Consider the following 57,671-nt stretch of genomic DNA (forward strand, 5'->3'; position numbering starts at 1 on the left):
TGACGCCACCGGCGAAGAGATTCCGCCGCAGATCCAGCACGTCGAGATGGGCCGCGACCAGGCGCACGGCGCCGGCGACCTCACCAACTCGGAAATCCTCGCGCGCCTGATGCTGGCGCAGGGTACCAAGGTCGATCCGGTGGCGGGCACGCCGTCGACGGCATCCAACGCCGTGGGCCCGTACGAGTTCATGGATGACCGCCTGCTGGCTGTCCATGAGTTGTGGAGCACATTCATGGTCGGCTACGACATCCCATGGGTGCCCGTCGCCATGAGCGTCAATCCGGACGGCAGCATCCGCGCGATGTACAACGGCGTGTCGTGGGCGTATCGCGGCCGGCTCTCGCAGAACACGTGGGAAGCCTTCTACTACTACAAGTACGTGCGCGGCCTCGACGTGGAACACCTCCTTCCGAACTACACGACGATCTTCGCCAAGCGCAAGGCCTACAACTGGGACGGCACCGACGGCGGTGGCGATTTCTGGCTGGCGATCCCGAAGGCCGCCGAAGCGGAAGGCAGCAAATACCTGGGCATTCCGATCGTCGATCCGTACCGTGAAGTGGAAGACCGGTTCACGGCGTACGACAGCAATACGGTGGCGCAGACCGAAGGCTCGACCGGCTTCGTGCGCACCACCGCCACGCCGCAAGGCACGCGGTACGCCGTGTACACGTACGGATGGCCCACCACCTCGATCGGATTGCGCATCCGGACCAACGGCCAGGCGACACTGGACCTCAACGGCACGTCGATCACGTTGCCGAACACGCGGGGCCAGTGGCGCTACGTCGTGGTGCCGTTCAACATGCCCGATTTCCTGACGCTCACCGTCACCGGCAACGGCACCACGGTCGACGTCGACCACATCAATATCCAGTCCAGCACCCTGCTGAGCCCGCCGGCCTTCAAGTCCGGCAATGGCGACACGACCGCGTACTCCTACGCCGGCGCCACCGTCCCGGTGACGCTCGACCTGTCCGCCACGGACCCGGCCGCGGGCGACGTCGTGACCTACAACATCGACAACCTGCCGCAGGGCGCGTCGTTCGACACCAGCACCGGCGCTTTCTCGTGGACGCCGACGCAGGCCGGCACGTACACGCTCATCGTCGAGGCCTCGGACGGCACCACGGTCACCACCAAGCGGGTGATCGTCGTCGTGGGTGCCGACCGCCAGGCGGTGGTGACCGCCGTGACGGCGGTGGTCAAGCCGGACACGCTGTACGTCACGTCGACGAAGAACAACTACCAGGCCGCCTACGCGGACCTGCAGAACACGATCGGGTCGGGCACCGACGCCGACTACTTCCAGAAGCTGGCGACGTTGCGCACCGCGGTCTCGGGACTGCAGGAACTGACCCCGCTGCTACCGGACGGCAGCATCAACTACCCGAACCTGTTCTTCAGGACGAACCTGGTGACGAACTTCGGCACCTTTGCCGCCAACGGGATCGACGATATTGACGGCACCAACATCCCGTTCGGCTCGGCCATCGAGAACAATCGCACGCAGACAATCGACTTCGGCCCCGGCTTCAAGGTGGCGGCGACCGCGTTCCAGTTCAAGCCGCCCGGCAGCTTCCCGGAACGGATCGGCGGCACGACCGTCTTCGCATCCAACGACCTCGAGCACTGGGCGCAGATCACGCCCGACAAGACGCGCATGGTCGAGGAGATGCAGACGCTGAACGTGGCGGACGAGTTCCGCACCCAGCGCTATCGCTTCTTCAAGATCTCCATGGTCGATCTGCTCTGGTCGTACAACATCCTCGAGATGACCGAATTCCGGATCTTCGGCACCCGCTATGAAACGGTCAACAAGCTGACCGGTGTTTCGCTGGGCTCCGACCAGGCGCTGAGGAACCGGGTCGTGCCCGGCAATACGATCAAGATGTCGTTCCAGTCGACCGAGCCGATCAACAACGTGAGCGCCATGATCCAGGGCGAGCCGGCCACCGTCACCACCACGGATAACCTGAACTGGACGGCGACTGCGGTCGTCAAGGCCACGACGGCGCCGGGACCGGTGAAGTTCCTGCTCAACTACAAGACCGCCGACGGCACCGCCGCCGAACCCGTCCTGTTCACTACCGATTCGTCGACCCTGTTCATCGCCGACCAGAAGGATTACATCGGCAACCTGGTCGACATCTCGACCGTGACGGATTCCAACGGCCGCAACGCGACCGATGTGGTCACGAACGTCAACCGTCTGTTCGACAACAACCTGACGACGGGTACCGACTACCGCCTCAACGGCAGCGGCAACAATGGCTGGGTCGAGTTCGATTTCCGGGGCGGTGGCACCGTGGCACTGTCGCGGGTCGATGTCATCGGCCTGCAGGACCGGTACTCGGGCCGCATCGCCGGCACCCTGGTACAAGGTTCCAACGACAATACGACGTGGACGACGATCTCGACTGCCGCGGCGAACACGATGGATTGGCAGACGCTGAAGATCACCGACACGACGCCATACCGCTATGTTCGCATGACCAACGCCGGCGCCTGGTTCGGCAACATGACCGAATTGCGCCTGTACGGTGCGACGACGTCGACCAACCGGATCGCCACGGCGTCGATCAGCTCGGCGCAGGCGCTGCGTAACCGTATCGTGCCCGGCAATACCGTGAAACTGAACTTCACGGCCAAGGAAGCGATCAGCAACGTTGCGGTGACAATCGACGGCCTCCCCGCCGCGCTCACCACGACGGACAACCTCACCTACACCGCCACCGCCACCCTGCCCCAGGGCACGCAGCCGGGACAGGTGAAGTTCGCCATCAACTACGTCACGCAGGACGGCAAGCCGGGCTACCAGGTCACCGAGACGACGGACAGCACTGCGCTGAACCTGGTCGACGAGAGCGACCTCATCCAGAACGTTCCGACCATCGCAACGCTGATCGATTCGACCACGAACCGCAACGCTGCCACGACGCTGACGATCGTGAAGACCCTGTTCGACGCGAACCTGGGCACCGGTTCGGACTTCCGTAACGGCTCGGGCGGCTCCGGCACGGGTGCCTGGGTGGTCTTCGACTTCAAGGAAGGCAACCAGGTCAGGCTGGCCAGCACCGAAGTCATCGGCAGCCAGGACCAGTACTACACGCGCGTCAACGGCCTCGTGTTCCAGGGCTCGAACGACAACACCGCGTGGACCACGCTGACCCCGGCGGCGAAGTCGACGGCGGACTGGCAGACACTGCCGGTCACGAGCCTGGTGCCTTACCGCTACATCCGTGTGTACAACCCGAACGCGTGGTTCGGCACCATCAAGGAAATTCGCCTGCACGGCTCGCTGCACGGCGCGGACGTGATCGCTCCGGTGACCACGGCCACCGCGCCGCAAGGCACGGTGACCACGGACGCGACGGTCACCTTCGCGGCCACGGACAACCAGGGCGGCTCGGGCGTCTCGGCGACGTATTACACCGTCGACGGCGGCGCGCAGCAGAAGGGCAACACCGTCACGCTGAATACCAGCGGCACGCACACGGTGAGCTATTGGAGCACGGACTGGGCGGGCAACACCGAACAGGCACACGCGGTGACGGTGTCGATCGATAAATCGGCGGACGTGACCTCCTTCGCATCGATCGCGCGCTCGGGCCTGACGGTGAACCGCTTCACCAACAAGTACACGGGTACGGTGACGATCACGAACACGGGTAGCCAGACGCTGACGGGTCCGCTGCATCTGCGCCTGCAGGCACTGACGGCCGGCGTCACGCTGGACACCCAGACCGGCGTCAAGGAYGGCGTGCCGTACATGGCGCTGCCCGTCACCAGCCTGGCCGCGGGCCAGAGCGTCACCCTGACGACCACCTTCTCCAACCCGAACAAAGCCAGCATCGCGTACACGCCGGCCCTCTTCAGCATCCAGTAAAGGACCTGACCATGATTCGCTTCAAGCACTTCCTATCCTGGCTGACGCTCGCGGCCGCGCTGACCGGTACCTGCGGCCAGGCAGCCGCCACCCCGCTCTACCACGTCGACATCGACACGGCGTCGCTGGGTTCGGGTCCGGCTTTCCTGGAGCTGTATTTCCTGGGNGCATCGCGTACACGCCGGCCCTCTTCAGCATCCAGTAAAGGACCTGACCATGATTCGCTTCAAGCACTTCCTATCCTGGCTGACGCTCGCGGCCGCGCTGACCGGGACCTGCGGCCAGGCAGCCGCCACCCCGCTCTACCACGTCGACATCGACACGGCGTCGCTGGGTTCGGGTCCGGCTTTCCTGGAGCTGTATTTCCTGGGCCTGGACGGCGCGCCGGCGGCGACCGCCATCGTGAGCAGCCTGACGGGCGCGCTCGACGGCGCGGCGGACCTGACGGGCACGGTCACGGCACCGCGCCCGGAACCTTCGTGTTCGGCAATGCCGGCGGCGGCGGTGACCTNGTATTTCCTGGGCCTGGACGGCGCGCCGGCGGCGACCGCCATCGTGAGCAGCCTGACGGGCGCGCTCGACGGCGCGGCGGACCTGACGGGCACGGTCACGGGCACCGCGCCCGGAACCTTCGTGTTCGGCAATGCCGGCGGCGGCGGTGACCTGGTCCAGGGCATCCAGCTGGGCGGCAAGTTCGGCTTCGACGTCAGCTTCASCATGCTGCCGGGCGACATCGGCACGACGTTCGGCTGGGCGCTGTTCGACACGACCCACTACCTGGGCGCCGACGGCGACCTGGGYAAYCTGTTCCTGCAGCCGTTTGCACCCGCCGGTCAACAGATCCTCGTGGCGGCGCCCTCGACCCGCGTCAGCAGCTTGACGAAGATTCCGGAACCGTCGACAGCGGCGCTGATGCTGGTTGCCGTGCTGGCGATGGGCGCGTGGCGTCGGCAAGGAGTGCGCAGGTTCTGATCGGTCCTGAGGACCTGAACGCAGCCCGGAAGCCAATGTGCGGCTTCCGGGTTTTTTCTTATGCATGGCTAAGCTATTCGCAACCTAACCACAGGCTTTGCCAATACTCAATTTCGTCGCTGCATTAAGTGCCAGAATGCTCGCTGGTTCCGATAGGTAACTATGGGAGGATGCGATGCAAGACGATAACGAACTGGGCAACTTCATTCGCGAGAAAAAGTGGCTGAATTCGAGTCATCGTCCCATCCGGCTGAAGCTCTTCCATCGCCAAGCCTATACCGACGATATTCTGCTTCCACAGGTTGTCACAGGATCGGAGTCCGTATGCGGCGGATTTGAATACCAGGTCAATTGCGTTGCTACCTCTGTCACTCTTCCATTGAAAGAGTTCATCGGCTTACCGGCCACACTTGAATTTGTTAATGACCGTAGAGAATTGCGCAAGGTCAGCGGGCTAATCTCGCAAGCCTGTGCAGGCGATTCGGATGGTGCGATCGCGAGCTACCAACTCGTCGTCAGCGACGCGATGGCATTCATGGACCAGCGCGTCAACACACGTGTCTTCCGGAGAATGAGCTGGCCGCAGATTGCAACGGTCGTGCTAAAGGAATGGACACAACTCAACAGTGCGCTGATCGGCAACTTCGACTTTGAGTTTGCCCCCGGCTTTCGGCTCGACAGGTATTCGGAACGCGAACAGACGATACAGTTCAACGAATCGGATGCTGCATTCGTACGCCGGTTGTTGGCACGTTCCGGCATCGCCTGGTGCTTTCGCCCCGGTCGCAATCGGGCCTGGCGAGAACAAAACCGGGCAACCGAACTCACATCGGCGCATACCCTTGTGCTTTTCGATGACCAGAGTGACCTGACGCGAAACGCGGCTGGCGTCATCCGCTATCACCGCGACGCCGCGACCGAGGAGCGGGACGCCGTGACGCGTTGGCGCGCGGTACGCAAGTTCCAAGCGGGCAGCTCGAGCATTTTCAGTTGGGATTATAAGCAGCCGGGGAACGTGCCAAGGATGTTCGCTGAGGCTCCCACCAAGGCTGACCAAGGGGGCTCGGGAAACGAGTTGGCAAACAGAGTGCAGGAATTCATCGTCGAATCGCCGCATGTCGGCGCGAACGATCGAGATCTGCACCGCCTCGGCTTGCTACGCATGCAGCGTAAAGAGCTCGATGCGAAACACTTCGCTGGAGAAGGAAGCGTACGGGATTTCTGCGCAGGCGAATACTTCACGATAAAAGACCACCCGGAGATCGACCGTCATCCGGAGACCGAGCGCGATTTCGTCATCACCTCGCTCGAAGTCAGGGCTCGAAATAACCTGCCAAAAAGCCTGGAGGACCGAATACACCGGCTGTTCGTGTGCAATGGCTGGCACGGTGGCTCCGGTTCCCTTATCGCCAGAACCGAAGATGGGGCAGCCACCCCTTTTCAGATGCGCTTCGAAGCCGTGAGGCGCTCCGTCCCAATCGTTCCATCATTCGATCCGCGTACTGACCTGCGTGACCCTGGGTTACAGGTTGCCATCGTGGTCGGAGACGAAAACGACGTCGTGCATTGCGATGAATACGGCCGTGTGAAGATCCGGTTTCCAGCTGCATACCCGAGGGATGGTCAACACGACCTCGGTACCAACCCATCGGATGCTGGTGCCGTTTCTGCTTGGGTAAGGGTGGCAACAACTTGGGCTGGCAGTAGCGATTCCCAATGCGGCACCCTGACTCTGCCCAGAGTCGGAACCGAAGTTCTGGTGGCTTTTCTCGGCGGTGATTCCGATAAACCCATTATCATCAGCCAGCTCTTCAATGGACAGGCCCTGCCGCCCCCGCTGAGTGCGCGCGCCAACTTGCCTGTGACGCGCTTTCTTTCCGGTATGCGTAGCCAGGAAGTCCACGGGGTACGCGCGAACCAGCTGCGCTTTGACGACACGCCACGCGAAATCAGCGCTCAACTCGCAAGCGACGATGGCACTTCGCAGCTGAATCTTGGCTGGCTGACTCATCCAAGGGATAACCGTCGCGAGCCCCGTGGCGAAGGCGCCGAACTACGGAGTGACAAGGCCGTCGCGATTCGCGGAGGCAAAGGGGTGCTGATCACCTCCGAGAGCAGCGATCGTGCCGATGGCAATCAGCTGGATAGGGCAAAGCTCATCGGCCTCGCTGACGGGCTACGCGATATCGCCGATCAGCTCGCGAAACTCGCAGAAAACCATGCAAAGGATCCTGCCAATGGCCCACAGCTGACACAGCTCGTTGACAAGCTTAGAAATTTGGACAGCGGGTCCAATATCGCGGATGCAGGCAGCGGTTCAGGCGGTGCCCCTATCGTCGCGATCAGCGGGCCGGCGGGCATCATCATGGCGAGCAACGAGAATCTTGCTCTCGGTGCCGAAAAAAATATCGACCTCATCACGGCCGCTGACATGCATTTCGCTACGGGAGGAAGAACTTCCACACACGCGGCCCATGGAGTCAGCATTTTTGCGAACGACGGCGGCATGAAACATATCGCTGCGCGTGGAGATATGCGAACCGAAGCGCAGGACGGGAGCATCGAACTGCTTGCAAAGAAAGTGATGGACCTGATCAGCACGACGGACTGGATCAACATCAAAGCGCGGAAAGGGGTCTGTCTTTATGGCGGCGGCAGTGAACTGCGGATCAGCGCCGACGGCATCATCGGCAAAACGACAGGCAACAGTTACATGTACGCCGCCGATCATCAGACATTTGCCAAGCAGGCGACACAAGTGCAGTTCCCTGACGAACTGCCGCACCATGACATCTGCATCCCTTGCCTGCTCATGGCGGCGCGCGCGCACAGTCCGCTGGTGGAGGCGAAATGAATAGTGGACACCAAAACGTATCCTCGTACCTCTTGATCGACAACGGATTGTTGGAGGAAGTGTCGGCAAGCTACACCGAAGTTGATTCAAGAAATCGTCCGTTATGGCTTGAGCCGATTTATCCCGATTATGCCTTGGCAGTCAGCCCACTCCTCGTTGACCTCGACGCCGCGTATGAAGCCGGAGACATCGACCTGGTCATGAGCTACGTGAACGCGCGCGCACCCGCGCTGCACGTGTCGATCATCGAAACTGAACTGAACCTTGAACAGATCGCCCAACATCTGCGCAAATTCATTTTTATCGTCGCTCCTGACGACAAGCAGTTCACGCTCAGGTATGCCGACGGCACGGTTCTCGCCACGCTGGCGGCCGTACTGACCACGGCACAATGGGCAACCATGAAGGGTCCGATCTCGCGCTGGGGAGTCCATGACCGATCGGGAACGCTTACTTCACTACCACCCGCCGAGCCGGTGGCATACGCATCGACGCCGTTTTGCCTGAACCACGATCAACTTGCCGCACTCGACGAGGCCAGTGAGCCCGACCACTGCATCGCCAAAGTAAAAATGATGCGTCATGTTACGCCCTTGCCCGGAAACACGGCGGAGCAGCATACATGGGCTCTCGCAGCACGCGAGGTATGGCGCGCCGCAGGAAATTCTAATGCATCAATTTTGCTTTTTCTGACTGAATCCACCCTTATCAGTCGCGGCACGGTCCTGCGTAGAAATGAGATCCAAAATTTTCTCGCCATGGATGAGGCCAATGCATTTCGGGAAAATTTACAGGATCTCGTCAAGAAAATGGCGGAATGTTGACACTACACCTGGGCAGATTCAAAACCGCGGGGAAATATGGCACGGCAACTTATTTTCAAGGAATAATCATGAAGATTCCGATCCCAAATTTCATACGTTGGTATCCAGTTACATCCATATTATTGAGCGGAATATTGATCGCTTTTTGTACATTCACATACAACTATCTCAACATTAACTACTTCAACGTGGAGACCCATATTCCAGTTACGGTATCTGGCGTCCATCACATGGGAAGTGAATACCTGATCAGTCATTTTTCGGTTAATAAGGAAATCGGTGACAACATCTCCCGAAGTGGATCTAGTGGCATCGTGTGCTGCTTGATGATTCCGAAAAAATGGTCGCCGGGTCTTACAGCCGATGTCCGATGGGAGGTACTTCACGTCATCTTACAGCCTGATGGCATACAGGTAGCAAGAGAAGAACTCGTCGCTATATACCGTGCTCAGGTGCCAGTAGAGGCATATTCCGAAGGCGACCGCTTTTGGGTGCATTTCTTTCCTGAAGGCCGCGTGCGAATTGTTGTGAACTCGTTCGCCCCCGAGGCAGAGCAGCATCCGATTCGTTGGGGAGATCCCGATGCAAGCAAAAAGGCCACAGTAGGCGCAGTAGTCGATACTTTCTACACCGCCGAAGAAATGGCCGATTTAGAGCGTAGAATCGAACGCGACAAAAAAAAATATGGAGACTGGAGATGAAGCGAGCTGACGTAATTGTAGCACCAACAAAAGATGCTCCCATTTCCGAAATGAAACGTGTGATATCGGAAAAAGGATACGATTTCAAGAAATGCGAAACCGCGGCGAACATTGGAATATTTTTTGACGGAACAAACAACAATATGGATCGAGATAAACCAAAGCTTTCACATACCAACATTGCGCGACTATTCAACGCATACTGTCGCGATGCGACCACTGGCACTTTTTCGCAATATATACCAGGAGTCGGGACGAGATTCCCCGAAATTGGAGAGGATAACGAAAGCAAATTCAACGCTGGATGCGCATTTGGTTGTGAAGGGCGAGTTGTTTTCGGCTTGCTGTCGGTTTTTAACGCTTTGCACTACCGTTGCTTTAAAGAAAATATGTTTAGCGAGAAGACAGTTCTTGCACTATGCCGTAACAGTTTATCTGTGAATGACGGCGAAGACCGAGAGAAACTCGGCAAACTCGGCATACAAAATGGGCTGTTACAAACAAAGATTGGCAGCAACAATATTCGCCGAGAATTCCTAACGCGGCAAGCAGGGCTCCTTGAAGCAAAACTTAGAGAAGGCAAGCCCAAAGTGGTCGAATGTTTCGTTGACGTATTTGGATTTTCCAGAGGCGCGGCGGAAGCGCGTGTATTTTGTAACTGGCTGGATGAGATACTAGTTGGTGGGCGTCTTGCCGGAGTGCCCTTGCGTTTCAGGTTTTTAGGAATTTTTGACACGGTTGCATCCGCAGGATTCTGGTCTGGCTTGTCATCGTTGGTGACAAACTCGACCGGTGGCCATGGCGCATGGGCAAGTGCCGAATCACTGCGTGTACTCCCCGCTGTGAAAAATTGTGTGCATATGATCGCAATGCATGAACTCCGGCGAAATTTCCCACTAGACGAGATCGGCGTCGATGGAAAATTGGCACCTGGATGGGTCCAGCACGCGTACCCAGGTGCCCATAGCGATGTTGGAGGTGGTTATCGGCCGGGCGAACTCGGCATCGCGGTAGAAAGCGACACATTAAAGTTGTCCCAGGTGCCGTTGAATCACATGTTGGACTGCGCTATCGCGGCCGGTGTCCCTTTGGAAAGACCCAAACCGGATTCTAAAAACTACAACACCTTCGCGATTCACACCGACTTGGCCAAAGCCTTTGAGGATTTCGTTAAGCAAGCCACACTAGCGCCCCGTCCGATATATGAATGGCTCCAACCATATCTCAACTGGCGGTGGCAAATACGCAACAATTTTCACCTGACGAATCAGGTCAAGCGAGCAAGTCCGGCCGAACGAGAAATTTTGATGAAGTTCAACAAGAGCCTCGTCGATGACGCAGCTGCAATGACGCGATCCGCATCAATGAGCGTGAGCGAGCGAACATTTGCGATCTTCAAAGATGTACTTAGTACGGGCGCAAGAAAAGATCTTGCGACAACGTCCGCATTGGAGCCCGAAGCCCGCCAGGTGTTCGCGCAGGCCCAGCACGCAAAGCCGACACCATCCTCGTTCGCCGCATTGTTCGACGGCTTCGTACACGATTCGCTGGCTGGATTTAACCATCCGGCATGCGAAATGACTGGCTACTGGCGTTACCGCCGAATCTTCCTGGGTAGCGACGACCACACCGTGGCCGCCAATCAGGACACCGACACGGCACGCAATATCGCGTAACGGATTCAAACGAGGGCAACATGAAAGACGAGAAAGGACGAGGTGTCATCCGCCTCGGCGACAAGACCACGCACGGCGGAGAGGTGATTTCGGCGGCGCAGGATTTCACCGTGCTCGGCAAGCGGGTCGCTCTCGAAGGGGACTTTACATATTGCCCTCAATGTAAGGGTAAGTTTTCCATCCACCCTGGCGCCGACTCGCGCAGGCACGACGACAGACGGGTCGCATACGACCAGGACCTCACAGCCTGCGGCGCAAAGCTGATCTCGTCCTTATGACTCGGCTACGAACCTAGGAATAAGCTGCAATAAATGTTAATTGCTGATCAACCTCTCTTACCAAAAGACCAAGCCACGACCATTCCGTCTACTCCGTTATCCCAAGTGAATAAGCAACAAACATATTTACGAATATTTTGCAACCGACCGCTTGTGATTTAACAAAATTGCGTTTAAATTATCCCCAGTCGACTCCGCCTCAATAACAAGAACACATTCTTCCCGGCCCACTTTCGCGCGGCCGGGGCCAGTGCGCCGTAACTCCAAAACAACCGCCGCCGTTTCGAATCTCATCGTGCGAGAGGCCGCGTGCCGCCCGTACGGGTCATCGACGTCTGAAGGAGACCGCAATGCCTGCTTTCCCTCTTTCGCTGCTCGACCTCGTCTCGCCCTACCAACTGCTCGGCACGACGCTGGGCGACTGGCAGGCGGCGCTGGGTGCCATCTATGTCGACCACTACGAGGCAACCGGCGCGGCCGAAGGCACGACGATCCGCGGGGTGGCCAGGTTCGCCGTGTCCGCGCGCCCCGTGCTCGACCTGCCGAACGCGCGCCTGACCGTCACCGCCACCGCCGGCGGCCTGCATCCGCAGGACGATCCGACCCGGCGCGATCCGTGGATCGACATCCAGGATACGCAGATCGCCTTCGAACTGTTCGTCCCGCGCACGGGCTCCCCGATCATCGCGGCCGCGTCGGGCGTGCCGGCCACCACGACGGACGTGTTCAACGTGCTCGACACGCTGCCGATCGACATGCCCGTGTCCGACTACCCCGGCGCCCAGTTCTCGCTCGACATGCTGCTCACGACGGTCGTGCTGCGCCCGCCGATGCTGAAGGGCGCGAAGCTGCGCGAGTCGGATGGTCTGCTGGAACGCGACCCGGCCAACACGGTCGTGTCATTCACTCTACCCAAGCTGCGCATGCAGCTGGCGCAGGATGCGGCCGGGGTCCTCGCCTTCAACCTCCTGAGCCTGGGCGCGTCCAGCCTGGACGACGGCAGCGACCTCGGTACGGCCGAACTGATCACGATGACGCCGCCATACGCGTTCATCGGCGATTCGAACGTGGTGGGCTTCGGGTTCCGCAGCGCCGTACTGGACCTGTCGAACGGCTACACGCCGCCGGAGGTGCTGGCGCAGTTCGGCTACGACGAGAACTGGACCGGCCTGTACCTCCCCATCGTGCGCCTGTTCGTGGCGCCGCACGGGATGAACGACATCGCCGTGTCGGCCGGCGCCAGCAATCTGCTGATCGGGCTCGGGAACACGCCCGGCATCACGGGCGACTTCGACGTCGCCGTCATCAACCAGGGCGCGCCGATCGGCGTGTCGGCGCGCTTCTACGGCCCCGGCAACCAGCCGATCGGCATCACGCGCACGGGAGATACCGCCACCGCCATGCTGCCGCAACGTACGCGCATGGTGGTCGACGCGTCCGGCCAGCGCCCGCCGTACACCTTCACCGCCGCGCTGGACGGCAGCCCGCTCGCACCCAGCGCGCCATCGATGCCGAACGTGTTCGACGTCGACCTGGGCGGCGACGGCGCGGGGAGCATCGTCGTCGGTGCGGCCAGCGGGGGCGGCACGCCGGCCCAGCTGACCATCGCGGCCGGCCCGAAGACCGGCGGCACCAAGCCGGGCACGCCCATCGTCGCGGAGGCGCAGTTCGACACCGACAGCATCACGCGCGACGGCACGCCGGTCGGCGCGCCGCCGTTCCGCCTCAAGGCGCGCAACAATTCGAGCATCACGATCACCCTCGATCCGCCGAACCCCGCCACCACGTGGAAGGTGCGCAAGCCGCCCGCGGCGCCGGCGCAGGACTATCCCGCCGGCGAGGAGTGCACCATCGAACTGGCCGAGAACGAGTCGGCCGACGTGGAGGCGACCACGCCGGCCGTGGGCGCGGGGCCCGAGACGGTGAGCGCGTATTTCCGCTTCGACCGCCCGACCAACAACCAGCTGCCCGAGCACGACCCGACCACCGGCATCGACTACGTGGCGGGCCTGCCCGGCACCGTGGGCCCCACGCCCACCGCAGATGTCACCAGGCCCGCCAATTCCAGCACCGGCCCGGCCGCGACGGACGCGCCGGAAAGCCCGTTCACGGGCAGCCCCGTGGGCAGCAGCTACGCCGCGCGCCTGGACCGCGTTCCGGCCGGCTCCACCATCGAGATCACGGGCTGGGCCAGCAACGAGGACGACCCGAACGACGTCGACTACAACTTCCTGCTGTCGCGCCGGCGCGCGGAGGCCTTCGCGCACATCATCCGCGCTGCGGCGCCGGGCAAGAACTTCCACTTCACCCTCCTCGGCCGCGGCCCGGTGGGCAGTTCCGACCTCGACACGCGCCGCACGAACTGGCGCGCCGACGCCAAGCTGCCGGCCGCGCCGCTGTCCGGCACCGTCACGAAAGGCACGGTGTCGCGCGGCGCAACCAAGGTCCCGCAGATCCCCGTGACCACGCCCGACCCGGCCCCGACGCAACCGACGCCGCCCAGCTGGTTCCGCGCGCTGGGCGCCAAGGTGCGCATCGTGCGCGACGAGTTCGTGGCGGTCGAGGTCTTTGGCGAGTTCGACATCAACACGCCGTCCGAACAGTTCATCCAGCAGAACGGCGGCGATCCGGGCATGGAGCCCGTCCTGCGCGGCATGGGCAGCAATCCGATGGACGGCGTGATCAAGGCGCGCATCGTCTTCCAGATCGATAACGCGACCGGCGACTGGAGCGCACTCGCGTACCTGGGCGCGGACCCGGCCGACAAGGACGGCCTCGTGATGACGGGCCAGCTGCCCGGCCAGCCGCTGCTCGCGGAAGGCAATTTCGGCCGCAACCTGCTCGGCATGACGGCCCTGTTCGCGCCGCTGCTCGACGCCGCCGCCCCCGCCAACCCGGCGTCCGGCGACATGGTGCCGGCGGTGCTCGCGATCGGCGGCGTGGCGCTGGCGACGGGCCTCGCGCAGGCCGGCTATTTCAACGTGGAGCGCGTCGTGCTGTGGGGCGGCGAGATCGCCGTGCGCAAGCGCGCCAACGGCACCGAGGTGGCGATCCTGGGCGACATCGAGACCGCCGTGTCGGCGAACGTGGAGATCGGCGGCATCACCTTGCTGACCATCCCGCGCAAGTCGCCGCTGTCCGTGCGCTACAAGGCGATCGGCATGCGCTTCGGGAACACGCCGGGCGAGCGCGATTTCCAGTTCCGCCCCGTGTTCGATTCGTCGCGCGGCTATTCGATCGACCTGACCAGCGGCGGCGGCATCACAGTGCCCGATCCGCTCGGCCAGTTCATCAAGATCCTCGGCGCGCGCGTGGCGCGTACCAATCCGCTGTCGTTCGAGTTCGACCTCGGTCTGAATGCGGACCTGGGCGTCGTCACGTTCGACCGGGCGCGCGTGCGCCTGAAATTCGCCGAGGAAGGCGGCGTGGCCGGCGTGGAGCTGACCGCGTTCGGCGCCGGCGTGAACATCCCCGGCGTCCTGGTCGGCAAGGGCAGCTTCGAGCTCGGCGAGGAAGTCGGCGGCGCCATCGACCTGCAGCTGGTGCCGATCGATACCCGCGTGCGCGCCGTGCTCAAGGTGACGCATGTGGAAGGCCGCACGGGCGTGTTCGTCGCGCTGGAGCTGGAGTTGCCGGTCGCGATCCCGCTGGGCGGCTCGGGCCTCGGCATCTACGGCTTCCTCGGCATGTTCGCGATGCATTACGCGCGCGACGAGGACGGCCTGACCGGGCCCACGATCGCCCTCGACTGGCTGAAGAACCGGGCCGACGGCAACCCGACCAATCCCGATGCGTGGAAGGGCAATCCGGACCACTGGGCGTTCGGCGTGGGCGCGACGATCGGCACGATGGGCAGCAGCGTCGTGTTCAACCTGAAGGGCGTGTTCATGCTCGAACTGCCCGGTCCGCGCATCCTGCTGATGATGAAGGCGCGCCTGCTGCAGCCGATGCCCGCACTGAAGGACAAGAATGCCGAAGGCAACCTGCTGGCCGTGATCGACCTGGACGCCGGCCGCGGCACGCTCACGATCGGCATCGTGGCCGACTACACGATCGACCCGCTCATCAAGATCCGCGTGCCGATCGAAGCCTTCTTCAACCTCAAGAAGGGCGAGGACTGGCATCTGTACCTGGGCCAGCGCAGCGACCCGGTGCAATGCACGATCCTGTCGGTGATCGACGCGTCCGGCTACCTGATGTTGTCCGGGAACGGCCTGCCCGCCTATCCCGACGCCGGCCTGCCGCAAGTCTACGGCTTCGCCATCGGCACCGGCCTGCGCGCCGCCTTCACCTGGGGCAGCGTGCCGGCGCGGCTGTACCTGCGCATCGGCGCCGGCTTCGACGCGGTGCTCGGCTTCGACCCGTTCCGCCTTGCGGGCCGGCTGTACGTGCGCGGCGAACTGGTGCTGTTCATCCTCAGCATCAGCGCCTACGCGGAACTGGACGTGGACGTCGGCGAGAACGTGCTGCCGGACGGCCGGCGCGAACGCATCTCCAAGATCGACGGCGAGATCTGCGGCGAAGTGGACCTGTTCTTCTTCACCATCAAAGGCTGCGTCGACTTCCACCTGGGCGCCACGAACGTGCCCAAGCTGCCCGCGCCGCCGCTCGTGCGCGACCTGAAGCTCGTCTCGCGTTCGCCCGCGCTGGTGCTGGGCACGGGCACGGACCGCCCCGTCGACGGCGCCATCGGCACGGCGACCGAAGGCAGCGTGACGGACAAGACGCCGGTGGTGCCGATCGACGCGATCCCCGTGCTGATGCTGTCGGTGCCGCCGGTCGACTATGGTCTCACCGTGTTCGGCAGCGCGCCGCTGAACCACCCCGGCGCGGCGGAGAACGGCTGGCAGCAACAAGGCAAGAACTGGGTGCGCTACGCGATCACGAAGGTCGAGCTGGCGGGCCCCGTCGGCGACGGCGACAAGCCATCGGTCTGGTGGACGCTCAAGAACCCGATCGATCCGGCCAGCGCCCAACTCGAAGTGCAGCTCGCGCTGCTGGCCTGGACGCCGAACGCCACGCCGAAAGCCTTTACGCGCAGCGAGTACCAGGAAGAGACGATCCGCGAGCGCTGGGGCACCGTCTGCCACAAGGCCGCCCCGGCCACCTCCGTGCTGTGGACCTTCCGCTACGAGCAGCTGGGCCCCTCGAAGGACGGCTGGATCGTCGACGGCGAAGCGTGGCCCGACCCGCCGGACACGGTACGGTCGCGCGCACCCGTCACGACGCTCGAAGTGACGGAGTGCTGGCGCTGCGGCATCGACCTCGTCGACCGCAAGCGCGGCATCGATCCTGCCTTCGTGACCGGCACGCCGGCGCCCTGCCCGCGCGACACGAAGCCGACGCCGCAACCGGTGCCGGGCACGGTCGATCCGACCACGGGCGCGCCACGCCGGGCCGTTCGCGCACAGGTCGCGCAGGTCGCCGGTATCAAGCGCATCGATGCGCTGCCCGCGACGCGCCTGACGTGGTCCGCGACGGCCGCCAGGCTGCAGGCCGGGCAGCCGCTGTCGCGCGCCGAACTCGCGACGTCCGCCGTGCACCTGGCCGCCGCGGCCACGTCGCCGACCGAGCCGCAACGCTGCGAAGCGAAGGTGCTGGCCAGCCCGCTGAACGACGACGGCCGCGTGATCGCACTCGGCAACCCGGCCGACGAAAAGACCGTGAAGCAGGCGTGGAAGGCGCTCGGCTTCCGCCCGCCGGAACTCTTCAACGGCATCGTCCTGCACAGCGGAGAGATCGCGGCCGGACGGCTGCTGCTGTTCGTGCTGTCCACCCTCGTGCGCAAGGAAAACGTGCTGGTGCGCCAGCGCGCCAAGGACGGCACGCTGCTCGCCGAGCAGGCCGTCACGCTGGCCGACGTGGTGCCGACCAAGCCCGTGCCGGCCGAGTGGATGAGCAGCGCCGGCCCATGGCGCGACGACGTGCAGCTCGCGGCCGGCTACCTGGCTGCGCTGGGCGGCACCACGTCCACGCAGGGCAACAAGGCCTATCTGCCGGTGGTCGTCGAGGTCAAGGGCGCGGACAAGGTCCATACGATCGAGATCGGCCAGAGCATGCGCGACCCGATCCGGCCGGAAGAACAGCGCCTGCTGATGCGCCCCTATTATCTGGCCGTGGCGGAATTCATGCATGCCGAGGAGATCGCGCGCCACGACTGGGACGAGACGACCACCACGCGCAATCACGGTGCAGTGGAAGCGGCGCTGTCGGACGACGCCTGCGGCCACGCGCTGCTGGCGCCGGACACGGCCTATCAGGTCAAGGTCGAGTGGACCGTGCAGACCAGCGACCAGGACACCCGTCCGACGGCGGCCGAAACGGACGACATCGACGCGACGACGGAAAGCCGCGTGTATCACTTCCGCACCGACGACGACGCACCGAAGAAGCTCGATCCGTGGGTGTTGACGACATTGCCGGAAGAAGGCGAGAGCCACGTGTTCGGGCAGGAGCCGCTGTCGTTCGTGTTCGCGACCAACGACGTGAGCCAGCTGTACGCGGCCTACGGCAAGAAGCTGCAGGTGCGGATCAAGGCGGCCTCGTTCCGCCGGCCAGTCTCGACGCCGGCCGTGCCGCATCCGTTCCCGATCAACGCGGATACGCTCCACGACGTGAAGGGCGGCGTGCTGTCGCCGTGGGAAGAAAGCGTGCGCGAAGTGCTACTGGAAGATGGCGGGAAGCCCTGCGTCGACTTCGAGGCCGAAGTGGTCCGCCACAGCAAGGTCACGGTGCCGATCCCGCTCGATCCGTACACGGACTACGTGGTCGACATCGAAGCGGTTGACGCCGGCGCGCCCGAAAACACGGTCGGCGACCGGGTGCTGCGCCGCTCGTTCTCGACGTCCGCGTACGGCACCCTGGGCGAATTCGCCAACACCTTCCTCGGCACGCGCCCCGAGCACCGCTACGTCGAGCCGGGCCGCATCGCGACGCTGTCGTCCACCTTCGCGAGCCACGCGCCGCAGGGCAGCGAGCTCGATGAGGCGATGATCACGGCCGGCCTGGGGCCGATGGGCACGCCGGCCGCGCCGCGCGTCGTCGCACTGTGGGAGCAGCCCGACCCCGCCCTGCCGCCGCAGCCGGTGGCCGTGATCGTCGACTCGCCCGAACCGCTGCACCGCACGCGCCTCGTGCCGACCAAGGTGACCGATTTGGTGCCCAGCGCGCCCGAACGCTACGAGATGCTGCCCGTGACGTGGTTGCAGCTGGCCCAGATGCCGGGCGCGCCGGACGTGATCCAGCGCGTGATCCCGGCACCGGGCGGCCAGCGCGCCATCGTCATCCTCAAGCCGGGCAGCCGCGGGGCCGACGGCCTGGCGCTGGGCCTCAAGCGCGAACGCTTCGCCGACAAACCTTATCTGTTCGATGCCGCGTGGCCGGCCGACCCGGTCAAGATCACCTACGTCTCGTTGCTGAGCGCACCCTGGGAGGAACAAGCATGAGCCGCGTCGTCGACCCCTATCGCTTCTACGCCCGCGCCGCGCTGACGAACTGGGCGCACATCAACCGGGCCCGCGATCCGCAAGACCAGCGCTGGGCGGAGGAATGGCGCCGGCGCGGCATCGAGGGCTATGCGATGGCCCAGCTGCGCTGGTCGATCAACCCGCAGCTCGCGCCCGAGCTGCCGGACGAGGATTACGGCATGCCGGACGGGCCGTTCACGGTGTGGGCGCGGCTGCCGTCCGAGAAGGAGATGCGCGACATCCCCTTCCACACGTACCAGAACCAGGACGGCGCCACCATCGTGTGGTGGATGGGCGACCCGCTCGTGTACGTCACGCTCGACGTCGACGTCACCGCCGCCAATGCGAACCTGGCCGCGCTGAACGGCCCGGTGGCGATCGACGCGCTGGAAATCATCGAGACCGTGGGCACCGGCCAGCGCCAGGTCCTGCTGTGGGGCACGTCCATCGTCGCGGTGGCGATCGCGTCGCCCGGCCCCGTCGGCGTGCTTTCGGTGCGCGGCATCACGGCGCACGACTACGCCAATTCCGACGCGTGGCGGCCATTGGAAATCGTCGGCCTGCCGGTCGAGCCGTCCGCGTGGTCGGACGTGGGAAGGCACGCCGACAAGCAGGGCATGGTCGGCGCACTGACGGCGCCGGACGGTGCGGCGCGCGACCGCCTGCGCCGCGGCGCCGCGCCCTTCGGCTGGCCCGGCACGCTCGGGCCGAATCCGGCGCCCGCATGGGCCCTGCCCGACTTCGACGGCCTGGTCAAGGAAGTGCGCCAGGACCTGCTGCCGCGCCTGCACCCCGTCCTCAAGATGCCGCCGGTGCTGCAGGCGCGCCAGCGCGACCTCGTCAACATTCCCGGGCCGAGCGGCGCGGGCGGCACGCTGGGCGATCCGTCCACGGCGAGCCTGCCCCCGCTGGGCCTGACCTTCATCGCGGCCGGCAGCGACCCGCTGCTCGCGCTGGCGCTGGGCTTCGGCACCGCCTACCCGGCTGCGCAAGTCACGTCCGGCGGCTCGGTGACGCCGGGCGCCGTCGCCATCCCGAGCCGCATGATGGATTTCATGGTGACGGCCACGTGGGACAAAGGCATGGACGGCACGTCCGGACCGCTGGAGATGGCCGCGCTGGCGATCGGCGCGCCGCCGCCCGTGCGCCCGCCGGCGCCGAACGCCCTGCAGGCGCAGGCGCAATCGCACAGCCGCCCGCACGCGGCCGACCAGCCGTGGAGCGCGGCCGCGCGCGTGTCGTGGGACCGCCTGCCGCGCTTCAAGCTGCTGACCACGTCCAGCTTCGCGTTCGCGCGCGCCAACCCGGTCACGCCCGCCGTCGCCGCCGACGCCATCATGCGCCCGCGCCCCAGCGGCGGCCTCGCCCCGATCACGCTCGCCAGCAACGCCAAAGACAAGGAAACGACCCGCCACTCGGCCGTGGATTCCTCACTGGTGCTGCCGCTGACGGCGGCCGGGCTGGCGCTGCGCTACGGCATCGCGCTGCAGGACATCTGGGGCCAGTGGTCCGTGTGGGGCACGGTCGACCATGCGGACCAGCAGCCGGCGCTGGACCGCCCGCGCGTGCTGCGCTGCGCCCTGGATGCCGCGGTGCCCGCGTCGGGCCGCGTGTGCGCCGGCACACTGACGGTGGAACTGGCGTGGGATTGGGAAGTCCGCAGGCCGCTGCGGATCGAACTGCGCAGCCGCCTGTTCGGCGCCCCCCAGCGCTCCCACACGCCGCCGCCCGACACGACCCTGCCGGCCGGGCTGCAGACATCGCTCGCCGTGCCGCCTGCCGCCCCGCTCGTGCTGCCGTTCAGCGGCGACCAGGTCTCGCCGCTGCCGCCGAACGTCACGGTCGACTACTTCGACATCGACGGCAATCTCGTCGCGCCCGGCCCCGTCGGCGCGGACGACGTACGCCGCTACCGCATCACCGTCTCCGGCCTCCAGCTCGACTACAACGCCAACGGTCACATCGGCGTGGCCGTGTGGACGCGCGTGCGCGAACGCGCCCAGCCCCTGCGCGACAGCGCCTGGCTCGCGCCGCTCGTCTCCGGCTCCGCGATGGAACCGGGGCCGAACATCGCCTACGCGTCCGACCCGATCCCGCCCGCGCCCGAGCCGCCGGAAATCGTCAAGCGCGCCAGCCTCGCGGACGCGCGCGGCGAGCACCACGCGCGCGTATCGTGGGCGCCTGCCGCCGGCGCGACCGGTTACTTCATCTACACGGCGACCGAGAGCGCGATCCTCGCGAAGGTCGGCGATCCGGATCGCCCGGCGCCCGATCCGACCCAGACGTACACGGAGCGGCTGGCGTTCCTGCGCGACTGCCTCGCCGCGTCCACCGACAACTTCCGCGCCTTGTTCACCCGCGTGAACACGAAGGCGCAGCCGGAGACGTCGGCCGACCTCGTGCTGCCGCGCGGGACGAAGGAGATCCATCTGTTCACGATGGTCGCGGTCAACGCGGGCAACGTCGAATCGAACTGGCCCGCGCCGGCCGACAACGAACAGCGCGTCGTCGCCATCGCGGCGGCGGACATCGCGACGCCGGCCCCGCCGCGGCTGGAGATCCGCCGCCTCGACCAGCCGGCCGCGACGCCGAAGTTCGCGGTGCACGTCGACCTCGCGAGCCAGCCCGGCGCCCGCGTCGCGCGCTACCAGCTGTTCCGCACGCGCGTCGAAGCGGCCGCGATGGCATTGGACACGATGGGCCCGCCCGTCGCCGCGATCGAAGCGACGGGCGGCGGCTGGACCGTGCACGGCCTCGACGGCGACGCCGCGGCGCTGGCCGACGCCACCGGCACCGACCAGCCGGACGGCTCGTGGAAAAAAGTGTGGTACCGCGCCGTCGCGTGGGCGCATCCGGACCCCGACCGCGCCCTGCTGCCGGGCCGCTCGCCGCCATCGAACGCGATGTCGGTGGTGATCCCGCCCGATGGGCCGCCGAATCTGTCGCCGCTGACGGCCGAGTGGCCCGGCGGCCCGGTGCAGGACGTGCTGGTGCATTTCACAAGCACCGCGCCCGTCGCGAAGACGGCGCTGGGGCCGCACAAGCTGGCGGTCGATGCGCAGGTGCTGAGCGGCCCGTCGAAATCCGCCCCGGACCCGCTGCTGCTGGAAGCGTTCGAGCTGCAGGCCGTCCCCGCCGCGCCGCCGGCGCCGCCGCTGAGCGGCACCTGGCGCACCAGCGCCACGCAGTACGCGCTGCGGCTCAGGCGCGGCTCCGTCGACGACCGCGTGGCCGTCGTGGTGCGCATGACGGATCCGCTCGGGCGCACCACGGAACGCGTGCTCACCGTGGCGTCGGGCCCCGTCGATCCCGCGCCGGACGTGCTGGACCTGGAGATGCACGTCGTGAAGCCGAACGTGGTCAACGCCACGTGGCGCTCCAGCGCGCCGATCCCGCCGCGCGCGGGCGGCAAGTACACGATCAAGGTTACCGTCGCCGCGCCGAAAAAACCGATCCTGACGCCGGCGCCGGTGCCGCATCCGATCGTGCAGCCGCATGGCGTGGCGGCCCTCCTCGCCAAGAAGGCGGTGGCGCTGGAGACTCTCGACGTCGTGCGCGGCCCGATCATCAAGCTGCCCGGCCAGGTCACGGTGATCGAGATGGCGCTCGCGGATGTGCCGGTCGTCGGCAAGGCGCCGCTGCCCGGCCAGCCGTGGCAACTGGTCCGCCTGAACAGCGCGCACGGCGTGACCAGCTACGGCCTGACGTACAACGGCGCGGCGGCGAGCGTCACGGTACGCATCACGGCGCCGGACGGACGCTTTGCCGAACAGGTCGCAAAATAGACAGGACGGGCTACCATGGACATCACCCAGTTCACCACTGCGCAGGCGCAGAACCGCCTGCAGGCCGACGGCCTCGAAACGCTCGGCCTGACCGGCCTGCAGCTGGCGCCGCGCTGGTCGACGACGTCGGCGCCCACGTTCGATCCGGTCGCGCTGACCCTGGCGCTGACGAATGCGGAATGTCCGTTCGGCGGCATGCTCACGTGGCACGTCCATGGCAACGAGTTCACCGATGCGCAGGGCCAGCCGATCGATGCGTTCTGCGGCGTGATCCGGCTGCATCCGCACGCACAGCAGCGCCTGTTCCGCGTGGCCGCCGCGCGCTATGCCAACGGCGGCACGCTCGCGCACCCGCTGCCCGTCGCGATGCTGTTCCGGCTGACGTCGCCGCCGGACGAGACGCCGCGCCGCATCGAAGCCGGCGATCCCGTGCCGCCGCCGAAGGACGGCAGCCTGCCGGCGTCGCTCGTGGTGTCGTTCCACGACGCGCGCGGCCTGATTATCTGCCCCGTGGCCGTGGCGGCCATGTTCGCGGACCTGATCCAGGGCCTGCCGGGACTGCGCTATCCGAAGGCGCCGGGCACGGTCGGCGACGCCGGCGGACTCACTGCCATCGCCGCGCTGCCCACGAGCGGCGCGATCCTCGTGCAATTCGCCGACCTGCACGGCAACCTGTACCAGCCCACGCGGCCCGGCAACGTCATGAACGTCGTCTCGCCCGGCCCGTCGACCACCCCCGTCGACCATGCGACGGGCTATGCCACGCTGGCGGCCAGCCAGACCATCGCCGCGGGCAGCGGCGACAATGGCGTGCTGCGCTTCGGCTTCGCCACGCGCGGCACCTTGGACCGCACGCCGCTGTCCATGCCGGCGCTGCCCGCGACATTGCCCTCGCCGCCGTTCCCCGCCACGACAGGGCCGACGCTGGCGCGCCAGTTCCTGCGGGTGGTCGTGGTCGACCCCGAGTGGCATTTGCTGGGCAACCGCGACGTCGCCCCGCGCAACACCATTCCCGGCGACGACGGCACGACGCCGGCCGACCTGGTGCCGAAGGTGCGCGACCGCGTCGCGATCGACTACGCGGTCGACGGCGTCAACACGTGGGCGCTCGCCGACGGCGTGCTGGCGCGCTTCCAGGCGGCGGGCACGGGCCTCGTCTACGCCTGCTCGCCCGCGTTCGCCGCGTTCGGCCTGCCGCCCGCGCCGGCGCCCGGCACGACGGTCGCGTGGCCCGCGTTCCCGCCGCCGCCATCGCCCGGACCGGGTGCGGCCACGAACGTGGCGCCGGGCCAGGGCGCGAGCGCCGCGTGGGCCGGGCCCGCGTCGCCCGACGTCGTCTTCACCGTGAAGGCGGCGGCCGCGCCGAAGGATGCGCACATCCGCGTGTATGCGCGCCGCTTCGCCGAGATCGCGAGCATCGGCAAGCAGCCGTCGTTCGTGCGCGGCGACGGCGGCGCGGCGCTGGCGGACGGCAGCAACGACGTCAGGATCCTGCTGGCCAACCCGTTCGGCCTGGGCCCGGGCGATCCGCACAGCCCCGGCATCCAGGTCGACGTGGACATCGTGGTGACGGTGCGCGGCGGCCAGCGCAAGCTGTGGAGCGGCATCCGCGTGCCCGTCGACCCGCCCGTCGCTCCGCCCGTGAACACGTTCGGCGGCACCGACCGCCTGCCGCTGGTGCCGCCCGAGATGCAGGGCTGGTGCCCGGTCCCGCTGTTCGGCCTCCCCCGCACGACGCCGGCCGCGAACGGCGGCACCCTGGCCGCGTTGTCGCGCAGCCTCGCCTCCGAAAGCATCCCGCGGGTCGGCCCGCGCCTGCCGCTGATGGCCCGCTTCGAGACGATCGTCGCGGCGGGCATACCGGATGCCGGCGCCGGCAACGGCGCGCTGTCCTGGCAGGCCATGGTGACGGGCGCGCGCTGGATGCCGGAGTCGCGCTCCGCCCAGCACACGCAGGGCAACCCCGGCAACCCGGCCGGTCCGGACATCCACGCGGCGGGCGCGCGCGTGACGGGCGCGCTGGCCTACGACTTCGCGTGGCACGCGCTGCGCCGCGCCAAGCCGCCGCTGCCCTTCCCCGGCGCGCCGACCCTGCTGGACGGCTGGATCCTGTACGGCGCCGGCGACAACATGAACGAACCGGCCACGCCGCCGAACGATGCGGCGCCGAACGCCGGCACCAGCATGGGCGCGGCGCTGCAGACCATCGCCGCCGTGTGCGATACGCCCGAGCTGTCGCTGGCGCCGGAATCGGCTTTCGAGGACACGACGACGGTACAGGACATCGTCGACGCGGTCTCGAACGCCGTCAATCCGGGCGGCACGCCGCCGACCGTGAACTCGCCCAACGGCGACCGGCTGCTGCGCGAGATCCGGCGCGAATACTGGGTCGCGAAGCACGGCCGGCGCGACGCCCTGTGGTCGCTGCGGCGCGCGCTGGGCGAAGCGCGTGAGCTCATCTACATCGAGGGCGCGCAGTTCGCGCCCACGGCCGCCAACAACGGCGGCATGCCGGCCCACATGCTCGACCTGGCCCAGGTCATCATCGACCGCATGACGGATCACCGCGACCTGCGCGTGGTGGTGGCGCTGCCGTGGGACACCGATTTCGCGCACAGCGGCCCGCCGATGAATTTCGAGACCTTCGTGCAGCAGGCGATCGGGGCGCGCAAGGCGCTCGTATCGGCGTTCCCGAACATCATCAGCGACCGGCTGGCCGTGTTCCACCCGCTCGGCTTTCCCGGCCGCGCGACCGCGATCCGCAGTGCGGTCGTGATCGTCGACGACGTGTATGGGCTGGTCGGCACGAGCCACTTCCGCCGCCGCGGCATGACGTTCGACGGCGCCGCCGACCTGGTCTCGTTCGACCGCGTGATCGAGGACGGCTATTCGAAGACGCTGCGCAAGTTCCGGCGGGCGCTGATGGCCACGCGGCTGGGCGTGCCCGTCGGGACGGGGCCGGCCGACGCGACCGCGGAATGGGCCGCGCTGGAACTGCCGCGCACCGCGTTCGGCGTCGTGCGCAATCTGCTCGGCGAAGGCGGTGCGGGACTGATCCAGCCGCTGTGGGAGGGGTATAACCCGGATGTGATTCCGGCGACCGACGACGAGGCCGATCCGGATGGAACGGATGGGACGACGCTGCTCGCTACGCTGACGAGTTTTCTGGCCAAGGCGTGACGGCCGCCGCGCACACCTGGTTCCTGCCCGCGGCCTTGGCCGCATACAGCGCGGCATCGGCCGCGGCCAGCAGGGTCGCCTCGTCGCGGCCATGCTGCGGAAACAGCGCGACGCCCGCCGAGAACGTCCTGCCGACGTCGACGCCATTGGACGCGAAACGCAGGGCGGAGAACGCGACCCGCAGTTCGTCGATGCGTTCGATGGCCAGGCCGAGCGTCACGTCGCGCATGATGACGACGAACTCTTCGCCGCCGTAGCGGCACGGGGAATCGGTCGGCCTGACCTGTTGCCTGAGCAGACCCCCGAGCGCGCGCAGCATGACATCGCCCAGCGCGTGGCCGTGCACGTCGTTGACCGTCTTGAAGTGATCGACGTCGATCATGACGACCGCGAACGCGCCCTGGGTGCGCGCGCTGCACGTCAATTCGCGCGCCAGCGCGTCCGTCAGGTAGAGGCGGTTGTACAGCCCCGTCAAAGGGTCGCGGATGACCTGCTCCTGCAACTGCGCCTGCATCGATCGGATGGTGTCCAGCTGGGCCTTGAGCTGCGCGTTCGCCTGCTCGAGGGCGAGCGACGTCGTCCGCGCTTCGGTGACGTCGCGTACGATCAGCACGGCGCCGATCGTGTTGCCGTCGTCATCGCAGATGGCGAACGTGCGCAGTTCGAGATGCCGCGCACCGCCATGCACGAATTCCGTCGTCGTCGGGGCATTGCCGAGGCGGGCCACGTGTTCATCCAGCTCGGCCAGCTGTTCGCCGAGCGGGCGGCCCGGCTTGACCGGCGGGCCGATGTCGAACAATCGCCGGAGCGCCGCATTGCTTTCGACGACACGCCGCTGGGCATCGATGACGATGAAGCCGTCGGTGACGGCCGAGCCGATCTTTTCACGCGCCACGGCGACGAGATCGAACAGGCCGCGACGGAAGATCGCCAGCGACACGAGGATGCCGCTCGCGACCAGGCCGATGGGGGTCGGATCGAGATCCGGCGGGGACACGCCCGCGATGAACGTCACGTTGCAGATGACCGGGACGATCAGGGCGCCCAGCAGGATGCGCGTCTGCCGCCGCACGTGCCGCGATCCCCGGTCGTACGCGGCCACGAGAGCAAGCACCGACTTTGCGACCAGTACATAGCTGTACAACGAATGGACCCAGAACAGGGGGCCCATCTGGAAAATGCTGTCGGTGGACTCGCCGCGCCACGTGCCGAAGCACAAGCCGTGCAGCGGCGACAGCGCGGCCGCGAGCACGACGGCAGGCACGATGGCCAGCGCCAGCAGCCGCGATCGCGGCCATCTGTTCGTGCCGCGCGTGTAGCTCAGCACGAAAACCAGCGTGAGCGGCGCGATCGCGACGACGGCCGGGAAGATGACGCGCATCCGCAGGAACATGGCGTCGTCCGGCCACAGGCGCGCGAACGGCAGCGCGTAGCAGGTCAGCCACCAGGCCGCGCTCAGCTGCATGGCGAGCAGCGCCGGGGCACCGGGCGCGTGACGGCGGGTCCAGGCGACGGAGGCCAGGAACAGCGCCGTCACGGCACCGGCCAGCAGGAGGAAGTTAAAGATTTGCATGATCGCGGATGAGCAGGCGCCCAGCTTATCATCATGCCACGATCAATTTCCCACGAGAACTAAATTCTGTTACAAGGGAACAACACGGCATAAGTTCATGAACCCGGATCGCCGGCGCGCGGCACGTCGTGTCGCCGATAGATATGCCATAAGGGAATCGCCGCGGTGATGACGGTGGCAAGCACGAAGACCATGTCGATCGAGTACAAGGTCCAGTCGACCAGGTTTCCTAGCAAGAACTGCCTGATCGTGGCGACCCCAAGAATGACCGCGATCAGGTCGACGCCCGGGTTATCGTCCGGCCTGAACACGAGGTAAGCCGCCGGGATGCACAGCAAGACAATCAGCAGGACGACCATGGTTCGGTACCACGGCGCGCGCCGCACGATCAATGCGCACTCGTCCTCGCCATAGGCCTTGTTGCGCTCGGCGGCCGTGAGCGCCACGTCGTCGACGTAGTCGGACCATGCTACCGCCTTGTTGACCGTCATCGAGTCGGACAAGCGCACATTGGTAATGATGGTGTCCAGGGGCACCGTCGTCCAGTTCGAATCCCTGGATCCGCTCATCTTCAAGCTCGGCACAAAGCCGGCACGATACGTATCAAAAGGGAAATCGCGCAGCCATCCGGACGCGCGAAGCCGGGTTTCTTTCACGCGAAACACCATCGTGTTCCCCCAGCGGCGCTCACCCTTCTGCATATCCACGTCGATGTATTGGTCCATGCCGAAAGACGCGCGCGGGGAGCGAAGTTCGCCGAGGCTGACGGTCGCGGACCAGTCATCGTTCGGGCGCAGCTTCTTGTAGGTGTCCGCCGAAAGAATCAGTTCTCCGGAAATAAACAATTGCCCCGTTTCTTTATCCGTGATGTCGAGCGAAAGATAATCCAGCTTGTTGCGATCGGCTGCATCGATCAACGTGTGGAAATTCCCGCATCCGGCCCAGTGGCCGCGCCATAGGTCGCCCTGGGGTGGCGTACGAAAATAGTCGTAGCCGATAAACGCGGCCATGGACAACAGGATGACCGCAAGCAGCAACGGCGAGTACCGGCATGCCTGATTGCGGAGTGCTCGAAAAAATATACCGAAGGTCAAAAATATCGCCTTGTTTCGTGTTCGTTCCACATTGTAAATGCGGGAGTCGACGTAACCGCCACCCGCACCCGCGCTCGCCCGGGTGCCGGGTGCGGGTCGCAGAACCAGCGGCAGCAGGCGGGTTGACGCATGACCTTCAGCGCCGCGTGGCCCGCGCCGCATGCAGCTTGCGGTAACTGTCCATCAGGCGATGATGCCGGTCGAGCCCTTCGAGCTTCATGCTCGTCGGGCTCAAGCCGTGGAAACGCACGCTGCCGTCGACCGAGCCCAGCACCGCATCCATGCGCGGATTGCCGTACATCCGGCGGAAATTGGTCACGTAGTCGTCCAGTTCCAGCTCGTCGTCCAGCACCACTTCCAGCACCACGTTCATCGCCTGGTAGAACAGGCGCCGCTCGACGGTGTTGTCGTTGTATTGCAGGAAGGCGCCCACCAGCTCGTGCGCTTCCTCGAACTGCTGCAACGCGAGCTGGATCAGCAGCTTCAGCTCGAGAACCGTCAACTGGCCCCACTCCGTGTTCTCGTCGAACTCGATGCCGATCAGGGTGGCGATGTCGGAATACTCGTCCAGCTCATTGTTCTCCAGGCGATCCAGCAGCGCAGCGAGGGCGTCGTCGTCCAGCCGGTGCAGGTTCAGGATGTCTTCGCGGAACAGCAGCGCCTTGTTGGTGTTGTCCCAGACCAGGTCCTCGACCGGGTAGACTTCCGAATAGCCGGGCACGAGGATCCGGCACGCCGTGGCGCCCAGCTCGTCGTACACCGCCATGTACACTTCCTTGCCCATGTCCTCGAGAATCCCGAGCAGGGTCGCCGCTTCCTCCGCATTGGCATCCTCGCCCTGCGCAGTGAAATCCCACTCGACGAAATCGTGATCCGCCCTGGCGCTGAAAAAGCGCCACGACACCACGCCGCTGGAATCGATGAAGTGCTCGACGAAATTGTACGGTTCGGTCACGGCTTCGCTGGCGAAGGTCGGCGGCGGCAGATCGTTCAGGCCTTCGAAGCTGCGGCCCTGCAGCAGTTCGGTCAGGCTCCGTTCCAGCGCCACCTCGAAGCTCGGATGCGCGCCGAACGAGGCGAATACGCCGCCGGTACGCGGGTTCATCAGGGTCACGCACATGACGGGATAGGCGCCGCCCAGCGACGCATCCTTGACCAGCACGGGAAAGCCCTGCGCTTCCAGTTCCTGGATCCCGGCCACGATGCCCGGGTATTTCGCCAGCACCTCCTGCGGCACATCGGGCAGCGCGATCTCGCCTTCCAGGATCTCGCGTTTTACCGCACGCTCGAAAATCTCGGACAGGCATTGCACCTGCGCTTCGGCCAGCGTGTTACCGGCGCTCATGCCATTGCTGGCATAGAGGTTCTCGATCAGGTTGGACGGGAAATAGACCGTCTCGCCGTCCGACTGCCGCACGTAAGGCAGCGACACGATCCCGCGCGCGACGTTGCCGGAATTGGTGTCGACCAGATGCGAGCCGCGCAATTCGCCTTCCGGGTCGTAGATGGCGCGGCAGTACGGATCGAGGATCTCGTCCGGCAATGCATCGTCGGGGCCGGGCTGGAACCAGCGCTCGTCCGGATAATGGACGAAGGCCGCGTTGGCGATCTCCTCGCCCCAGTAGCTGCCGGCATAGAAATGGTTATTGCTGATGCGTTCGATATACTCGCCCAGCGCGGACGCCAGTGCGCTTTCCTTGGTCGCGCCCTTCCCGTTGGTAAAACACATCGGCGAATGCGCATCGCGGATATGCAGCGACCACACGTTCGGCACGATGTTGCGCCATGACGCGATTTCGATCTTGATGCCGAGGCCGGCCAGCAGCGCGGACATATTGGCGATGGTCTGTTCCAGCGGCAGGTCCTTGCCGGGAATATAGGTAGCGGCGTCGGCGGCAGGCTGCAACGTCAGCAACGCCTGCGCGTCGGCATCCAGGTTCTCGACTTCTTCGATCACGAACTCGGGCCCGGTCTGCACCACTTTTTTCACGGTACAGCGATCGATCGAACGCAGGATCCCCTGGCGGTCCTTCTCCGAAATGTCAGGCGGCAGCTCGACCTGGATCTTGAAGATCTGCTTGTAACGGTTCTCCGGGTCGACGATATTATTCTGCGACAGGCGAATATTGTCGGTGGGGATATCGCGGGTGTTGCAGTACAACTTCACGAAGTACGCCGCGCACAGGGCCGACGAGGCCAGAAAATAATCGAACGGGCCCGGCGCCGAGCCATCGCCCTTGTAACGGATCGGTTGATCCGAGATGACCGTGAAGTCATCGAACTTGGCTTCCAGACGCAGCTTGTCGAGAAAGTTGACCTTGATTTCCATCGGAGATTCCTAGTATTTCAAAACACAAAGCCCCGTGAATACAGGGCTTTGCAGGGTAAGGCAAGCATCTTACCCGATCCATTGCCCGCGGGCGAATGCAACGGCTCGGAATGCATTGACACGAGGGCGGAAATCGTACAGACTCGACAAGATGTTAGCGCTATTGGTTTGATGGTACAGGATGTTATAGACCTACACTGACGGCGACGACAAACCAAGACTATCCAAGGAGACTTGTATGAACACCAGTGCCGTCGAGAGCACGAGTACCATCCAGGAGGCGGAAAACACCCGCCTCATCGTCCTGATCAGCTGCGTCGCCACCATCGGCGGCTTCCTGTTCGGTTTTGACAGCGGCGTCATCAACGGCACCGTCGACGGCCTGAAGCAGGCCTTCCATTCGACCGACGCCGAACTCGGCTTCGAAGTCGCGTCGATGCTGCTGGGCTGCGCGCTCGGCGCCTTCACCGCCGGCCGGCTGGGCGACCTCTGGGGCCGCCGTACCGTGCTGCTCATCTCGTCCGTGATGTTCCTGGTGTCGGCACTGGGCGCGGGCTTTGCAACGAGCTCGGTCGTCTTCGTCGCCGCGCGCGTGCTGGGCGGCTTCGCGGTCGGCGCGGCCAGCGTGATGTCGCCGGCCTACATCGCCGAAGTGGCATCGGCCCGCTACCGCGGCCGGCTGGCGACGGTCCAGCAGATCGCCATCATCAGCGGCCTGTTCTGCGCCTTCCTGAGCAACTATTTCTTGGCGCACGCGGCCGGCGCGTCGACCGGCGTGCTGTGGCTGGGACAGGAAGCATGGCGCTGGATGTTCTGGATGATGGCGATTCCGTCCGTGCTGTTCCTGCTGCTGCTGCTGACCATCCCGGAAAGCCCGCGCTTCCTCGTCGCGAAGAAGCGCAAGGACGAAGCGCTGGCCGTGCTGCAACGCCTGTACGGCGCAGCCTCGGCCCGCGCGAAGTTCGCCGCGATCGACGTGTCGCTGGCCGAAGACCACCACCGTCCGCGCCTGTCGGACCTGGTCAACAAGACGACCGGCAAGCTGCGCCCCATCGTGTGGGTCGGCATCGGCCTGGCGACGTTCCAGCAGCTGGTCGGCATCAACGTGGTGTTCTATTACGGCGCGGTGCTGTGGCAGGCCGTGGGCTTCTCCGAAAGCGATGCGCTGCTGATCAACGTCCTGTCGGGTGGCCTGAGCATCGGCGCCTGCATCGTCACGGTGTTCCTGATCGACCGCATCGGCCGCAAGCCCCTGCTGTGGATCGGCTCGGCCGGCATGGCGGTGACGCTCGGCATCGTGACGTTCGCCTTTGCCAGCGCCTCGCTCGACGCGACCGGCAAACTGGCCCTGTCCGGCACGATGGGCGTGGTCGCCCTGGCCGCTGCGAACATCTACGTGATCTTCTTCAACATTTCCTGGGGTCCGGTGATGTGGGTCATGCTGGGCGAGATGTTCCCGAACCAGATCCGCGGCTCGGGCCTGGCGGTCGCCGGCGCGGCCCAATGGACGTCCAACTTCCTGATCACGGTGACCTTCCCGATGCTGCTCGCGAGCATCGGCCTGGCAGGCGCTTACGGCCTGTACACCGTGGCAGCCGTGATCTCGGTCTACTTCGTGCTGCGCTACGTGCATGAAACGCGCGGCAAGGAACTGGAGCAGATGGAAGGCTGATCGCACGCGGTAGCCCCCGACCAAAAGGTCGTTGATGAGCGCATCCGCCTCATCAACGACCTTTCGTTTTTTCCGGGATTACTTGAATCGATCGAAGAAGGCCTTGGACTCCTGCGCCGAAAAGCCGGGGTACCAGTGGCCACCCGTCTCGGTGCCGCACCAAACCACGGGCTTGCCGCTGTCGCAGCCCTGGTACTCCACGCAGCCGTTACTACCCAGGGGCACTGTGGCGGCACTGCAGCTATTGCGCTTGAGGAAAACATCGCGCGCCTCCATCCCCGCCGAGTACGGCACCGTGTTGCCGTCCTTGGCGTGGATGAACAGCGCCGCCACCTTGTAGGAAGAACTGGCGCAGCCGCTCCAGAGCGAACCGGCCATGGGCACGATCGCCCGCACCACGTCGCCCATCTGGCAGCCGATGGCGTTGGACATCATGCCGCCAAAGCTGAAGCCGGTAGCAAAGACACGCTGAGGGTCGGTGCATGCGCCCTGCTGTACCTCGCCGATCATCGCGCGCAGGAAACGGATGTCGCGGTCGCCCGTATTGGCCCACCCCTTGTCCAGGCCCTGCGGGGCAATAAAGATCGCATTGTCGCCATACAAATTCTTCAGACCGAAAAAGGCGCTCCAACCGTAGACATCGGCGGCGCTGCCATCGCGCCAGTGCAGCCCGATGATCACGGGATAGGCCTTGTTGCGGTCATAGGTGGCCGGTAGTTCGATCCAGTAGCTGCGCTCGATACTGTCGCTGGTGAGCGAATGCATGCCGGTCGCCAGCTTGGAACCGCTGCCGCAGCCCGCGGCGCCGGTAGCGGGCACGGCGACGGGAGGTGGCGACGCCGACGCCGGTGTTGGTGTCGACGTGGCGGTGGCACCTGTGCCCCCTCCGCAAGCAACGAGCGTGGTGAATACCAACGCGGCCCCTGCATGTCTCATATCTCCTCCTTGTCAAAGCGTTGAGTCGGGTCGGTGACCGGATGCTTTTTCGCCCGATTCTAATGGCCGCGTTCGCCACGGTGTTTTATGTTTTTCGCCAGAATCGGACATGTTTTCGAACTTTTGGCTCGAAGCGGTCGAGGCCGGCGAGGACACGCGCGAGGTGACGATGTTGCTGTCGACCTCGCCCCCCGCCTCGCCCCGACGCTTTGTGGTCCGGACAACTGGCGCCGGATCGTTCATGAATAAAAAACAGTTGACTCGCCGAACCGTTCGTATATCCTTCACTGCATCGCTACAGTAGATCGATACAGATGCCGAGACGGCGCAGGATCAATCCACGAATCACCGATTTTTTTTAAGCATTTACTGTAACGATACAGAAGATCGTGCAAGTTGAAAAAAATAACGAAGGAGACAATATGTTGACCAGAGCCGTATCCAGGCCCACGCGCGGCCCGCGCGTTCCGATCGCCACCGCGACCACGCTGGCCCTGCTGGCCTGGGCGCCCGTCCAGGCGCAACAGCCGAGCAATGACGACTCGCTGCAGCCGCCAGACCTGCAAGCCGCTTCCGCCCCGCAGCCCAAGCTCGAGCAAGTCGTCGTCACCGCCAACCGCCGGGTCGAAAAGCTCGAGGACGTCCCCGCGTCGATCTCGGTGCTGGGCGAGGAAACCCTGCAGCGGAACAACGTGCGCGAACTGGTCGACATCGTCAACCTGTCTCCCGCCCTGTCGATCTCGGTCGGCACCCAGGTCGGCACCAACAGCATCAACATGCGCGGCATCGGCACCACCTCGAACAACCTCGGCATCGAGGGCGACGTCGCGGTCCTGGTCGACGACATCCCTTACTCGCAGGCGCAGCAGGCGTTCAAGGATGCGTCCGACGTGGCGCGCGTGGAAGTGCTGAAGGGTCCGCAAAGCACGTTGTTCGGCAAGAGTTCGATCGCCGGCGCGGTGTTGATGACGACCAAGCCGATCGGATCCGGCCCGATGCGGACGCGCGTGAGCCTGTACCGCACCAGCGACCATGAATACCGTGCCTCCGCCGCCCTGAGCGGGCGCTTGAGCGACGACGTCGGCCTGCGCCTGTACGCCAGCAAGACGAACTTTCCTGGCATGCTGCACAACTTGACCAACGACACGATGCAGAACGGCTCGGGCGGCAGGAGCTTCCTGGCCAAGCTGCAATGGCGGGTGACGTCCGACCTCGACCTGATGATCGCCCCGCATTTCGACCACTCACTGTCGACCGGGAACACGGCCGCCATCATCGCCATCGATCCGGGCGTGGGCTACCTCTACAACAAGAAATACACGGCGCTGTCGAACACCGTCGTCCTGCGCGGCATCCACATCGGCCCGTGGAACCGGGAGATCCGCAACGATTCGCCGACCGGGCTGGAGTCGACCGACCGCGGTGTCGGCGTGCGCGCCAATTATGCGTTCCCGGACGGCTCGCCTCTCGCCGGCCATACCCTGACCTCGATCACCTCGGTCGACAACAACCTGTCGAACGACTTCCGCGACAACGACAATATCGACCTGATCTCGACCTACTACCAGGTGGACGCGAGCGGCAAGCCGTCCGGCATCGCCGATCCGCCCATGCTCAACGGCACCACGTCCAGCAAGACCTCGACCCAGGAATTCCGGCTGACCTCGCCGGACGGCGGCGCATTCCGCTACCTGATCGGCGCGTGGGCGTCGCGCAATACGATCTATCGCACGTATTACCGCGGCAACCCGTTTGTGAAGGAAACCAATTTCACCAACTACCTCACCGATTCGGGCGTCCTCAACCACGCGGTCTATGCCAACACGAACTGGGACGTCGCGCCCCGCCACAGTGTGAGCGCCGGCGTGCGCCTGAACCGCGAGACCAACAATTATTCCTTCCATACGATCGACAGCCTCTCGTCGTCGGCGCCGACCAACGTCCACACCGGCGAGTACTATTATGTCGCCCCGCAGCACAAGGAAACGGCGGTGACGGGCAAGCTGGGCTACAGCTTCCACGTCACGCCGGACGTGATGGCCTATGGCACCGCCTCCACCGGCAACAAAGGCGTCGCCTACGACATGACCAGCGGCGCCAACAACCCGAACGTGTTCGCCCACCTGCCGCTGGCGGCCGAGAAGGCGGTCAGCCTGGAAGCCGGCCTGAAGGCCAACCTGTGGCACAACCGCGCCACCTTCAACGCCGCCGTCTTCCAGACCCGGTTCCGCGACTACCAGACCTCGGCCACGGAGCGCTTCTCGGACGGCAGCCAGGCGAGCGTCCTGTACAGCATCCCGTCGATCCAGACGCGCGGCTTCGAGGCCGACGCCACCGTGCTGGCGACGCGCGCGCTGCTGTTGAACGCGAACCTGGCCTTCACGCGCGCCACGATCCGCTCCTGGGACCAGGGGGCCTGCTACACCGGCGCGACCGACTGCACGATCCCGAACCGCCTGGTGCCCGGCGCCTTCCTGCGCGACGCCAGCGGCGGCTCGATGCCGAATTCGCCCAAGTGGAAGCTGTCGATGGGCGCTGAATACACGCTGCCGCCAGCCGCGTGGCTGCCCTATCCGGTCGCGGTGAATGCCCAGTGGCGCACCCAGTCGGCCGTGCGCGGCGCGATCAGCCAGGACCCGACCCTCGACCGCCCGGGCTACGGCATCCTCGACCTCGGCGCCCACGTCAGCGACGCCAAGGGACGCTACAAGCTGTCCGTGGGTGTGCGCAACGTGCTCGACAAGCACTACGCGGTCGGCAACGTCGGTTCCTTCCTGAATTTCAAGCAGACCAGCGGACCCGACATCAAATCGTATGGCTGGCAGCCGGCCCGCGACGCCTTCCGCTACACGTCGATCCGGCTCGACATGACGTTCTGACAGACCGGGCGACACCATGAACGAACCCAGAATCCAGGACGTCGCCAGGCTGGCCGGTGTCTCGACCACGAGCGTCTCGAATTTCCTGAACAACCGGATGGAACAGATGCGGCCGGACACCCGTCTCAAGATCGGGCAGGCGATCGCGCAGCTGGGCTACCGCCCCAACAGCGCGGCGCGCCAGCTCAAGACCGGCGTATCGGCCATGGTCGGCCTGCTGGTGCCGTCGCTGGCCAACCAGTTCTTCGGCGCCCTGGCCTGCGCGATCGAAACGGCGGCCGCACGCCATGGCTGCCAGGTGATGACCTTCAGCACCTTCCGCGACCCGGACCGCGAGCGCGCCGTCACGGCCGACCTGCTGGCCTACGGCGCGCAAGGCATCGTCACGGGATCGGCCCTGAACGACACCGACCACCTCGCGACGATCGCCACGCGCTGTCCGGTCGTGGCCTTCGATATCCGGCGTTCCGGCGACAACCACGACCGCATCACCACCGTCTCGGTCGACAACGTCGCGGCCACCGCGCTGGCCGTCGAGCACCTGGCCTCGCTGGGGCACCGGTCGATCGCGCTGGTGACGCCGCCGCCGTACACGCTGAACCGCCAGGATCGCCTGAAGGGCTTCCAGCAGGCCGTCGCGCGCAACGGGCTCACCGGCGAACTGATCATCGCGGACGCGAACGAGGCGCCGCGCGACCCGCACGGCGATACCCAACTGTTCGAACTGGGGCGCAGCGCAGCGCCGCGCCTGCTGGCGGCCGCGAGCCGGCCGACGGCGGCGATCGGCATCAACGACATGATGGCGATCGGGATCGGCGTCGGCCTGCGGCAGCTGGGCAAACAGGTGCCGCGCGATTTTTCGCTGATCGGCATCGACGACATCTTTTTCGCGGTCGCCCACGATCCGCCCCTGACCACCGTGCGCCAGCCGATCCAGGCCATGGCGGACGCCGCCGTCCAGCGTATCGTGGCACCGGGCGCCGCCACGGCCGACGACGGCGGCCTGTTCGCACCGGAACTGGTCGTCCGGGCCTCGACCGCCGCACCGCGTACCTAGCAACACCACAACCATGAAGAGGAAGACAAAGGATATGGAACTCATCGGAAAAAAAGCGCTGGTCACCGGCGGCGCATCGGGCATCGGCAAGGCCAGCTCGCTGGCGCTGGCGCAGGCGGGCGCGGACGTCGTACTGACCTACTGGAGCAGCGGCGCCGAGGCCGACGAAGTCGTGGCGCAGATTCGCGCAATGGGCCGGCGCGCGCATGCGATCCAGGCAGACATGAGCGATAGCGGCGCGGCCGAACGGGTGTTCGTCGAAGCCGAATACGTGATCGGCGAGATCGACGTCGTCTTCGCGAACATCGGTGGCCTGATCCAGCGCTGCCGCGTCGCCGAGATGCCGCAGTCCCTGTGGGATGACGCCGTGAACCTGAATCTCACCAGCACCTTCGCGATCTGCCAGGCGGCCATGCGGCGCATGGAGCCGCGTCGGCGCGGGTCCATCGTCACGATGTCGTCGCTGGCGGCCTTCGACGGCGGCGGCCCGGGCTCGACCCATTACGCCGCGTCGAAAGCGGCCGTGGCCGGGTTCACGCGCGCGCTGGCGAAGGAAGCCGGTCCGCTGGGCATCCGCGTCAACGGGGTGGCGCCGGGCCTGATCGCCACCCGGTTCCACGACACGTTCAATACGCCGGCCAACCGCCAGGCCATCGCGGAGCGCACGCCGGTACGGCGCGAAGGCGCGCCCGAGGACGTGGCCAATGTCGTGGTCTTCCTGGCCTCCGAGCGCGCCGCCTTCCTGGCCGGCGAGATCGTCCAGGTCAACGGCGGCCTGGGCCTGTACTGACCGGAACGGAGCACGCGATGAATTCCACCTTCACACGCCGCCGCTTCCTGGGCGCCGGCCTGTCGCTGCCAGCGCTGGCCCTGCAAAACGCCCTCGCCCAGGACGAACGCGAATCGCTGGGCACCGGCCAGGGCAAGCCCACGGCCGGTCCGCATCCCTTGCAGACCCTCATGGCTTCCCACCCGGCACCGCTGCGCCGCGAGCTGCAGGGCGTGCATCCGCGCGTATTCGTCACCGCCGACGGCCTGGACCAGTTGCGCCGGCGCGCCAGGGGCAGCGACCGCGCGCAATGGCAGGCCGCGCTGGCCAGCCTGGTCGCCCTGCGCCAGCCGCCGGCAGAAGCGCCGGCGCAGAAACGGCGCGCGCAGAACGAAACCGCGATCGGCATCATCGGCGCGGCCCTGGCCTACCGCATCGAGGGCGACGCCCGCTACCTCGACGCCGCCCGGCGCTACATGGACGCCGCCGTCAGCTACCCGGTATGGGGCTACACCTACAGCAAACCCGACATCGACCTGGCCGCCGGCCATCTGCTGTACGGCCTGGGCGCGGGCTACGATTTGTTGTACGACGTACTGGAACCGGCCGAGCGCACGCGCTACCGCGACAAGCTGGTGCGCCAGGCCGGCATCCTGGCCGAGCATTTCATGCCGGCGCCGGGCAAGTCGTACTCGTACAGCCAGAACCACTGCTTCATCCCGGTCGCCGGCCTCGCCGTGGCCGCCTACGCGTTGTGGGACGACACGCCGGACGCGGCGCGCTGGGCCGCCCTGGCGCGCGCCATCTTCAGCCGCGTGCTCGACGTGGCCTCGCCCGACGGGTATTTCTACGAAGGCGTGGAGTACTGGATCTTCTCGATGCCGTGGATCGTCCACGCGCTGGATGCCTTCGCCCACGCCGCCGGCGACGACATGTACGATACGCCGGCCCTGCGCCGCACCCACCTGTACATCGCGCACTCGCTGACGCCCAACGGCCAGGACGTGTACGATTTCGGCGACGTGTTCGAGGGTCCGGTCACGCGCTCCCGCAAGGGCGAGGAGCCGGCGCGCACGCACCCCGGCGGCAAGCTGAATTCGAACTACAACCTGTTGTACCGGCTGGCCGCGCGCTTTTCCGACCCGCAGGCGCAAGGCGTGGCCGATTGGATGGCCTCGCTCGGTCACGTCTGCGCGGAAGACTTCTGGACCCTGCTGTGGCGCGACCCGGCCATCGAGGCCGCGCCGATGGCGGCACTGCCGCCCTACCACCATTTCGACGACCTCGGCACGGTGTACTGGCGCAGCGACTGGACGCCGCGCGCCACCGCATTCGCGTTCCGCGCCGGACCGCCGGAAGGCCACCATGTCGCGTCGCTGATCGGCAAGCTGCCCGACTGGCATCTCGAGACCGGCCACGCGCACCCCGACGCCGGCAGCTTCATCCTGTACGGGGCCGGCACCTACCTGACCGGACCGATGGGCTATGCCGGTATCCCGACCAGCAAATTGAGCAATACGCTGCTGATCGACGGCCACGGCCAGGCCAACGAGGGCGGCGGCCACGACGCCTTCCGCGATTACCCGTATGGCCGCCTGGACGCGATCCGCTTCGCCAGCGTCAGACTGGGCCGCGACGGCGCCGAGCTCGTCGCCGACCTGGCCGGTGCCTACCGCCCCGAACTCGGCGTGGAAAAGCTGCAGCGGCGCTTCCGCTATGCCCGCGGCGCGTGGACCGTGACCGATACGCTGCGCGCCAGCAAGCCCGTGGTGCTGACCGCGCAGGTCCATGGCGACGGCGCCATCGCCAGGACCGGCGCCCATCGCTACCTCGTGCAAGGCGCCCCGGCCGCGCTGGCGGTCGACGTCGGCACGGCGGCCGCCAAGGCCGTGATCGAACCGGGGATCGTGGTTGCCGCCGGACCGCCCGGCCACGTCGACCGCGGCCCGACCGAGGAACGCGGCACGGTGCTGCGGCTGTCGCTGCCCGCCAGCCGCGACGCCACGCTCGTGACCACGCTGTCGATCGCGGAGCGCCGCCCATGACGGTTCCGGACGTCGTGACCGTGGGCGAGGCGATGGCGCTGCTGATCGCGCGCACGCCGGGCCCGTTGGAGGCCGTCGGCGAATTCGAGCGCGCCACCGCGGGCGCCGAATTGAACGTCGCCGTCGGCCTCTCCCGGCTGGGCTTCCACGTCGGCTACATCGGCAGACTGGGACAGGACAGCCCGGGGCGCTACCTGCGCGCCTTCATGGCCGACGAGCGGCTCGACCTGCGCCACCTGTCGATGGACGCGCGCTACCCGACCGGCCTGATGCTGAAACAGATGGCCGCCGACGGCGCCGATCCCGAGGTCGAATACTTCCGCCGCGGCTCGGCCGCGAGTCGCCTGTCGGCACGCGACATGCCGGCGCCCGACAGCGATTTCGGACGCGCGCGCCTGCTGCATTTGACGGGCATCTGCCCGGCGCTGTCGCGCGGCTGCAGGGAGCTGGCGTTTGCCCTGGCGCGCCAGGCCCGCGCCGGCGGCCGCACGGTGAGCTTCGACCCGAACCTGCGGCCGCGCCTGTGGCAATCGCGGACCGCGATGATCGAGACGGTCAACGCGCTCGCCTGCGCAGCCGACATCGTGCTGCCGGGCCTGGCCGAGGGGCGGCTCCTCACCGCCTGCGACGACCCGGCCGGCATCGCCCGCTACTACCTCGAACGGGGCGTGCGGCAGGTGGTCGTCAAGCTTGGAGCGGAAGGCGCCTACGTCGCCGGCGCCGACGTGGAGGCAGGCGTCGTGCCCGGCGTGCCGGTGCCCCGCGTCGTCGACACGGTCGGCGCCGGCGACGGCTTCGCGGTCGGCGTGATCAGTTCGCTGCTCGACGGCCTGGACTTGCGCGCCGCGGCGGCGCGCGGCTGCGCCATCGGCGCCCGCGTGGTGCAGTTCCGCGGCGACTGCGAAGGTTTGCCGCGCCGAGCGCAATTGGCCGAAGCACCGGCCCGCCCCGGCAGGACGAGAATCAATATGGAGACACAGGCATGAAAACCATCAAAGGCTTGCGCTGGCTGATCATCTCGCTGGTGGCGGTGGCGACGATCATCAACTACATCGACCGCTCGGCGTTGGCGGTCATGTGGCCCGGCATCGCATCCGAACTGGGCATGGACAAGCGCGACTACGCCAACATCGTGACGATCTTCCTGATCGGCTATGCCGTCGGCCAGTCGCTGTTCGGCAAGGTGTTCGACGCCCTCGGCACGCGGATCGGCTTCGTGCTGTCGATCCTGGTCTGGTCCGGCGCGATCGCACTGCACTACGTGGCGCGCTCGGCGCTGTCGTTCGGCCTGTTCCGCACGATGCTGGGCGTGGGCGAAGCCGGCAACTGGCCCGGCGCCACCAAGGCCATCGCGGAATGGTTTCCGGTGCGCGAACGCGCGCTCGGCCAGGGCATCTTCGGCGCCGGGGCGTCGCTCGGGTCCGTGATCGCGCCGCCGCTGGTCGCCCTGCTGTATGCGGCGTACGGCTGGAAAGCGACCTTCGCGCTGATCGGCTCGCTCGGCTTCATCTGGATCGTGCCCTGGTTGATCGTGTACAAGGCCGGTCCGGCCGCGCACCCGTGGATCGGCGCCGACGAACGCGCACTGATCCTGTCCGGCCCGCGGGACGCCGAAACGACGCAGGGCGAATACGTCCCCACGCTGGCCCAGTTGCTGCGCCATCGCCAGAGCTGGGGCGTGATCGCCGCGCGCTTCTTCATCGATCCGGTCTGGTGGCTGTTCGTCAGCTGGCTGCCTTTGTACCTGAACGAGCGCTTCGGCTTCGACGTCAAGGAGATCGGCATGTTCGCCTGGGTGCCCTACGTCGGCGCCGCGGTCGGCGCGCTGGCCGGCGGCTGGCTGTGCGGCAGGCTGCTGGCCCGCGGCTGGAGCGTGAACCGGGCCCGCAAGTCGGTGATCGCGGCCGGCCTGTTGCTGATGTTCCCGGCCCTGATCCTGAGCGCCGCGGCGGCCACGCCAGTGCTGGCGGTACTCGCCATCGGCGTGATCCTGTTCGGCTTCCAGGCGGCCATCACCAACATCCAGACGCTGCCCAGCGATTTCTACTCCGGCCAGACCGTCGGTACCCTGGCGGGCCTGAGCGGCACCTCGGCCGTGCTCGGCGTCATCGTCTGCATGCAACTGGTGCCGGTCCTGACCGTGGGCGGCGACTACACGCCCTTCTTCATCCTGGGCGCGCTGCTGCTGCCCCTCGTATACCTATCCCTCTGGCTGGGCGGTCGCGTCGATCGCGTGCAGCCCCGCCCATCCCACAAGAAGACTGGAGACCTCGATGAAACCTGCGTTTTGTAATTCCCTGCTGCTGGCGCTCGCGCTCGCGGCCAGCCCGTTCCACGCGCAAGCCGCTTCGGACCAACCCGGCGCGTCGCAGGCGGTCGAGAAGAAGGACGACGGCGTGTTCCTGAAAAAACACGAAGCCATCCTGGCGCGCGCGAAGAGCGGCCCGATCGGGCTGCTGTTCCTGGGCGACTCGATCACCGAGCGCTGGCACATCGCCCCGCACATCTGGGAGACCTATTACGGCAAGTACCAGCCGGCCAATTTCGGCATCGGCGGCGACCGTACCAACCACGTGATCTGGCGCATCGAGCACGGGGAACTGGACGGCATTGCGCCAAAGCTCGTGGTCTTCATGCTTGGTACCAACAACAGCCTCGATTACCCGCCCGAGGAGATCGCGGCGGCCGACCGCAAGATCGTCGGCATGATCCGCGCCAAGCTGCCGGACACGAAGATCCTGGTGCTCGGCATCTTTCCGCGCGGCCCGCGCGACCGCACCGGCAAGCCGGTGACCGAAGCGGGCGTCGAGGAAGCCGCCAGGCGCATGCGCACCATCGACGCCGTGAACCGCGACCTGGCCCTGCTGGACAACGGCCGCGACATCCGCTTCCTGAACATCAACGCCGTGTTCCTGGGCCAGGACGGCAAGATCCCCAACACCATCATGCCGGACCAGTTGCACCCGGGTCCCGCAGGCTACCAGCTGTGGGCCGACGCCATGCAGCCGCTGCTTCAGGAGATGCTCAAATGAAGAACGCCGCCCGTAGCCTGGCCTTCGCCCTGCCCCTGGCGTCGCTGGCGACCGCCCCGCATCCCGTTTCCGCCGCGCCGGCCTTCACGCCGCGCGGCGCGCTGGAACGCCTGTTCGACGTCGAGGGCAGGACGCCATACGCGGCGCCCTACGACGGCACGCTGCATTTCAGCGCGCTCGACTCGAAGTACGATTCCGGCCATGGCCACGGCTATCGCAACGAACTGAAGATCGCCGCCGGGCTGCGCCGCAGCGCCGCGCAGACGCGCGAGCATTTCGCCGCGCGCGTGACGCCGCAGCTGCCGGACGGTGCCAAGACCATCGTCGCCCAGTACCACGTCGAAGGCCTGGACACCATCGTCAAAGTCTACGTGCAGGACACGGCCGACCGCCAGGGCCTGGACGGCAACGGCGGGAACGGCGTGTTCGACATCCTGGTGCGCATGTCCGGCACGGACGGCAAGGAGGCCGCCACGGCGCTGGGCACGGTGCGCTCCGGCCAGCCGTTCGACCTGGACATCCGGTTCGCCGGCGGCGATGCGCGCGTGGCGGTCGTCGGTCCCGACGGCGTGCGGCGCGAAGGACACACCCGCATCAAGCCGGACGAGCGCGCCATCTATTTCAAGTTCGGCGATTATCTGCAGGCGCTCGACCCCGACACGGGCAAGCACACGATCAGCAGCGCCCAATGGGACCGCTACTACGCGGCCAAGCGCATCACGGCCGAGCACGTCGCCTTCACCAACACCGTCTTCGAGCGCGAAGGAGACCAGCCATGACCGCCCCCGGCCTGCCGATCGGCCCCGACCTGCTGGCGACGCTGAAGACGATCTCCACCTCCACCCTGACCACCCAGCTGTTCAAGCGCGGCCTGGCCAACGTGTTCATCCAGGGCGCCCGGCCGCTGAAGACCGGACAGCGCATGGCCGGTCCCGCGTTCACGCTGCGCTACATCCCGGCGCGCGAAGACCTCGACGGCATCGACGTCTTCCGCGACCCGGGCCACCCGCAGCGCGTCGCCGTGGAACAAATTCCGGCGGGCGCCGTGCTCGTGATGGATTGCCGCGGCGACGCCTCGGTGGCGTCCGCCGGCAGCATCCTGGCCACCCGCATGCAGGTGCGCGGGGTCGCGGGCATCGTGACCGACGGCGGCCTGCGCGACGCGGCAGGCATCGCGCGCCTGGAGATGCCGGCCTGGTGCTCGGGCCCGTCGGCGCCGACCAACCTGATCCGCCATCACGCGCTCGACCTGAATGCGCCGATCGGCTGCGGCGGGGTTGCCGTCTACCCGGGCGACATCATGGTCGGCGACGACGATGGCGTGGTCTGCATCCCGGCCCACCTGGCCCACGACGTCGCGCGCGACGGGGCCGAGCAGGAGCGCTTCGAGGATTTCGTGCTCGAGGAAGTGGCGCACGGCGCCAGCATCATCGGCCTGTATCCGCCGACGGCACCCGCGACCCGCGCACGCTTCGACACGTGGCTGGCTGCGCGCACTGCCAAATAAACCAACTACAACACCAAGGAGAAGAGGTTTTGCATACGATAATTCACCCCGGCCAGTTCACCCGCGCGCCGATCGCCGCGGCAGTCACCCTGGCCCTGCTGGGCCTGGCGCCCGCAACCCGCGCCCAGCAAACGCCGGCCGCGGACACGGTCAGCAAAGTCGAGATCACCGGTTCCAGCATCAAGCGCGCCGCCGCCGACCAGCCGCTGCCGGTCACGGTCACCAAGGCCGAGGACTGGGTCGCCCAGGGCGCGATCACGGTTGCCGACATCCTGATGTCGATGTCGACCGCGGCCGACTACGAGCCGGCCACCGGCGCCGGCAACGGCAACGGCGCGAACATGCGCGGCATCGGGACCGCACGCACCCTCGTCCTGCTCGACGGCAAGCGCCTGTCCGACAGCGCAATCGACCCGAACACGATCCCTGTCAGCGCCCTGGACCGCACCGAGGTGCTGCGCGACGGCGCCTCGTCGGTGTACGGCAGCGACGCCATCGGCGGCGTCATCAACTTCGTCACCAGGAAGGCGCACAGCGGCGCCTCGTTCACGGTCAAGGGCAGCGTGCCGCAGCGCAGCGGCGGCGGCGAGACCGAAGGGCTCTCCTTCATCGCCGGCAAGGGCAATCTATCGAGCGACGGCTGGAATGTCTACGTCACAGGCGACCTGAACAACAACATTCCGCTCGGCCAGGACGCCCGCCCCAACATCACCAGTACCGAACGGCTGATGAGCGCCGGCTTCGCGGCGCCGCACCTGACCAAGGGCACCAACGCGGTGCCGGCCAACGTCACGCTGGCCAACGGCTCGACCAAGGTCGGCAACAAGACCATCACCGGCAACCCCTATTTCGACCGCGGCTGCCTGCCGCCGTATTCGAAGCCCGGCACCAGCAACACCTGCTCGGCGATCGCGAACGCCAACACGCTGACGCTGACCACGGCGAAGAAGCAGTCCTCGCTGTTCCTCAAGGGCTCGAAGATGCTATCCGAGGACAACAAGCTGACGGCCACGGTGCTGTATTCCACGATTTATGTCCGTCCGGTAAAGAACCCGACCACGGGCCTGGACGCCTCGATCCAGAATTTCCCGGCCCTCACCATCACGCCGGGCAGCCCGTATTATCCGGGCAAGGGCATCACGCCCGCGATGGCCGGCATCACCGACCAGACGCTGACGCTGGCCTGGTCGCTGATCGGCGACCTCGGCCCGACCGTGCTGAACTACCAGAAGTCGCAGTCGCGCGTGACGCTCGAGGACGAAGGCCGCCTTGGCGCCTGGGATTACAAGGTCGGTATATGGAACGCGGTCTACGCGACCAATTCCTCATTCCGTTCCGGCTTCGTCAACAGCTATGGTCTCCTGGCCGGCGTGGCCAACGGCGTCCTGAATCCCTTCGGCCTGCAGGACGACAAGGGGAAAGCCTACCTCGCGAGTATCTCGACCGACGGAGAACTGGCCGGCAAGGGATTGACGCGCCTGACCGGCGCCGACCTCACCGTCAGCCGGGAACTGATGCGGCTCCCGGGCGGCCCGCTGGCCGTCGCCGCCGGCGCCACGACCTATCACGACTTTGGCCGCTCGTTCGTGCCGCCGACCGTCGCGCTGTCGGGCGGCCAGACCGGCTCCGCCACCGCCGCGGTCGACGTGCACGCGTCACGCAACGTCGCGTCGATGTATGTGGAACTGGACGCGCCGCTGACCAAGGCACTGGACGTCGACGTCGCCGTGCGTACGGACCGCTACAACGACTTCGGCAGCACCACCAATCCCAAGATCAGCTTCCGCTACAAGCCGTCCGACTGGCTGATGCTGCGCGGCGCGGTCGGCACGGGTTTCCGCGCGCCGACGCTGGGCGAGCGCTACTTCGGCGCCGTCAACGGTCCCACCGGCGTGACGACCACCACCTACAACGACCCGCTGTTGTGCCCTGGCGGCGCGCCAGGCGGCAATTCGGGCGGCACCGCCCTGCCCGGCTATTCGCCCACCACGGTGTGCACCGCCAGGCTCCCGATCAACACCGGCGCCAACCCCTCGATCGGGCCCGAGAAGTCGCGTACGATCAATTTCGGCGTCGTGCTCACGCCGACCAGATCGTTGCTGGTCTCGCTCGACTACTGGAATGTGCGCCTGCGCGACGCGATCGGCCAGATGGCGCAGGCCACGCTGTTCCAGCCGCAGTATGCGAGCCTGTTCGTACGCGATCCGAAGACCAACGCCCTGCTGTACATCGACGACCGCCTGAACAACATGGGCGGCCAGCGTACCGACGGCATCGACGTGACGGCCACCTACACGCTGCCGCGCACGCGCTGGGGCACCTTCGGCCTCCAGTTCGACGGCACCTACGTGCACAGCTTCCGCACCCGCCTGACCAACGACAGCCCCTGGATCGACAGCGTCAACACCTTCGGCCCGCTCGACGCCAACGTGTTCACCTACCGCTGGCGCTACACGGCGTCGCAGAAATGGCGCAGCAGCGGCGGCCACTGGAGCTCGACGCTGTCGGAGCAGTACAGGCAGAGCTTCGAAGACTTGAACGCCGGCTCCCTGTTCTACCACCGCATCGACCCCTACCTGCTGGTGAACTGGTCGCTCGCCTACACGGGGTCGCGCAACTGGTCGATCATGGCCGGGGTGAACAACGTGTTCGACCGCGATCCGCCGGCCGCGAACTACCGCAACGAGGGTTACCTCAGCGGGCAAGCCAGTCCGGTGGGCCGCGCGTTCAACCTGCGGGCGACCTACTCGTTCTGAACCAGCGGCAGCTTTTCCACGGCGGATCACTGTAACGTTACAGTGCCGTGACGATGCCGGGTTCGCCCGGCATCGTCACGTATCAGTCGCGGTAACCCGGTACGGTGCGCTCAACCGTGAAACAGGGTTTCCGCCACGCCTGTGACGCCAGGGCGCAGCAGGACGACCGCCCCGGCCCAGTCGTCCCCCTCGGCCTTGCCGGCGGAGATGGACGTCACCAGCAGGGTGTCGAGCCCGGCGCCGCCGAAGCTGCACATGGAGGGTTTCAACATCGGTACATCGATGCGCCTGTCCAGCCTTCCATCAGGCGTAAAGCGCAGGATGCACCCGCCGTCATTGCCACAGATCCAGTAGCAGCCGTCGCTATCGACCGCCGCCCCGTCCGGCCGCCCGGCAAGCGCATTCATGTCGACGAACAGGCGCTGCCTGCTCGGCATGCCGTCGTCGACGTCGTAGTCGAATGCCCACACCAGCTGGCGTTGGGGATGCGAGTCGGACAGATACATGGTACGCCCATCGGGCGACCAGGCCAGGCCGTTCTGCACCAGCAGGCCCGAGACGACGGGCGCCGATACACCGTGCTGCGCGGTGTAGCGATGCAGGTTGCCCAGCGGCCGGTTGGCGGCGATATCCGCGCACATGGTGCCGCTCCAGAATCGCCCCTGGCGATCGCAACGACCGTCGTTGAAACGCATGCCGCGACCCAGGCCCCCGGCCGGCGCCGCGAGCTTCCGTTGGGCAGCCATTGGGCCACTGCCCAGTTCGAGGCTGAAAATGCCGCTCTCCATGCCCGCTATCAAGCCGCCGCTTTGCTTGAGCGCGATCGATGCGACCATTTCCGTCGTTTGCCAGGTGTCGAGCCGGCCCGACGCCGCATCCAGGCGCCAGATGGTCCTGGCCGGAATGTCGACCCAGTACCATGCGGCCTGTTCGGTGCACCACAGCGGGCTTTCCCCCACGCTGCAGCGAACGTCGGCGACCATGTCGACGCCGCGTGTGTTTGTCATGTGAGCCATTGGATCCTTGCATGTTGGTTGGAAGCGCCGGTGCGCCGCATCGAAGGAAACGCCACTGTTCCCCCAGTCCGTTTCCCCGCACGCCGGGTGCCGTCCTTACTTGGCGCCGCGGCGTGCCCGCCAGGCTTCATAGAGCGGCAAGGTCTCTGGAGCCGTTGCGGGATACAGGCCGATGATCGATGCGCCGCCTGCCACCTGTTCCAGCACGAAGTCCTCGAAACGCTCCATCTCGAGCGCGTCGCGCGCGACCTCCTCGGCCAGGTGGGCCGGGATGCATACCACGCCGTCGTCATCGCCGACCATGATGTCGCCGGGATACACGGGCACCCCACCGCAGCCGATGGGCGCGTTCAGGTCCAACGCATGGTGACGGATCAGGTTGGTCGGCGCCGAGGCGCCGGCGCACCAGGCCGGCATATCGAGCTGGGCGATACCGCTGGCATCGCGCAATCCGCCGTCGGTGACAATGCCGGCCGCGCCACGCACCTGCATGCGCGTGGCCAGGATGCTGCCGGCCGACGCCACCGAGACATCACCGCGGCAGTCCATGACCAGCACCGCGCCAGGGGGGATCTCCTCGACCGCCACGCGCTGCGGATGGCGCGGGTCGCGGAAGGTCTCGATGCCGTCCAGATCCTCGCGCGACGGGATGTAGCGCAAGGTGTAAGCCGGTCCGGCCAGGCGCTGCCCGGGCTTGAGCGGGCGCGCTCCCTGAATGAATACATTGCGAAAGCCACGTTTGTACAGCAAGGAGGTCAGGGTGGCGGTGCTGACGGTCTTGAGGGTGTCTAATGTGCTGCGGGATACTGCTTGAGTCATGTTTTGGTCCGGTTAAATAGTCGATTGAAATTGTTCCGCTTGCCGGGATGTGCACTGGTCGCCGGCACGCAGTGCGGCGTACACCGGCGCCGTGTCGGGGCGCACTGCGCGCCACAGTAGAAAGGCTTCCGCTGCCTGTTCGACCAGCATGCCCAAGCCGTCCCGCGTGTCTATGCCGTGCTCGGCCGCGAAGCGCATGAACACGGTTGGCTCCCTGCCATACATCATGTCGTAAGCCAGGGCGCCGGACGCGAACACATCCGGGCGCACCGGCGGCAACTGATCGTCCATGCTGGCCGACGTGGCGTTGATGACGACATCGAAGCCGCCCTGCAGGGCATGAAAATCGCGGGCCAGGATGTTCCCGTGCGCGGCAAACCCGGCAGCCAGTCCGGCCGCTTTCGCTGCCGTGCGATTGGCGATCGTCAGCGATGCCGTGCCCGCCTGCAGCAGCGGCAGGACGGCACCGCGCGCCGCACCGCCCGCGCCGAGCATCAAGACCTTCTTGCCCTCGAGCGCGACACCTGCGCCGTGTTCGATATCGCGCACCAGGCCCGCGCCGTCGGTGTTGTCGCCCACGATACGTCCGTCGACGATATGCAGGGCATTGACCGCGCCGGCCGCACGGGCGCGCGCGGTCAGCATGTCGGCCAGCCCGTGCGCCTCGAGCTTGAAGGGTACGGTCACACTCAAACCCTTGCCGCCCTGCGCCACGAAACCGCGCATGACGGTGACAAAGCCGTCCAGCGGGGCCAGCAAGCGCTCATAGGCAAGATTCTGTCCGGTCTGCCCGGCAAACGCGGCGTGGATTTGGGGTGACTTGCTGTGGGCGACCGGATGGCCGATCACCGCGTATCGATCAGGTGCGTTCATTGGTTGCTTCTTTCAATTTGTGTGAGATTTCCTCGCTCCGCCACACTAAAGCGATTTACTGTAACGATTTAGTGAGGGCAGCGCAGGTTACTGTCAAATCGTGTCCGCGTCAACGGGGCATCGAGCGGACCCGGGGGATCTCACCAGGTTGCTGCGATCGGTTTCAAGGTATTCTGCCGAATGGCGCTGCAGCCGGCGCGGCCCCTGTTTGCATCGTTTTACTAGAACCATGGACTATAATGCGGTTGTCCAGGCGACAATGCCGTGCGCCGGATGTTGAGCCGACTGAGAGACCATGAGCGAACCAAAGATCCAGGACGTCGCGCGCCTGGCGGGCGTATCCCCCTCGAGCATCTCGAACTACCTGAACAACCGGATGGGCCAGATGCGCCCGGAGACGCAGGCCAAAATCGAATGGGCGATCAAGCAGCTGGGCTACCGTCCGAACATTGCCGCGCGCCAGCTCAAGACCGGCGTCGCCGCCATGGTCGGCCTGCTCGTGCCGTCGCTGGCCAACCAGTTCTTCGGGGCGCTGGCCTGTGCGGTGGAAGCCGCCGCCGCACGCCACCATTGTCACGTCATGACCTTCAGCACATTTCGCGACCCGGAGCGCGAGCGCACCCTGACGGCAGACCTGCTGGCGTATGGCGTACAGGGCGTGATCACCGGCTCGGCACTCAGCGACACCAATCACCTGGCATCGATCGCGGCGCGCTGTCCGGTGGTGGCGTTCGACATCAAGCAAACCGACGAGCGCCATTCCCACATCAACACCATTTCGATGGACAACGCGGCTGCCACCGGGATCGCGGTGGCGCATCTGGCCGCGCTCGGCCACCGTGCGATTGCGCTCCTGACGCCCCCGCCCTTCACCCTGAACCGGCAGGAGCGGGTGCGCGGTTTCCAGCACGCCGTCGCCGAAGCCGGCATCAGCGGCGAGGTGTTGATTACCGACGCCTCCGACATACCCAGCGACCCGCATGGTGACACCCAGTTGTTCGAGATGGGCCGCAGCAGCGCGGCGCGCATCCTGGCGGCACCCTCCAGGCCGACCGCGGCCATTGCCATCAACGACATGATGGCAATCGGCGTCGGGGTCGGCCTCAAGCAGCTGGGCAAGCGGATTCCCGCGGATTGCTCGCTGATCGGCATCGACGACATTTTTTTCGCGGCCGCGCATGATCCGGCCCTGACCACCATACGCCAGCCGATCCAGGCCATGGCCGACGCAGCGGTCCAGCGCATCCTGGCGCCCGCCTCTGCCCCCGGCGGCGCCTTGTTCGCGCCGGAGCTGATCGTGCGGGAATCGACCGCGCTGCCTGCGCGCTCGCTCGCAAGCGCACCATGAGGACATCATGACGGGATCGCTGGCAACGGCGTCATCCCTGATCCGTGGACACTGCACCCTGACCTGACCGTCGACCAGCCGGGCAGAATCCTTGCGTTCGCTGGCGACGATCGACCGCGGCCGCCTGCCGCCGACCGCAGCGCGGCAATCCAGACCGGCCGCCAAATTCTCCCGCACGAATTCCCTGTATTCATGCGCACCCTGCCAATCGACTAAATCGATGCACTAAATCGTTGCACCAACACGATTTCTCCTGTAGATTGGCTCGCACGGCTAACGACCATCTCTAATTCGGGAGACCATCATGGCACGACGCTTCCTTACTCTTTCCGTAACGATTGCCCTGGTTCTTTGCGGCGGTCTTTCCGCTGCTGCCGACCTACCCAAACCTATCCGCGTCATCCTCGTCGGCGACTCGACCATGGCGAGCGGGAGTGGCTACGGCGACGCCCTGTGCGCGCGCTTCGTTGCCGAAGCCAAGTGCATCAACCTGGCGCGCGGCGGCCGCAGCACGTCGACGTTCCGACAGGAACAACGCTGGGCCGAAGTCGAGACCCTGTTGCGCGACGGGGACGCCTTCAGCGCCACTTATGTGCTGATCCAGTTCGGACACAACGACCAGCCCGGCAAGGGCGAGCGTTCGACCGACCTCGTTACCGGGTTCGGGCCCAATATGTCGCGCTACGCGAGCGAGACGAAAGCGCTCGGCGGCGTGCCGGTCCTGGTCTCGCCGCTCGCTCGCCGGACCTTCAAGGGCCCCTATTTGAAAGACACGCTGGGACCTTGGGCAGAGGCCACCCGCGTGGCCGCGGCTCGCGAAAAGGCGGCCTTCCTCGATCTGCATGCCGACAGCATTGCGGCATTGCAGGCGATGGGCCAGAAAGAAGCCGACACGCTGGCGGTGGCGCCGCCGGAACAAGAACCCGTCTCTTCCAATCCGAACGGCGTCGAAGTCGTCGGCGCACCGAAACGGGCGTTCGACTATACCCACGTCGGCGCCAAGGGCGCGGAATTCTTCGCCAGGATGGTCCAGGCGGAATTGACGGCCGCGATTCCGTCCATCAAACCTTACTTCAAGCCGTAGGCTGACCATTGTTGGCCTATGTATTTCCACACCGCGTACGCACGGACAGATGAATCTATTGGAGGGGACAATGAATATCAACAATCCGAATTTCAACAAATTGGGTATCGGCCTGGCCATGACCATGCTGGTGGCCGGTTGCGGCGCCGGCGATACGGTCAGCGGCACCAGGACCAGCAGAGTGTTATCCACCATCACCACGACAGTCCCGCCGGGCAATCCTGGCCTGCGCGAATCAGACGGCACTCTCCATGTGATTCCCACGCCGGCCGCCGCACCCACGATCGTCAATGTCGTCACCCGGGCAGCCGAATTAGGCAAGAATATCGATCTGGCGGATAACTCGATCAGTGACCAAGCAGCCATCGATGCCGTTCTCGCCGATGTCGCACCTGGCAGCACCGTATATTTTCCGAACGGGACGTACAACGTTTCCACGATCGCTTTGAAAAAGAGCGGGGTCCATATCATGGGTCAGAGTCGCGACGGTGCCATCATCAAATCCGACCTTTCCCTGGCCGGTTCGGCCATGACCATCATGGGTTTGCACGATATCGTGGTCGGCCATCTGACGTTCACGTCGACCTGGGCTGGTACCTATTCCACCGATACGGTGAACAACAATCCGTCTGCCGGAGGTCCGCTCAACATGATTGCGACCGGCAAGAATACCTACAATGTCACGATCGACAGCGTCGTGTGCGAAAAGTTCGACCGCATCGGCGTGCGTATCGGCGGCGGTTCGCACGACATCCTGGTGAAAAGTTCGATCGCCCGTAATGCCACCGATGTCGGCGGGGGCGGAGCAGGATACGGATTCGTCATCACCGGTGATTCCCACCTGGATGCCGGCACGAATCCTTTCCTGGGTAACCCGCTGAAAGACACTTATTTCGTAAAGTTCGACAACAATACGACCGTGGCACCGTATATTCGCCACGGCGTGATCGTGCAATATTGGGCGCACAATAACCTGATTACCAATAGCCACTTCGACGGCACCAGACTCGACTCGATCGATTTGCACGGCGAAGATGAATACGCCAACGAAGTCACCAACAACCCGATCACGAATTCGCAACGTGCCGCCATCGCGCTGGGCAATTCCGGCTCCACCCATGACAAGACCGGCGTCGCTAACTGGATCCACGATAACGATCTGGTCGGCAATACTCTGGGTATTTGGGTTGGGTACGGCACCCAAGGCACGACAATCGAGAACAACACGATCCGTGACAATGCGTCGCTCTCTCCCGTCTCCCCTCGCGGCATTTTGTTGGGCAGCAGCACCGGCACTGTAGTGAGCAACAACACCATCTCCAATAACACCGTACCGGGATTCATCGCTCTTTATCTGGCAGATGATCCGGCCGCGGGCACGGAACCTGCAGGCGGTCCGAAAAACTGGACGATCAGCGGCAACACGGTCACCAACAGCGGGACAGCATTCAAGGATGCAGCCAGCCTCGACAGCGGCAATAGTATCCAGGCCACGTGGTAGCCGGTTTCAAGCGAATGGACGCCCCTCGCCGAAGGCTGCGGCGGCAAACCGCTCTCCCATCAGCGCGTGCGTCGCACCATCCGGATGCAGCCCGTCGGGCAGCGGCAGGCGGGCATGATCCGCGCCGCCGTACAGGACACGCCCGTCAAGATAATGGATGTTCGGGTCGCTGATGCGCCGTTGCGTCACGATGTCCTTGAGCACGTCGCGGATGATCCTCAAGGTCAGCTTGCCCTTCGCAGCGTCCTCGTCCATGCCGGCGGCCTGGAACTTCAATTGTCCGTCCGAAAAAACGGGCAGCGAGGGGCCGGGCGTATCTTCATGGATAGGGCACAGGATGGGAGACAGGACCATGAGTGGTGTCGTCTTGTGGCCGTCGCGGATCGTGTCCAGGAAGCCATGCACGGCCGGACCAAAACCGCGCAGGCGCATCAGATCCATGTTGACGACATTGATACCGAGCTTGAGGCTGATGAAGTCGGCCTGCTGGTCCCTGATGGTGCGGGCCACGAAAGGATCGAGCAGCGCACTGCCGCCAAAGCCCAGGTTCAGCAGATCGACGCCGGCAAGACGGGCCACCACGGCCGGCCAGATGCCCGTCGGATGCCGGGCGTTGGAGCCATGGCTGATCGAGCTGCCGTGATGCAGCCATGTAGTTCGGCCACTGTGCCCGCAAGCGTCCAGCGCTGCGTTGCCGCGCAAGGTGAAGAGCTCGGCGGCCTCGTCGTGAGGCAGCCAGATTTCTACCTCCTTGCTGCCGGCCGGCAGATCGGCGAAGCGCAGCAGGCCAGGCCGCCCTTCCTCGACCTCCGCCCACGGCGCCGTGCCCGTGGACCATGTCGACGGGTCGATGCGCACGACACGTCCGCCAGGGATCGTGCCTTGCCGGACCAGTCGTCCGTCGATCACCAGGTCCCAGGTGCCGTCCGGGCGCGGCGGCAGGCCGGTGTAGACGCGTCTGGTCGGCAAGGCTTCCAACTCGATTGCGGTTGCCTCTGTACGGAAACAGATGCGCACGCCGGACGGCTGCGCCTCCGCCATCAGTAATTGCGGATCGGCCCATTGCCTGCGTGCCCAGGCTGGCAAGCGGTGCGGCACGATCCCGTATTGCGTGTTCTCGAGTTCGATCCAGCCGCGCAGCATCGCTGCCGTGACCGGCGTGCTGAACCATTGTGCGCATGATCGCGTCATCGGCCTGCCCTCATTTTCCAAGCGAACAAAGCATGGCATGCAGCGCGTCGAGCGTCACCTGCCAGGAGGCCTCCGGCGACGGCCGGCTGTGGCCGAAGCTTCCCGACGACTCGAGCATCGTGAAGCCGAGGAACACGCTGCCCAGGAGACGGATCGCGTGTGTTTGCGCATGCTCGTCCAGCCCATACCCGCGCAGGACGGCCCGGGTCGCCTGCGCGATCCTGGCCCCGCCGCTGCGCCCGGCCGCCTCGCCGTCCAGCGGATGACGCGCGGCGGCAAAGAGCCCCGGGTGGGCCATGGAAAAGTCCCGGTGGGCATCGGCGAGCGCGATCAAGGCGTCCCGGCCGGCACGGCCGGCGATCGCATCCGCAATCCGGTCCGCCAGCTTGTCCAGGGCATACAGCGCGATCCGGACCTTGATGTCGTTCGCGCTGGCCACATGGGAATACAGGCTGGCGACTTTCACATCGAATTGCCTGGCAAGCGCGCTCGGCGTGACGGCCTCGAATCCGGACGCGTCGGCCAGCTTCGCGCCAGCCTCGACCAGGCGGTCGATTGTCAGTCCTGCCCTTGCCATGGTATCCCCCTCCAAATATAGCTAGGAGAATACCTAAAACCATTAGGTTTGTCGAGCATGGGGCTCGGTGTGCACCATGGCGTCCGCGATTTCCAGCATCGCCCGCAGGCGGTCCATATGCCGCAGGTCCTGGTGGTAGCCGACCCAGACGTCCCTGCCGGGCGGCTGGTCCGGCGTGTCGATACGCTGCAAGCCGGCCGTTGCGTCGCCCAGCGGCCTTGGCAATACCGCAATGCCCATGCCGCGCAGGCACATCTGTGCCTGAACGGCCCGGCTCGTGCTTGTGAAGACCCGCCGCGACAGCGGGAACCTGTCGAGCAACCAGGCGACATCGGGAAAGTGGGATTGTGCGGTATTCATGAGAATCAATCCCACCGAAGCCGGATCGTTCTGCATCGCCGCCGCGGTGTCAGCCGAGCCGTACAGACCGTAAGGCACCGTCATCAGGCGGCGCTGGACGATGTCCGGCTCGCTGAACGGCACGATGCGAAACGCCACATCGGCCTCGCGGCGCGACAGATTCAACAAGCGGTAACTGGCGATCACTTCCGGCACCACGGCCGGATGGCGGTGCGTCAGTTCGGCCAGGACGGGTGCGAGGACATAGCCCGCAAACCATTCAGCGGCAGATATCCGCAAGATGCCTTCAAGGCGCTCGTGGTTGCCCGCCAGACGCCTCTCCATGGCCAGCGCGGCATCTTCCATGGATTCCGCCAGGCCCAGCACGGCATCCCCGGCGTCCGTGAGGACCAATCCATCCCTGGTCCTGCGGAAGAGCGCCTGCTCCGCCTCGTCTTCGAGCGCCTTGATCCGGCGCCCTACCGTCGGATGGCTCACACCCAGGGTCCGCGCGGCCTCGCCGAACGATCCGCTACGCACTACCGCCAGGAAAATCCGGACGTCGCTCCATTCCATTTCATAACTCCGTACAAAAATGTACGTGAAATGTACATGCATGGCAGTTCACACACAATACTGTACGCGTCACCATGACGTCGTTGCCAACTATTGCAAACCTCAAACATGAACAAGTTGAAAGACAAGGTCGCCATCGTGACGGGTGCTTCCAAGGGTGTCGGCGCGGCCATCGCCCGCCAGCTGGCGGCGGACGGCGCGCTGGTCGTCGCCAATTACGCCTCGAGCAGGAGCGGTGCCGAAAAAGTGGTTGCCGACATCGAAGCGGCCGGCGGGACGGCCATTGCGGTGGACGCGGACGTCACCAGGAAAACGGTGCGCTGAAATTCCAGGAGGTGTCATGTCACAAATTCATTCCGCCCCACCCGAGCCGCGCCGCTGGGCGATGTTCGCCGTCCTGCTGGTCGGCTCCTTCCTGCCACCGCTCGACTTCTTCATCGTCAACGTGGCGCTGCCGTCCATCCAGGGTGACCTGGGCACCTCGTCCTCGGCCGAGCAGATGGTCATTTCCGCGTATGCCGCGCTGTATGCGGTCACCCTGATCACGGGCGGGCGCCTCGGCGACCTGTTCGGCCGCAGCCGCGTATTCTTCCTTGGCCTGATCGGCTTCACTGCAGCATCGCTGCTGTGCGGTGTCGCCTGGTCTCCCTGGGCCCTCATTGCCGGGCGCGCCCTGCAGGGCATCACCGCCGCGGTCATGGCGCCACAGGCGCTCGCCTCCATCCAGGCCATCTTCCCGGAATCCGACAAGCCGCTGGCGCTCAGCCTGTACGGCGCGGTGTTCGGCCTGGCCTCGGTCATCGGGCAGGCGCTGGGCGGCGTCCTCATCGCGCTGGACCTGTTCGGCATGGGATGGCGCGCGGTCTTCCTGGTCAACTTGCCGGTGGCCATCCTGGTGATCCTGTTCGGTATCCCTCTCCTGAAACGGACGGGCGGACAAGGCTCGGGCAAACTGGACCCGGGCGGCATGGTCTTGTCGATGCTGACGCTGGCGCTGCTGATCGTGCCGCTGATCGAAGGCCGCGCGGCCGGATGGCCCTGGTGGTCCTGGTTGTCGCTGGCGGCGGCGC

At 65.7% G+C, this 57,671-nt stretch carries 34 protein-coding genes and 2 pseudogenes (1 of these 36 running past the window's edge); 26 read left to right on the top strand and 10 right to left on the bottom strand.

Annotated elements, in window-relative coordinates; translation table 11 throughout:
• From ASD28_RS24625 to ASD28_RS24665, 10 genes and pseudogenes are all read left to right on the top strand, one after another.
• Window positions 1-3,892, top strand: a 3,892-nt coding sequence (locus ASD28_RS24625) for an OmpL47-type beta-barrel domain-containing protein (protein WP_200951835.1), incomplete at its 5' end; no start/stop codon positions are given.
• 512 nt (window positions 3,893-4,404) lie between these two features.
• Window positions 4,405-4,864 (top strand): annotated as a pseudogene (locus ASD28_RS33395) (NF038129 family PEP-CTERM protein); the annotation flags it as partial.
• A gap of 175 nt (window positions 4,865-5,039) precedes the next feature.
• Window positions 5,040-7,718, top strand: a complete 2,679-nt coding sequence (locus tag ASD28_RS24635) for a type VI secretion system Vgr family protein (protein ID WP_056134870.1) — start codon at window positions 5,040-5,042, stop codon at window positions 7,716-7,718.
• Complete coding sequence (locus ASD28_RS24640; protein WP_082577365.1) at window positions 7,715-8,542, top strand: DUF4123 domain-containing protein; 828 nt, start codon at window positions 7,715-7,717, stop codon at window positions 8,540-8,542. The genes ASD28_RS24635 and ASD28_RS24640 overlap by 4 nt, the downstream gene beginning before the upstream one ends.
• Window positions 8,543-8,610: 68 nt before the next feature.
• On the top strand, window positions 8,611-9,243 hold the full coding sequence (locus ASD28_RS31385; protein WP_162252962.1) for a DUF3304 domain-containing protein: 633 nt from the start codon (window positions 8,611-8,613) through the stop codon (window positions 9,241-9,243).
• Window positions 9,240-10,919: a DUF2235 domain-containing protein gene (locus ASD28_RS31390; RefSeq protein ID WP_082577367.1), complete on the top strand. Its 1,680-nt coding sequence runs from the start codon at window positions 9,240-9,242 to the stop codon at window positions 10,917-10,919. The genes ASD28_RS31385 and ASD28_RS31390 overlap by 4 nt, the downstream gene beginning before the upstream one ends.
• A 20-nt stretch (window positions 10,920-10,939) precedes the next feature.
• A complete protein-coding gene (locus ASD28_RS24650) occupies window positions 10,940-11,197 on the top strand; it encodes a PAAR domain-containing protein (RefSeq protein WP_056134879.1) in 258 nt (85 codons plus the stop codon).
• A gap of 350 nt (window positions 11,198-11,547) precedes the next feature.
• Window positions 11,548-18,642 carry a hypothetical protein gene (locus tag ASD28_RS24655; RefSeq protein WP_056134882.1) on the top strand — a complete coding sequence of 2,365 codons (7,095 nt, stop codon included), beginning with the start codon at window positions 11,548-11,550 and terminating at the stop codon, window positions 18,640-18,642.
• Window positions 18,639-22,448, top strand: a complete 3,810-nt coding sequence (locus ASD28_RS24660) for a hypothetical protein (protein WP_056134883.1) — start codon at window positions 18,639-18,641, stop codon at window positions 22,446-22,448. The genes ASD28_RS24655 and ASD28_RS24660 overlap by 4 nt, the downstream gene beginning before the upstream one ends.
• A 15-nt stretch (window positions 22,449-22,463) precedes the next feature.
• Window positions 22,464-25,628, top strand: coding sequence for a hypothetical protein (locus tag ASD28_RS24665; protein WP_056134887.1), 3,165 nt, complete (start codon window positions 22,464-22,466; stop codon window positions 25,626-25,628).
• Here ASD28_RS24665 and ASD28_RS24670 read toward each other — a convergent pair.
• From ASD28_RS24670 to ASD28_RS24680, 3 genes are all read right to left on the bottom strand, one after another.
• Window positions 25,597-27,201: a diguanylate cyclase gene (locus ASD28_RS24670; RefSeq protein ID WP_056134891.1), complete on the bottom strand. Its 1,605-nt coding sequence runs from the start codon at window positions 27,199-27,201 to the stop codon at window positions 25,597-25,599. The genes ASD28_RS24665 and ASD28_RS24670 overlap by 32 nt on opposite strands.
• 95 nt (window positions 27,202-27,296) lie before the next feature.
• A complete protein-coding gene (locus ASD28_RS24675) occupies window positions 27,297-28,457 on the bottom strand; it encodes a hypothetical protein (protein WP_156403835.1) in 1,161 nt (386 codons plus the stop codon).
• A complete protein-coding gene (locus ASD28_RS24680; protein WP_056134896.1) occupies window positions 28,432-30,624 on the bottom strand; it encodes an OsmC domain/YcaO domain-containing protein in 2,193 nt (730 codons plus the stop codon). The genes ASD28_RS24675 and ASD28_RS24680 overlap by 26 nt, the downstream gene beginning before the upstream one ends.
• 238 nt (window positions 30,625-30,862) lie before the next feature.
• Between ASD28_RS24680 and ASD28_RS24685 the strand changes: the two genes are divergently transcribed.
• Window positions 30,863-32,296: a sugar porter family MFS transporter gene (locus tag ASD28_RS24685; protein WP_056134899.1), complete on the top strand. Its 1,434-nt coding sequence runs from the start codon at window positions 30,863-30,865 to the stop codon at window positions 32,294-32,296.
• A gap of 78 nt (window positions 32,297-32,374) precedes the next feature.
• On the opposite strand, the gene ASD28_RS24690 is transcribed toward ASD28_RS24685, so the two are convergent.
• Window positions 32,375-33,061, bottom strand: coding sequence for a PHB depolymerase family esterase (locus tag ASD28_RS24690; protein WP_056134902.1), 687 nt, complete (start codon window positions 33,059-33,061; stop codon window positions 32,375-32,377).
• Between the two features lie 593 nt (window positions 33,062-33,654).
• On the opposite strand from ASD28_RS24690, the gene ASD28_RS24695 reads away from it, so the two are divergent.
• Genes ASD28_RS24695 through ASD28_RS24740 form a run of 10 tightly spaced genes read left to right on the top strand, consistent with a single transcriptional unit; the run spans window position 33,655 to window position 47,277 of the window.
• Window positions 33,655-36,111 carry a TonB-dependent receptor gene (locus ASD28_RS24695; protein ID WP_056134905.1) on the top strand — a complete coding sequence of 819 codons (2,457 nt, stop codon included), beginning with the start codon at window positions 33,655-33,657 and terminating at the stop codon, window positions 36,109-36,111.
• Between the two features lie 16 nt (window positions 36,112-36,127).
• On the top strand, window positions 36,128-37,168 hold the full coding sequence (locus ASD28_RS24700; protein WP_056134908.1) for a LacI family DNA-binding transcriptional regulator: 1,041 nt from the start codon (window positions 36,128-36,130) through the stop codon (window positions 37,166-37,168).
• Window positions 37,169-37,202: 34 nt separating this feature from the next.
• Window positions 37,203-37,958 carry an SDR family NAD(P)-dependent oxidoreductase gene (locus tag ASD28_RS24705; RefSeq protein WP_056134911.1) on the top strand — a complete coding sequence of 252 codons (756 nt, stop codon included), beginning with the start codon at window positions 37,203-37,205 and terminating at the stop codon, window positions 37,956-37,958.
• Window positions 37,959-37,975: 17 nt separating this feature from the next.
• On the top strand, window positions 37,976-39,982 hold the full coding sequence (locus tag ASD28_RS24710; RefSeq protein WP_056134914.1) for a DUF4962 domain-containing protein: 2,007 nt from the start codon (window positions 37,976-37,978) through the stop codon (window positions 39,980-39,982).
• Entirely contained in the window at window positions 39,979-40,968 is a 990-nt protein-coding gene (locus tag ASD28_RS24715) for a sugar kinase (RefSeq protein WP_056134917.1), read from the top strand. The genes ASD28_RS24710 and ASD28_RS24715 overlap by 4 nt, the downstream gene beginning before the upstream one ends.
• Window positions 40,965-42,275, top strand: a complete 1,311-nt coding sequence (locus ASD28_RS24720) for an MFS transporter (protein ID WP_056134920.1) — start codon at window positions 40,965-40,967, stop codon at window positions 42,273-42,275. The genes ASD28_RS24715 and ASD28_RS24720 overlap by 4 nt, the downstream gene beginning before the upstream one ends.
• Window positions 42,256-43,014 (top strand): GDSL-type esterase/lipase family protein, encoded by a 759-nt coding sequence (locus ASD28_RS24725; RefSeq protein ID WP_056134921.1) that lies wholly within the window; start codon window positions 42,256-42,258, stop codon window positions 43,012-43,014. Before ASD28_RS24720 ends, ASD28_RS24725 begins: the two co-directional genes overlap by 20 nt.
• Window positions 43,011-43,793, top strand: coding sequence for a polysaccharide lyase family 7 protein (locus ASD28_RS24730; protein WP_056134924.1), 783 nt, complete (start codon window positions 43,011-43,013; stop codon window positions 43,791-43,793). Before ASD28_RS24725 ends, ASD28_RS24730 begins: the two co-directional genes overlap by 4 nt.
• Complete coding sequence (locus ASD28_RS24735) at window positions 43,790-44,521, top strand: ribonuclease activity regulator RraA (RefSeq protein WP_056134926.1); 732 nt, start codon at window positions 43,790-43,792, stop codon at window positions 44,519-44,521. Before ASD28_RS24730 ends, ASD28_RS24735 begins: the two co-directional genes overlap by 4 nt.
• A 29-nt stretch (window positions 44,522-44,550) precedes the next feature.
• Window positions 44,551-47,277 carry a TonB-dependent siderophore receptor gene (locus ASD28_RS24740; RefSeq protein WP_056134930.1) on the top strand — a complete coding sequence of 909 codons (2,727 nt, stop codon included), beginning with the start codon at window positions 44,551-44,553 and terminating at the stop codon, window positions 47,275-47,277.
• Window positions 47,278-47,387: 110 nt separating this feature from the next.
• Here the strand turns inward: ASD28_RS24740 and ASD28_RS24745 are convergent, their stop codons facing one another.
• The 3 genes from ASD28_RS24745 to aroE all read right to left on the bottom strand — a co-directional run bounded on the left by ASD28_RS24745 (window position 47,388) and on the right by aroE (window position 49,985).
• Window positions 47,388-48,284 (bottom strand): SMP-30/gluconolactonase/LRE family protein, encoded by an 897-nt coding sequence (locus ASD28_RS24745; RefSeq protein WP_056135913.1) that lies wholly within the window; start codon window positions 48,282-48,284, stop codon window positions 47,388-47,390.
• Between the two features lie 105 nt (window positions 48,285-48,389).
• On the bottom strand, window positions 48,390-49,112 hold the full coding sequence (locus ASD28_RS24750; RefSeq protein WP_056134933.1) for a ribonuclease activity regulator RraA: 723 nt from the start codon (window positions 49,110-49,112) through the stop codon (window positions 48,390-48,392).
• Window positions 49,113-49,124: 12 nt separating this feature from the next.
• Window positions 49,125-49,985: a shikimate dehydrogenase gene (gene aroE / locus ASD28_RS24755; RefSeq protein WP_056134935.1), complete on the bottom strand. Its 861-nt coding sequence runs from the start codon at window positions 49,983-49,985 to the stop codon at window positions 49,125-49,127.
• Window positions 49,986-50,280: 295 nt separating this feature from the next.
• Here aroE and ASD28_RS24760 point away from each other — a divergent pair, with 295 nt between their 5' ends.
• From ASD28_RS24760 to ASD28_RS24770, 3 genes are all read left to right on the top strand, one after another.
• Window positions 50,281-51,333: a LacI family DNA-binding transcriptional regulator gene (locus tag ASD28_RS24760; RefSeq protein WP_056134938.1), complete on the top strand. Its 1,053-nt coding sequence runs from the start codon at window positions 50,281-50,283 to the stop codon at window positions 51,331-51,333.
• A gap of 304 nt (window positions 51,334-51,637) precedes the next feature.
• A complete protein-coding gene (locus ASD28_RS24765; RefSeq protein WP_056134941.1) occupies window positions 51,638-52,417 on the top strand; it encodes a rhamnogalacturonan acetylesterase in 780 nt (259 codons plus the stop codon).
• A gap of 70 nt (window positions 52,418-52,487) precedes the next feature.
• On the top strand, window positions 52,488-53,918 hold the full coding sequence (locus tag ASD28_RS24770; RefSeq protein WP_056134944.1) for a right-handed parallel beta-helix repeat-containing protein: 1,431 nt from the start codon (window positions 52,488-52,490) through the stop codon (window positions 53,916-53,918).
• A gap of 6 nt (window positions 53,919-53,924) precedes the next feature.
• Here ASD28_RS24770 and ASD28_RS24775 read toward each other — a convergent pair whose 3' ends face one another.
• Genes ASD28_RS24775 through ASD28_RS24785 form a run of 3 tightly spaced genes read right to left on the bottom strand, consistent with a single transcriptional unit; the run spans window position 53,925 to window position 56,601 of the window.
• On the bottom strand, window positions 53,925-55,109 hold the full coding sequence (locus ASD28_RS24775) for an SGNH/GDSL hydrolase family protein (RefSeq protein ID WP_056134947.1): 1,185 nt from the start codon (window positions 55,107-55,109) through the stop codon (window positions 53,925-53,927).
• 10 nt (window positions 55,110-55,119) lie between these two features.
• Window positions 55,120-55,686 (bottom strand): TetR/AcrR family transcriptional regulator, encoded by a 567-nt coding sequence (locus ASD28_RS24780; RefSeq protein WP_056134949.1) that lies wholly within the window; start codon window positions 55,684-55,686, stop codon window positions 55,120-55,122.
• A 42-nt stretch (window positions 55,687-55,728) separates the two neighbouring features.
• On the bottom strand, window positions 55,729-56,601 hold the full coding sequence (locus tag ASD28_RS24785) for a LysR family transcriptional regulator (RefSeq protein ID WP_056134952.1): 873 nt from the start codon (window positions 56,599-56,601) through the stop codon (window positions 55,729-55,731).
• A 108-nt stretch (window positions 56,602-56,709) separates the two neighbouring features.
• Between ASD28_RS24785 and ASD28_RS24790 the strand changes: the two are divergent.
• Together ASD28_RS24790 and ASD28_RS24795 are read left to right on the top strand one after the other, a co-directional pair.
• Window positions 56,710-56,910, top strand: a pseudogene (locus tag ASD28_RS24790) (SDR family NAD(P)-dependent oxidoreductase); the annotation flags it as partial.
• Between the two features lie 31 nt (window positions 56,911-56,941).
• Window positions 56,942-57,671: the start of an MFS transporter gene (locus tag ASD28_RS24795; protein ID WP_082577370.1), read on the top strand. Its footprint extends 818 nt past the window's final position; 730 of the gene's 1,548 nt are visible here — the first part of the coding sequence; it begins with the start codon at window positions 56,942-56,944; the stop codon falls past the right edge of the window.

This window comes from Massilia sp. Root133 (assembly GCF_001426525.1).
Classification (GTDB): Bacteria; Pseudomonadota; Gammaproteobacteria; order Burkholderiales; family Burkholderiaceae_D; genus Telluria; species Telluria orientalis.

What these genes read in the sequence shown, in the direction of transcription:
- ASD28_RS24635 (WP_056134870.1), top strand. Translation starts at nt 5,040, where the DNA reads ATGCAAGACGATAACGAACTGGGCAACTTCATTCGCGAGAAAAAGTGG.
- ASD28_RS24640 (WP_082577365.1), top strand. Translation starts at nt 7,715, where the DNA reads ATGAATAGTGGACACCAAAACGTATCCTCGTACCTCTTGATCGACAAC.
- ASD28_RS31385 (WP_162252962.1), top strand. Translation starts at nt 8,611, where the DNA reads ATGAAGATTCCGATCCCAAATTTCATACGTTGGTATCCAGTTACATCC.
- ASD28_RS31390 (WP_082577367.1), top strand. Translation starts at nt 9,240, where the DNA reads ATGAAGCGAGCTGACGTAATTGTAGCACCAACAAAAGATGCTCCCATT.
- ASD28_RS24650 (WP_056134879.1), top strand. Translation starts at nt 10,940, where the DNA reads ATGAAAGACGAGAAAGGACGAGGTGTCATCCGCCTCGGCGACAAGACC.
- ASD28_RS24655 (WP_056134882.1), top strand. Translation starts at nt 11,548, where the DNA reads ATGCCTGCTTTCCCTCTTTCGCTGCTCGACCTCGTCTCGCCCTACCAA.
- ASD28_RS24660 (WP_056134883.1), top strand. Translation starts at nt 18,639, where the DNA reads ATGAGCCGCGTCGTCGACCCCTATCGCTTCTACGCCCGCGCCGCGCTG.
- ASD28_RS24665 (WP_056134887.1), top strand. Translation starts at nt 22,464, where the DNA reads ATGGACATCACCCAGTTCACCACTGCGCAGGCGCAGAACCGCCTGCAG.
- ASD28_RS24670 (WP_056134891.1), bottom strand. Translation starts at nt 27,201, where the DNA reads ATGCAAATCTTTAACTTCCTCCTGCTGGCCGGTGCCGTGACGGCGCTG.
- ASD28_RS24675 (WP_156403835.1), bottom strand. Translation starts at nt 28,457, where the DNA reads ATGCGGCGCGGGCCACGCGGCGCTGAAGGTCATGCGTCAACCCGCCTG.
- ASD28_RS24680 (WP_056134896.1), bottom strand. Translation starts at nt 30,624, where the DNA reads ATGGAAATCAAGGTCAACTTTCTCGACAAGCTGCGTCTGGAAGCCAAG.
- ASD28_RS24685 (WP_056134899.1), top strand. Translation starts at nt 30,863, where the DNA reads ATGAACACCAGTGCCGTCGAGAGCACGAGTACCATCCAGGAGGCGGAA.
- ASD28_RS24690 (WP_056134902.1), bottom strand. Translation starts at nt 33,061, where the DNA reads ATGCATTCGCTCACCAGCGACAGTATCGAGCGCAGCTACTGGATCGAA.
- ASD28_RS24695 (WP_056134905.1), top strand. Translation starts at nt 33,655, where the DNA reads ATGTTGACCAGAGCCGTATCCAGGCCCACGCGCGGCCCGCGCGTTCCG.
- ASD28_RS24700 (WP_056134908.1), top strand. Translation starts at nt 36,128, where the DNA reads ATGAACGAACCCAGAATCCAGGACGTCGCCAGGCTGGCCGGTGTCTCG.
- ASD28_RS24705 (WP_056134911.1), top strand. Translation starts at nt 37,203, where the DNA reads ATGGAACTCATCGGAAAAAAAGCGCTGGTCACCGGCGGCGCATCGGGC.
- ASD28_RS24710 (WP_056134914.1), top strand. Translation starts at nt 37,976, where the DNA reads ATGAATTCCACCTTCACACGCCGCCGCTTCCTGGGCGCCGGCCTGTCG.
- ASD28_RS24715 (WP_056134917.1), top strand. Translation starts at nt 39,979, where the DNA reads ATGACGGTTCCGGACGTCGTGACCGTGGGCGAGGCGATGGCGCTGCTG.
- ASD28_RS24720 (WP_056134920.1), top strand. Translation starts at nt 40,965, where the DNA reads ATGAAAACCATCAAAGGCTTGCGCTGGCTGATCATCTCGCTGGTGGCG.
- ASD28_RS24725 (WP_056134921.1), top strand. Translation starts at nt 42,256, where the DNA reads ATGAAACCTGCGTTTTGTAATTCCCTGCTGCTGGCGCTCGCGCTCGCG.
- ASD28_RS24730 (WP_056134924.1), top strand. Translation starts at nt 43,011, where the DNA reads ATGAAGAACGCCGCCCGTAGCCTGGCCTTCGCCCTGCCCCTGGCGTCG.
- ASD28_RS24735 (WP_056134926.1), top strand. Translation starts at nt 43,790, where the DNA reads ATGACCGCCCCCGGCCTGCCGATCGGCCCCGACCTGCTGGCGACGCTG.
- ASD28_RS24745 (WP_056135913.1), bottom strand. Translation starts at nt 48,284, where the DNA reads ATGACAAACACACGCGGCGTCGACATGGTCGCCGACGTTCGCTGCAGC.
- ASD28_RS24750 (WP_056134933.1), bottom strand. Translation starts at nt 49,112, where the DNA reads ATGACTCAAGCAGTATCCCGCAGCACATTAGACACCCTCAAGACCGTC.
- aroE (WP_056134935.1), bottom strand. Translation starts at nt 49,985, where the DNA reads ATGAACGCACCTGATCGATACGCGGTGATCGGCCATCCGGTCGCCCAC.
- ASD28_RS24760 (WP_056134938.1), top strand. Translation starts at nt 50,281, where the DNA reads ATGAGCGAACCAAAGATCCAGGACGTCGCGCGCCTGGCGGGCGTATCC.
- ASD28_RS24765 (WP_056134941.1), top strand. Translation starts at nt 51,638, where the DNA reads ATGGCACGACGCTTCCTTACTCTTTCCGTAACGATTGCCCTGGTTCTT.
- ASD28_RS24770 (WP_056134944.1), top strand. Translation starts at nt 52,488, where the DNA reads ATGAATATCAACAATCCGAATTTCAACAAATTGGGTATCGGCCTGGCC.
- ASD28_RS24775 (WP_056134947.1), bottom strand. Translation starts at nt 55,109, where the DNA reads ATGACGCGATCATGCGCACAATGGTTCAGCACGCCGGTCACGGCAGCG.
- ASD28_RS24780 (WP_056134949.1), bottom strand. Translation starts at nt 55,686, where the DNA reads ATGGCAAGGGCAGGACTGACAATCGACCGCCTGGTCGAGGCTGGCGCG.
- ASD28_RS24785 (WP_056134952.1), bottom strand. Translation starts at nt 56,601, where the DNA reads ATGGAATGGAGCGACGTCCGGATTTTCCTGGCGGTAGTGCGTAGCGGA.